Source organism: Saccharopolyspora sp. NPDC045839 (assembly GCF_056431645.1).
Window position 1 is genome coordinate 1 of sequence record NZ_JBWKKH010000054.1, and the last position, 40,767, is coordinate 40,767.

Sequence of the window (40,767 nt, forward strand, 5' to 3'; positions counted from 1 at the left end):
TGGCCATGCTCGCCCTCGGCGGCCAGCCCCCAACCCTCCCCGGACGCGCCTGAACACCCACGGACCAGTCACAAGAGCCTGAAATTGCGGGAGTTGTCCACAGGCATCGGCGTGTCGGGGTGCGACACGCCGATCTTCTCCAGTTTCCATTGAAATTGGACCTTCGATTTCAATGGAAATTGCGGCCTCAGCGGAAGGCGGCGATGTGGTCGTGGACCCATTCCCGGAAGGTCCGCGCCGGGGCGGCTGGTCCGCCGCTCATCCTCGGAACCCCTTCGCTCGACTGGCACGAACGCTAAGAGTTCGACATGACTAGAGGTCAACACCACATCCGGCGACTTGACCTCCAGCGTGCTGGAGGTTCGATGCTTGGGACCAGCACTGATCCCGTGACCCTCGGGGGCGAAACAATGCCGGTGGAAGTCGGAATCTTCTTGCCCAGCGCGGTGGAGGCAGAGATCCGGGAGGCGGCCTACCACGCCGTGGACGCCGAGCTGGACGCCATCTGGAGCGGCGACAACCTCGCCAACGGGGTTCCGTCGCTCGACGGCATGCTCGCGCTGGCCACGGCGGCTGCCGTGACCGAGTGCATCGACATCGGCTTCGCCGTCTACCTGCCCGCGCTGCGCCCGCACGTGTGCGCCGCCAAGCAGATCGCGACGCTGCAACACCTCACCGGCGGCGACCGCCTGCACCTCGGCATCGGCGTCGGCGACCACGACAGCGGCTACGCCGCCGTGGGCCTCGACGCCGCTACGCGCGGCCGGCGCACCGACGAGTTCCTGCAGCTCCTGCCGTCGCTGCTCGCCGGCGAGCCGACGGCGCTGCCGCACGGCGCGACCGCCCAGCTCGCCCCGGCTGCCGCCGTGCCGCCGCTGTGGATCGGCGGCTCCGCGCCCGCCGCGCTGCGCCGCGCGGCTCGCTTCGGCGACGGCTGGTTCGCCGAGCTGCACACGCCCGAGGAGATCCGGACGAACGCCGTGCGGCTGCGCGAGCTCGCCGAGCAGCACGGTCGCCAGGCGCCACACCTGGCGATCGCGATCCAGGGCAGCCTGGTCCAGCGCCCCGATGACCGCGTGCACGATCGCTGTGCCGAGAACCTGGCCAAATCCTTCGGAATTCCGGTCGAGGACGCCCGCGACCGAGTCGTCGCCGGGACCCCGGAGCAGGTCGCCGAGCAGCTCGCGGCGTACGCGGAGGCGGGCGTGGAGAAGATCGCACTCGCCGTCGATGGCGACTGGCACGACTCCTGCGATCTGCTGGGCCGAGTCCGGCAGATCCTCACCCCGGGCGGGCGCCCGAAGTGCTCCCGATCGCCGAAGTGACGTCTCCGCCGGTGCCATCCGCCTGAAACCGGCCCGTCACGAGCCGATTGCGGAATCTGCTTGCGCGCCGGTGTGGGAAGCGCCCCTGCGGGAGTTGCGGCCGGGCCCGGCTCGTGCACATCCGGACCACGACCGAATGCCCGCAAGGACTCTTCGTCTCGACACGGCTCGTACCTGGGGAGAGCACGGCTCCGAAGGCTCGCGGGCGACCTCCGGAGGAAGCTCGTGGGCTCGATGGCGAGATCCTGCGCTACGGGGCGCGGAAGTGCCGTCGAAGGCCTGGCCGCCTACTCCTGATCACGCTCCGCCAGATCCACTCGCCGGGTCCGGCCCTCACCCGAGGGCATTGGTGGCGACGGTGGAGGTTCCGGTGTTGAGGACGGCGTCGCAGGCGTCGAGGACCGGGATGTGCAGGTAGCCGCTTTGCAGCCGGGTGCGGTCGGGGCCGGTGTCCCCAGGGCCGGCCTCGCGGAGGCCGGCAAGGCTGAAGCCGAGACCGGCGTCCGCGAAGGCGGCTTCGATGCTGCCCGGCTCGGGCTGCTCGAGCGTCGTGTTCTCGACGGTGAACCCGAACGGCGCCGCCTCGTCGGGGTGAGCGGGGTGGCGTGGTCGCGAAGCCAGGCGGCGAAGGGGGAAGCAGGCATGGAGCGGCTCGATTCTCGGTGCGAGGAGGTGGCGGAGGGCGGAATGGTTCACCGCCCCGCCGGCGGCTGTTCGGCCGGTTCGGCGACGTGGGAGCACGTCGCAGGCGTCGGGGGTTAGATCTTGCGGCCCGCAGCGGACGCGAAGCCCAGCCAGGTGTGGCGGTTGGCCCACCAGCACCAGCCGACCTTCGGGGCGTTGCGCCGCTCTCGGCCGTCCCGCCCCGTGCCGTTGCTGATCCACAGGGCCGGCGTGCGGGAGTCGAAGGCCCCGTTCTCCTTGCGCAGCCGGGAACCGATGGTCATGAAGCAGTGGTTGCGCTCGAGAGCCGCCGGCTGCTGGAGCACCCAGTGGATGCCCTCGGTGAGCAGCAGCGGGGTACGTCCCTCCTCACCGAGGGCGGGCAGGGCCTCCTCCGGGCTCCAGTTGGCCATGCCGTCGCCGCGGTCGAGGCCGGCGACGAGGTACAGCGGAGCGTCCGGCAGGTCGACGCCGCAGGGCGCGAAGCGGTCGACGTCGGGCATGTCGGTGACGACGAAGCCGGGCTTGCCGCCGTGGCGGAGCAGGGGTGCGACAGCGGAGGCGGGAGCCCGGTCCGGGTGGACGGCGAGCAGGGCGTCGTTGCTTTCGTCGCCGGCGTTCTCGGCGAAGGCGCGCACATCGTCGGCGGAGATCCCCGCGAGCTCGTGCACCCCCAGCTCGATCAGGCGCTCCGCCTGTGCGGCGAGAGGAGGCAGAGCGGCGGGAGAACTGTCTGTCAAGGCACTCCTCGGTTCGAGGTTCGGGGCGATGAAGCTGAGCGCGGTCGCTGGCAGAACGGTGCTCCTCGTCGGACGTGTGATGCCGTCGACGTTGAGCGGGGCGGTACCGGCGGTGATCTGCAAGACCTTCCTTCAAGGCTGAAGCCGGAGCTCGACTGCTGCGCGGCGGGATCGTCAGCGGGCGCCGCGCCCTTGAGCACGCCGCGCGCCGAACGCCTGCTGCTGGAAGCGCGCGTTGCGGGCCTGCTGCTGACGCCACGTGCCGCGGTCGGCTCGCGAGAACGAGCCGGGCGCCTGGGTTTTGACGTGGTCGGTCTTTCGCATCCAGAACTTCCCTTCAGCTATTTTTACGTCGATGGTAACATTATAACGAGCCCATCGTGGGGCGTCAACGTATTTTTACGACGGAGGTAAGTTTTCTCGTGGAAGCCGGATCGGACACCGCTCAGCTGGGCCTTCGGGAGACCAAGAAGCAGGAGACGCGACAGCTGATCTCCGACCACGCGACGCGACTCTTCATCGAGCGGGGCTTCGAGGAGACGACCATCGCGGAGATCGCCGCGGCCGCCCGCGTCGCGAAGAAGACCGTGACCAACTACTTCGCGCGCAAGGAAGACCTGGTCCTGGACCACCAGGACGAGTTCGTCGCCACCCTCGCTCGCGCCGTGGCCGCCCGCCGCCCCGGCGAGTCCGCGCTGGCGTCGCTCCGCCACGCCTTCGAAGCCACCGTCGCGGCGCAGGATCCGGTCGCGGGGTTCGCCGGCCCGGACTTCACCCGCATGATCGCCGCCAGCCCCACCCTGTCGGCCTGCCTGCGCGGCCTGCACGACCAGCGGGAACAGGCGCTGGCCGAGGCACTCGCCGACGCCGTCGGCGGGCAGCGGTCCGACATCACCGTCCGAACGGCCGCCGGGCTGCTGGGCGCCGTGCACCGCATCCTGTTCCAGCGGATCCAGGAGCTCACCCTGGCCGGGAACGCCAACGACGAGATCGCCGGGACTCTCACAGGGGAAGCCGTCCGCGCCTTCGACCTGCTCGAACCCGCCCTCGGCGACTACGCGGTGGCCTGAGGCGAGCCGTTCAGCTGCTTGCGAGGGGCGACTCGGGCACGCGATCGCGGCCGTTGGTCGCGGCCGCCTCCTCGTCGGCTCGGCGCCAGGCAGCCTTCGCCAGGTCTTCGCGGCCCGCGCGGTGGTGCAGCTCTCCCAGCTCTCGCAGGGCCAGGGCTTGCTGGTAGCGCTCTCCTCGGTCGGTGGCCAGGCTCAGGCCCTGGTCGATCAGCACGCCCGCCCTCGCGAAGTCGCCGACGTCCCGGTGCGCCGCTCCCAGGTCGACCAGCACCTCGCTCTCCGCCGCCGGGCCCCCGACCTTCGCCACTATCTGGCGCGCCGCCTGGAGGTTCGCCGTCGCTTCCGAGTACCGCCCGAGCTCCCGGTAGGCCTTGCCCAGGCGGTGGTTCGCGTAGGCGACCTTCGGCGTCAGGCCGTGGTCCGCGGCCAGCTCCAGCGCTCGGTGCAGGTATTCCAGCGCCGCTTCGTGGTCGCCCAGCCGGCGGTGCGTGTCGCCGATGTCCGCGAGCGCGCTGGACTCCCCGTCGATGTTGCCCGCCTGCCTGGACAATTCGAGCCCGGTCCGCAGGCTCACCAACGCCTCGTCGAGGAAACCCTTTGCTGCCAGGGAATTCCCGAGGTTGCTGCGCAAGACTCCCTCTCGGTACGGGTCGCGCCCGGCGCACAGCGACGCGCCTTCCCGGAGGTGCTGCAGCGCCTCGTCGAACTCGCCCAACCGGAAGCACACGACCCCGAGCGACTCCAGCGTGCTCGTCTCCTGCGCGCGGTCCCCCGTCCGCCGGTGGAACTCCAGCGCCCGGTACAGGTGTTCGCGCGCTTCCGCTCCGCGACCCAGCTCCAGGTAAGTCGCCGCCAGATCCGCCCTGGTCATCGCCTCGCCGGCGGCGTCCTGCGCGGCGATCGCCGCGGCCAGCGCGGCCTCGTGGGTGCGCACCCAGTCGTGGTCGTGCCCGTAGCCGTAGAGGTACAGGTACTCGCGCAGCGACCGGGTGAGCTGCCAGGCGTGCGTCGGCCGGCCCTGCGTCGCGGCCAACCGCACCGCCGCGATCAGGCAGGCGCGCTCGGCGTCGAGCCAGTTCCTGGCCTCTTCCCGGGTGCTCAGGGCCGGGCGGTGCTCGGGTTCGCTGCCCACCAGCGGCACCTCGGGCTGGTGCGGTTGCAGCAGGCGCGTCGCGCCGGCCGTGCTGTGCAGGTAGAAGTCCAGCACGCGGGTGATCGCCGCGGAGCGCGCCGCCTCGGGTTCCTCCTCCCGCACCAGGCCGCGGCCGTATTCGGCGAGCAGGTCGTGCAGGCGGTAGCGGTGCCTGGTGACCACGTTGGCCAGGTGTTCGTCCACCAGGCGGTCCAGCAGGATGCGGGCCTCGGTCGCGGTGATCCCGGCCAGCGCGGCCGCCGCGTCGGCGGTGAACTCGTCGCCCGGGTGCAGGCCGAGCAGCCGGAACAGCCGGCGCTCGTCCTGCTCCAACGCCTGGTAGGAGAGGTCGAACACCGTCCGGAGCCGGCGGTTGCCCGCGACCAGTTCGTGCAGCCGGTCGTCGCTCTCCGCCAGGCGCGCGGCCAGGTCCGACACCGTCCACATGCGACGCGACTGCAGCCGTCGCGCGGCCAGCGCCACCGCGAGCGGCAACCGACCGCACAGCTCCACCAGGCTGCGCGCCGCCGCCGGATCCACCTCGACCCGGGCGCGGCCGACCGCCTTGGCCAGCATGCCCTCGGCCTCCTCGGGCGTGAAGACGTCGAGCGGCATCGTCCGCGCCCCGTCCAGCGCCAGCGTGCAACGGCTGGTCACCAGCACCACGTTCTCCGGGCCGGACGGCAGCAGCGGCGTCACCTGGTCCTCGCTGGACGCGTTGTCCAGCAGCACCAACGCCTTCTTGTCGTAGAGCCGGTCGCGGAACAGCATCATCCGCTCGTCCACCCGGGACGGGATGTGGTCGTCGGGCACGCCGAGCAGCCGCAGGAAGGACGCCAGCACCGCGGCCGGATCGGCGGGCGGCTGGTCGGCGTGGCCGCGCAGGTCCACGTACAGCTGGGAGTCGCTGAACCGGCCGGTCGCCAGCAGCCGGTGCGCGGCGTGCACCGCGAGCCGCGTCTTGCCGACGCCGCCCATGCCTTCGATCAGCACGATCTTCACCGCCGAGCCGGCGGTCTGCGGCAGTTCCTCGTGCAGCGCGCGGAGTTCGGCTTCCCGGCCGGTGAATTCGCCGATGTCCGGCGGGAGTTGGCGGTGCGCGCTGACCGGCGTGAACTCCGGCCGCGACACCTCCTGCCGCAGCACCCGCTGGTGCGCCGCGCTGAGCTCCGGGCCTGGATCGGCGCCGAGTTCGCCCGCCAGCCTGCGGCGCAGCGCGTCGAAGACGTTCAGCGCGGCGGCCTGCTGGCCGCTGCCGGCGAGGGCGATCATCAGCGCGGCGTGCACCGCCTCGTGCAGGGGATCCGCATCGGCGACCCGCTGCAGGTGCGGGAGGACTTCCTGGTGGTGCCCCAGCTCCGCGGCGACGGCGGCGTATTCCACCAGAACGGCATGGTATTCCCTGGTCAGGGCGGTGATCAGCGGATGCGCCTGCAGGCTGCCGAGCCCTTCCAGCGGTTCACCGCGCCACAACGCCACGGCGTCGGCGAACAGCCCGCGGGCCTCGGTGGCCTCCCGGGCCTGACGCGCCCCGGCGACCAGCCGCCGGAACACCATCAGGTCGTGCTGGCCCTCCGAGACCGAGAGCTGGTATCCGCCGCGGTCGGCCACCAGCACCGGCGTCTCGTCCGAATCGGCCTGCAACCGGCGCCGCAGCCGGGAAATCCGGGACTGCAGCAGATCCGCCGACCCGGCCGTGGATCGCTCGCCCCACACCGCCTCGATCAGCGAATCCCGCGCCACCGGCGCGTTCGGCGACAGCGCGAGCAGGCCGAGCAGCACCCGCTGGGTCTCCGATCCGGGATCCGCCGACTCGCCGTTGACCGCGACCTTCAGCGGCCCCAGCACCTCCACCCGCAGGCCGCTGCCGCCCTCGCCGCCCGCTTCGCGGATCAGCTCTTCCAGCTCGATCCGGGACAGCGCGAGAACTTCGGCCAATCGGCGCAGCGTCGATACGCGCGGTCGAACCACCCTGCCCTGCTCCACATCGCGCAGTCCCGCCGCGCTCAGCCCGGCCTGCTCGGCGACCTGGAGCTGCGTAAGACCAGCTCGCTTGCGGAATCCGCGAACCACGCCCCCCAACTTGCTCCCGGTCGCGCCCACAAGACCACCTCAATCGAAGTTCGTTCGAGCCGTTGGCGATGAAGCGCCGCAGCGGACCGCGGGAGCCGGCGACGACACGCTTTCGCTTGTCCTCACAACAGTTCCGACGCAGCGGAACCACTTTTGGTTCCACCGAACCGTTTCCGGTCGCCTCGCAGCGCAACGTTCTCGCGAGGTTCCGCCACCGCACCGCCACTCAAAACGAGGCTGGAAAAGCCTCATTGCCACTCACGACGAGAAGTCGCCTTCGGACAGTGCCGCACTGACCGCCGCGACGATTTCGCCGACGCCGTCGCCGCCGATGATGAGCTCCGTGCCGCTGCCCGGGTTCAGGCACAGGACGTGCTGCCGTTCCGGCCAATTGGCGGCGAGGACGAGAAATGGCAATTGTGTGAAGTGCTCGACCTTCGCCGCGGTGCGGGAAAGCATCTCCGCCGAGGTGAACACCGGGATCGCCGAACCCACCAGCAGCCACGGGAAGTTCGTGTCGTCGACGTCGTCGGTCAGCGGACGCGACAGCGGCAGCACGACGTCGGCGTCGACCAGCGCCGCCAGGTAGGCGTCGAGGTCCTGCAGTTCGACGGCCGCGGCCAGCGCTTCTTCCAGCTCGTTCGCCGGCGGGACGACGCCGGGTTCCGCGCCGTCGCCGAGCTCCACCAGGCAGTCGCGCCGGATCTGCGCCTGCACCACCGCTTCCGCATCCTCGGCGGGCACCAGGAATTCCTCGCCCGCTGCCATTCGGGCCAGCGATTCCGGCGACATGATTGCGCCGATCGGCAGATCGAAGTTGAGCGCGAAGCAGTAGTCCGGGTGCGGCCAGTTCTGCGCCAGCGCCGCGGCGTCGACTTCCCGGTGGCCCGACGAGAACGGTCCGAGCACGTGGGACAGCGCTTCCGGCGAGGTGAAGACGAAGACGTGCGCCCGCTCCAACGGGATCAGGTCGTCCAGCTCCTGCCGCAGTTCGGTGCCCGGCTCGGGCAGCACCGGCAGGTACAGCGGCGCGGCCAGCACGATTTCCGCGAACCGCTTGCTGTCCCCCGCTTCCAGCGCCGCGACCAGCTCGTGCTCCACGTCGTTGGCCGGTTGCCATTGCGCGTCCAACCGAAACCGCCCTCCCGGTAGGTCGTTCCACGAACAGTAGTACTTCCGAAGAGCCGTTCTGGGGTACTTTGTCCCCCAACGGTTCCCGGCGAGATTTGCTCGGAGTTATGGCACGCACCCTCTTGGTCTCCCCCGAACAGCGCGGTGCGCTCCCGACGATTCGCGACGCCCTGGAGGCCGCCGACGACGGCGCGGTCATCTCCATCGCGCCCGGGGAGTACGAAGAACCGGTGCACATCCGCCGGAAGCGCGTGACGATCGCCGCCCGCGAGCCCGGCACCGTCACGATCCGCTCGCCGTTCCGCGACCACCCGACCGTTTCGGTCGTCGACGGCACCGTGGAGCTCAGCGGGCTCGCCGTGTTCGGCGACGTGCAGCCCGCGATCCGGATCGCCGGTGGCAGCGCGCAGATCTTCGACTGCACCGCCACCGCCGGGTACGCCGCCGCGATCAGCATCGGCGACGGCGCCGACGTGACGTTGCGCGGCAACCGGATCAGCGACTCGCAGTGCGGGCTGATCGTCGAGAACGCCGACGGCGTGGTGGAAAGCTGCGAGATCCAGGACATCGTCGACGATGCCGTGATCGTGCGGCTCGGGGCGCGCGCCGCGCTGCGGCACTGCACCGTGCGCGGGGCCGGTTTCCGCGGCGTCTACATGTACCAGGCGGGCGGGTCCAGCATCGAGCGCTGCGACATCTCGCAGACCGGCGAGGCCGGGATCGCGGTGGCCGACCAGACCTCGCCGAACATCGTCGAATGCTGGGTGCACGACACCCAGGGCGTGGGCATCTCGGTCGGGCGCGGCTGCGGCGGCGTGATCGAGGACTGCCGGGTGGAGAACGCCGCGCCGCCCGGCGTGCTGATCGACGAAGACGCGCGGACCGAGGTCCGGCGCGGCGCCGAGTCGAAGCCGCCGGTGGGCGCCACCGCGACCAGCGGCAACCAGCAGGACCAGGAGAAGATCGACGAGCTGCTCGCCGAACTCGACGGCATGATCGGCCTCACCGGCGTGAAGTCCGAGGTGCGGGCGCTGATCGACGAGATCCAGGTGAACGAGTGGCGGCGCAACGAGGGCCTGTCGGTCAACGCGGTCAGCAACCACCTCGTGTTCACCGGCGCGCCCGGCACCGGCAAGACCACTGTGGCCCGGACCTACGGAAACCTGTTGAAGGCGCTGGGAATCCTGCCCCACGGGCGGTTCAAGGAGGTCTCCCGCCGCGATCTCGTCGGGCAGTACATCGGGCACACCGCGGAGAAGGCCGCGTCGGCGTTCGACGACGCGCGCGGCGGCGTGCTGTTCATCGACGAGGCCTACACCCTGTCCCGGCCCAGCGGCGGCGGCGCCGACTTCGGGCAGGAGGCGATCGACACGCTGGTCAAGCTGATGGAGGACCACCGCGACGAGGTCGCCGTGATCGTCGCCGGCTACACCTCGGAGATGGGCGAGTTCCTGGCCGCCAACCCCGGCCTGGCGTCCCGGTTCGCCAAGACCCTGGAGTTCGAGAACTACACGCCGGAACAGCTGGTCTCGATCAGCGGGCACCTCGCGCGCGGCGACGACTACCTGCTCGGCGACGACCTGGACCTGGCGCTGCTGGAGTGGTTCACGCAGGTCGACCGGGACGCGAACTTCGGCAACGCGCGCGAGGCGCGGAAGCTGCTGGAACGGATGCGCAAGTCGCAGTCGACGCGGCTGCGCAACCTCGGCCGCCGCCCCTCCCGGGACGAGCTGCGCACGCTGAGCCTCGACGACCTCCTCGACGCCATCCGCGAGTGACCCCACCGCAATTTCCATTGGGGTTTTCCAACCTCGTTCTGCGTGGCGGTGCCGGTAGCGGCCCCCTGCGGGAGTTACAGCGCCCGCCTGGCTGTGAGTGCCCTGACTCATGTATGCCAGGTCTGATTTCCATTGAAATTGCGGAAGTTGTCCACAGCCTCCGGCGTGTCGGTGCACGACACGCCGAAGATCCGCAATTTCCATTGAAATTGAACCTTCGATTTCAATGGAAATTGCGGATCGGTCGGACCCTGGCACGGCGCCCGGCCCTGGCACGGCGCCCGACCCTGGCACAGCGCCCGACTCTGGCATGGCGTTACCCGGTTTGCCGGTGTAGGAGCGTGGCGGCGGCTTGGGCCGCCTGGTGGTAGGGCGGGAGGTCGTCGCCGGTCCAGAACACCTCCACCTGGGGGTGCTCTTCGCCCGTCGCCGCCAGCTCGCGGTGGGCGACGAGCACGAGGTCCCAGGCCTCGACGTGCGGGGCCACCTCTACGAGGTAGACCCGGCGGGCGGGCTGGTCCGGGGCGAGTCGCCAGGTGCGGCGGATCGCCAGGACTCCGTCCTCTTCGGACAGTGCGTCGACCACGAGGTCGTCGGCGAGGTCCGTCAGGTCGGCCGCCAGGTCGGCCAGCTCGGCGGGCACGCCGCCCGTCAGGTCCAGGCCCGATGGGATCCGGTCGCCCGCGGACGCCAGCAGCTCCGGGCGCACCGGGGCGAAGCGGTGCTCCGTCGCGGGCGTCCCGGCGGCGATCCGCACCTGCTCCGCTCCGGCCGGGTCGCCGGGAATTCCCAGCGCCACCAACGCGTTCCGGAGCAGCTCGACGTCGGCTTCGGGAATCGAGAGACCGAGTTCCACGGCCGAGCCCAGCACCGTGTCCGGCAGATGGGCCAGGTCGCCACCGGCCAGCATCCGGCGGGCGTGCGTCGTCACCTCGTCGGGGAACCGCCCGGCCAGCCGCAGCAGCACCCGGTGCAGGCCCGCGTAGATCCGCCGGCCCTCGTCGTCCAGTTCGGCCCACTCACCGGTCACGTCGGTCCTCCTCGGCGTTCTGCGGGGCACCTGCGCCCGCGCGGCCTGGGCGACCCGGAGGGGGAGGCGCGCCTCGGCGGTTCTCCCTGACCACGATCACCTCGAAGTCTCGCGGGACCGCGTTCAGGATGCCACGCTCGTACATGGCCTCGGCCGCCTCGATCGCCTCCCGCCGAACCACCTCGGCCAGCTCCGGATCCGACACCTGCCGGGTGCCGGAACGGGGCGGGAACACCGCCTCCCGGTCCCCCGCGAAGGCCGAGAACACCGAGAGATCGCGGGCCTGCTCCCCGGTGAGCCGGTAGACGACGAGGACCTTGCGCCCGCTCGCCGGGTTCTCCGCCATGAACCGAACGGCCACCGCCAGGTCCCGGCTCACGCTCAGGAACTCGCGGGCCGTCCCGTTCGGCAGCAGCCTCGAACCGTAGATCGGCGAGTACACCGGCGTCAGCCAGTCCCCGCGGTACGCCCGCACCGGCGATTCGGCGGACCCGACGGCCGGGAGCTGCAGCATCGCGTCGTGCACCATGTCGGCGTGCCAGCGCATCTCCTCGAACAGCCGCGGCACCACCTCGTCGAGCCCTTCGCGGATCTGCCGCCACGCGGCGCGCTGCGCCCGGCGGGCTTCCCGCACGTCGCCTTCGGCCCGGCGGGCGGCGTCGCCGCGGCCCGCCGCCCGGTGTTCCCGGATCCGCTGCTTCGCGTCTTCGCCCCGATGCGCGGCGTCCACCCAGTCGCGGGCCGCCGCGGTCAGCGGCGAGTCGCGGCTCAGATGGCCCTCGCCGACGTGCACGATCCGGCGCAGGGCCAGCGGCAACGGCAGCGGTTTCTGCGCCTCGGCGAGGTTCTCCAGGTAGTTCGACACCAGGTCGTTGACCTTCTTGGCCATCCCGGCGCGCACCGCGGATTCCGACGCCCCGCCCGTCCACAGCTGGGTCCGGGTCACGTTGTTGATCAGGTAGTGGGCGTGGCGGGTGTAGACGGTCAGCGCCATCACGTGCGGCTTCGACAGCCGCTCGCCCAGCGCCCGCACCGCGGCCGGGTCGTCCGGGTCGATCCCGCCCTCGCTCAGCCAGTCGGCGAAGTCCGCATCGAGCACCTCGCCGGTTTCGAGCTGCGGCCACAGCCGGTCGGCGATCTCCCGCACCATGTCGTTGCTGGGCGGCTGGGTCTCGGTGAAGCCGCCGGGGTCCAGGGCGTGCTGCAGGTACCGGGCCTCGTGCGGGAACAGGCCGTCCGGCAGCACCTCGGTGCGCAGCGCGTGCAGGTCCAGTCCGGGCAGGTTCCGGTAGAAGTCCACCGCGCTGAACCGGTCGCCGAAGTCCATCCGCACCACGCCCGCGATCTGCGCGCCGCGGACGATCTCGAACAGCGAGTGGTCCTGCCCCGGCAGCATCCAGCCCATGAGCGCGCCGAGGAACCGCTCGGCGTGCTCCGATCCCAGCCCCAGCACCCGGACCGCCAGCAGCATCCGGGTGGTGGTCGCCGAAATCCCGTCGACCACCGGGAGGCCGTCCGCGGCGATCCGCTTGGCCCAGCTGCCGGCGGCGGTCCGGTGCGCGACCGAGCCCTCCCGCCAGGGCAGCGGGGTGTCCGGTTCGAGCGGCCGCCCGGCGATCGATTCGAGGTATGCCCGTTCGAACCGGCCGAGCGGCGCGTTCAGGTCCGCGTAGTGCGCCGGGGTCGTGCTGAGCGCTTCCTGCTCTTCGGGCGTGCGGTCCTGCCTGCCGCGCTGGCTCTGGATCACCTCGGCGAGGTCGCGCGCCCCGTGTTCGGACATCAGCACGGCGTTGCCGGTCCCGAACGGGTCGCGGGCGAAGCGGAAGCCGCCGTCGAACACCTTCTCCAGCCTGCTCATGACCGGGCGGCTCACGGTCTCGTCGAGTTGCCGCCGCATGCTCCCCAGCAGATCCAGGTCCATGCCGGCGACACGGGCCTGTTCCCAGCGTTCGTCGTCGAAGATCCCGAGAATCGCCTTGCCCAGGATGTACGGGTTGTCCCGCTGGTAGTAGGCGGCGTTGTAGAAGGCCGTCGTTAGCTCGCGCACGTTCCCCTCGGCGAGCAGCTCGTCCAGGGTGACCCGGGTGCCCACCTGCCCGGCGGAGGCCGGGTCGTCGTCGCGGAAGAAGGCTCCCTCGACGCGCCGCGCGAACGCGTCCTCGCTCTCGCCCGGCGTGCGCGGGGTGAGCGCCTTGAGCACGTCGCGCAGCCTGCTCACCGCCTCCCGGGCGGCGTCCAGGGTTCGCCGGTCGTTGAAGTAGTGAGCGCCCAGGGCCTGCTCGAATTCGGTCGCTTCCCGCATCCACCTGGGGTCGTTGAAGAACCTCTCGAACTCGAACGGAACCCTTGTGTTGTCCACTTCGGATGGTCGCTCGGGAGTCAGCATGGCGGCGTTGAGCTGCCGCAGCGCCATGCCCGCCATCAGGTCGAGCTGCGCACGGCTGTCCGGCATGCGCCGCAGCGGGACCGAGACCGCCGACTCGGGTGACCTGGCCGCCACCAGCTTCCCGTTCTCGACCCGGAGCACGACCCGCCGCCCGTCGGCCAGGTCCGCGGCCCACGCGTCCGGGGCGTCCGGGTGGCGTTCGACGCCCAGCCTGCCCATCAGCTCCGCCACCGCTTCCGTGAGGCGCCGCTCTGCGGCGGCCAACCGGTCGGCCGGTCCCTTCGGTGCCGGTGGGTGCGCGTGGGCGGCCGGGTCGTCGGGGTCGGAGTGGTAGGCGAACGCGCCGTGCAGGGGGCCGGGCCGGTCGCCGGTTGTTCGTGGCACCGTCGACTTCCAGGACATGACCCCGTCGGCGTCCACTGTGAACTCCGCGTTCGGTCCCGGCCGGCCGGTGCTCGACGGAGCCATCGGCCTCGGCGGAGCCGGAGGCCCCGGCTCGGACGCGGGCTTCGGTGCGGACGCGGGCTGTTTCGTGGTGAAGGGTTTCGGCGCGAACGCAGGCTTCGGCGGGGCCGCTGGCCTTGGCGGGGCCGCAGGCTTCGGCGGGAACGCAGGCTTCGGCGGGAACGCAGGCTTCGGCGGGAACGCTGGCCTCGGCGGAACCGCGGGCCTTGGCGGAACCGCAGGCTTCGGGGGCGTGGCAGGCCTCGGCGGGAACGCAGGCTTCGGGGGGAACGGGGGCTTCGGTGGCGTCGGAGGCTTGGGCGGGGCCGGGGGTCCTGCCGGCGGTGGCGGCGTCGGGGGCGCCGATGGCGGTGGCGGGGTCTGCGGCGGTTGGGGCGGGGTGCCTTGCTGCACCACCTGGCCGTCGCCGGTGACGCGGAACCGGGTGGTCGAGCCGTCCGGCGCCGCGACCGTCAGGTCGACCTCGACCGCGGCCCGCTCGTCGAAGGACAGCTCCGCCGCCAGCCCGCGCGCGAGTTCGACCGGGTCCAGCCCCATCCCGTGGGGCATCAGGTCCAGCCCGGCCGGCAGTTCCCAGCGCTTCCCGGTGAGCTCCGACGCGGCGGCCAGGATCTCGTCGACCAGCCGGTACCGGGACGACGCGTCGGCGTCGAAGCGCGCCATCCAGGCCCGTTCCCGAGCGATCGCGTCGACGCTGCTCCCGGGATCCTGGACGAGCATGGCGCGCACCTCGTGGAACGCGTCGTGCCAGCGCTGAACCGCCTCGTCGAAGCGATCCCGGCCCGCTGTGGGGAGTTCTTCCCGCGCTTGCGGCACGGCCGTCGCCGCGCGCTCCAGCTCGTCGACCGCGTCCCGCAGCTGGCGAACGCCGTCTTCGACCACCCGGTGCGGCGCGGCGCGGCCGATCTCGTCGAGGAATTCGCGCAGCTCCTCGGCCATCCGCAGGTGGTGTGCCACCAGGGCGGCCGTCTCGTCGCTGATCAGGCGGAGCTTCGCACCGGGCTCAGCCAGGCCGGGATGCTGTTCGCGCACGTGCGCGGCGAGGGATCGGTGCGGCTGCTGCGGATCGTGGCCCGGGAGTTCCGCGGCCGACCGCATCGCGGCGTCCAGGTCGAACACGTTCCGCTCTGCCGCCCGCTGCCGTCCGGCCAGCGCGCGCAGCACGCCCTTGAGCTTGCCTTCCGGCAGCTGCGATTCCTGGGTGAGCTCCCACGCCCGCTGCTCCACGAGGCCGCGCTGCAGCTCGGGCAGCAGCGTCGCGGGGATGTCGACGAGCACGTCCACCGGTTCGGCGTTGACCTCGACCCGGCGGAGCTGATCACCCGGTAGGCCGGTGTCGGTCAGCTCCTGCACGGCGGCGGTGACCGAGAAGCGGGTCCGCAGCCGGACCAGCACGTGCGGCTCGAAGCTCTCGCCCTCCAGCTGCGTCCAGGAGCCGACCTGCGCGCTCGCGGAGCTGTCGACGGTGCTGCTCGCGTTCACGCCCGGCACGCCCCAGCCGGCGGTCAGGTCGCCGGGGCCCACATCGCTCTCGCTGCTCGGCAGCGTGCCGGAGAGCCCCGCCGATCCCGTTCTGCTCTGCCCGCGCCCGGTCGTGAGGTTCCGCTGCGCCCGCTTCAGGGTGTACGGCCCGTGGTCGCCGGGTTCGTAGCGGTGCAGCACCTCGACGTCGAAGTTCCGCAGCTGCACCCCGACCGCGACGCTGTGCTGCGGCGACACCGCGAACTCGTCCACGATCTTCGGCCGTCCGTCGGACAGGTCCGCCCAGAGCGATTTGCCGTGCCCTGGCGTGAACATCTGCTGCACGCCGCGGACGACGTTGTGCGCCTTGCGCAGGCCCAGCGGCCGCGCCCAGTCGGCGCGGAGCACCTGGCGGACGGCGGTTTCGGCCGACGAGAGCAGGTCGGTGAGGCTCCACTCGATGATGCGGCTCTCCGCCTCGGCGGGCAGGCCCGTCAGCCTGCGGAAGCCCGCGCGCTCGTGCGGGCCGAAGGCCGCCGGCCGGGCGCGGTGCATCGCGTACTTGAAGACCAGCGTTCCGTCCGAGATCCTCGTGTGCACCTGCGGTTCGCCGGTCACCGCGCTCTTCACGGTGCCGAGCAGGCCGACCGGAACCTCCTGCAGCCGCGCGGTGAACCGGCCCTCGGCGGGGCGCTCGAAGCGGGCCAGTCCGGTCCCGTCGAGCACGCCGGGCTCGTTGACCTCGGCGTGCGAGGTGGACAGGCTGGTGCGCTGGCTGCCGCTGCCGCCGACGCTCCCGGTCTCGCCGACTTCGCCGATCGGCGAGCCCTGCGTATCGGTGAGATCTCCGGAAATACCGGCGGTTCCGGTCGCGCTGTGCGTGATCCTGGCGTTGGCCCGGTGGCGGTAGCCGACCGCCGCGACCGCGCCCGGTTCGGTGCCGACGGTGGTGGCCGGGCCGGTCGGGGTCACCTCGTAGGTCAGCGAAAGCCGCATCCACCGGCCGTTCTTGCGGACCAGCCCGGTGAACAGGTCGGTGCCGCCGTCGGCGAGCGCCTGCCGCTGCGTGTTGTTCAGCGCCGCGCCGGGCGCCAGCGCGCCGCGCAGCCGCTCCTCCAGGCCGGTCGTCTCGGCCACGTCCTGGCCGAGCTCCGCCAGCAGGTCCAGCGCGTGCTGCAGCGGCCGCCCGTCGCTCGACCGCCAGCCGCTCACCAGGCCGGGGCCGATGCCGCTGCCGGTCACCGGGCGTTCCGGGTCGCGGTGGTACTCCGGCGGCCGGAATCGGTTGCCCAGCACCACTTCTTCGTCGGTATCGCGCAGCAGGCGCGCCAGTTCGGCGAGCGCGTCCGCGTCGCCGCTGTCGGCGGCGGCCCGCGAGTTCGGGTACTCCGCCAGCGCGCGATCCACCAGCCGCCGGTCGATGTCCGCGCCGTCCCGCCCGAGTTCGGCGGCCCGCCGCTGCACTGCGCGGGCGGCGACCCTGCGGTCCAGCGGCAGGTCGTTGTTCTCCCAGGCCGTCAGCATCTCGTCGACCATCGCGGCCGGGACGGCGTCCACGACGAGTTCCAGCCCGTTGGCGTAGAACTCCATCACCTGCTGGGCGGTCAGCACGAACTGGAACCTGCCCGGCACGGTCTCGCTGCCGATGGCGGCGGGCAGCACCCGGGCCGCCGCGGCTTCGCCCGCCGCTACCGAGATGTTCAGGTCGGCCTCGAAGGTGAGCGCGTCGAGGTAGGGCGTGATGACGTTCTCGTCGTCGCCGCCGGAGCGCCCGCGCTGGGAGGTCATCCCGTCGGCGCGGCCGCCGGAGCCGCCGGCGTTCGAGTCCATGCCCGCCAGCGCGCCCGGGTCGGCGACCGAGGTCGTGGTCCCGTCCGCGCGGCCCGCGCGGAAGTCGTGCCCCGGCTGGGAGAGTCCCAGCGGGCCCGTGCCGACGCCTTCCAGCCGGTTCAGGACGCGCAGGCCGGTGGGCCGGGCCGTGATCAGCGCCCGGCCCCGCAGCTGCCCATGCGGGTCGCGGGTCCGGATCAGCTGGCCGCCGGAGAGCCATTCGCCCGCGTGCGCGAGCGCCGTCGCGTTGCTGGTGTCCACCCAGGCCGCGGTGGTCGGCATCCGGCTGCGCACCGCCGAGTCCAGGCCGCGGGCGTCGAGGTGCAGCAGGGACTGCATGCCGGTGAACAGCTCCTCGAACTCCGCCTCGTCCCGGATGCGCACCGTGGGCCCGGCCTCGCGCGCGCCGTCCGGGCGCACGTCCGCCGGGGTGTAGATGTCCAGGACCTGATCGGCGATCTCCTCGCGCACCTGGTCGCCCGCCGCGTCGCGGACCGGGGCGCCGGTGGCGTCGACCACGCTCACGGTGAGGGTCAGCGGCACCCGCCACAGCGAGCTGCCGCCCCGGTACTCCAGCCGGGAGCCCGCGTTCTGCGAGTAGCTGAACGAGTCGGCCGCGCTGCTGCTGGGGCTGCGGCCCCAGACCATCCGGCCCAGCAGGGCGCTGGCCTCGCGGAGGCGGCTGCGCGCGAACTCCATGCTGGTGCCGATCGAGGAGCTGGTCAGCAGCGCGCTGACCCGCTGCGTCCGGCCGACGCGGCCGATCTCCTCGGCGCGCTCGGCCGCCCACCGCGCCTCGACCTTCACCCAGCGCAGCTCCACCTGCCCGGACCGGCCGCGGGTCTCGACCGGGATGCGGAAGCCGTCCTGCATCGCCTCGGCGAGCCAGGTCTGCGCCTTCTCCTCGGTGAACTCGGCGAGGATCGCGTCCACGTCGCCGTACCGGTCGGCGAGCGCGGCGCGCAGGAACTCCCGCGCCTCCGGCACGCCGGTCAGCTGGACCACGCGGTCGAGCAAGGTGGGGCCGCTGTCCTGCAGCTGACCGGGGTTGGGCCGGTGCGGCCGATCCGGCGGCGTCAGTCCTTTGTGGACCTCCGGCACTTCGCGCGTCGTGGTGAGCGGCCGGCCGTCGGCCGTGGTCAGCGCGCTTCCCAGCGCGTCGAGCACGAGTTCCTGCACGGTCGTGGTCGCGATCGCGCCGTCGGCGTCGTAGCGCAGGTCTTCGCGACCGACCGGCAGCCCGTTGCGCGCCGCGTCCTGCGCCGCCAGCTGCACCCATCCCTGGCCCGTGACCTGCGTGATCACCGGCTGGGCGGGCCGCTCGACCTCGACCTCCGTGGTCACCCGCACCCGGTAGGTGTGCTTGGGCCGGAAGTCGAAGTCCTCCATCGTCATGAAGTGCCCGGTGCTGGTGTTCGTGCCTGCGGAGGCGCTGCGCCCGAACATGTACCGGACGGCGGCGACCAGCTTCGGCCCCAGCGACGACCCGACCTGGAATCCCCTGGACAGCCCGGTCGAATCGGCCGCGGTGCGGTAGGCGGCCCCGATCTGGCCGTGGCCCAGCTGATCACCGGCCGCGTGCGTCGGCGCGGCCGCGTCCCAGTCCACCCGCGACCGCAGCGTCACCTGGTGCGACGCTCCCCCGGGCAGGCCGACCTCGAAGCTGAAACCGCCCGGGCGCAACGCGGTTCCGACGCGTTCCTGCCGCTGCACGTGGTACAGCACCTGCGTGCGGACCGAGCCATCGTCGCGCAGGTCGGCGGGGAGTTGCGCCAGGACGGCGTCCACCACGCGGCTGGTGTCGTCCAGGCCCGCAAGCCGACCGGCGCGGAGCAGATCGGCCTCGTCGCGCGTCGCGCCTTCGAAGACGACGGTTTCGCCGAGCGGCTGCTGGTGGGCCTCGTTCAGCCACACCTTCACCGGGCGGTCCGCAGCCACCTCGGTGCCGGCGCCTTCGTCGGCCCGGATCCAGAGCTTGACGTCCGTCAGGTCGTACTGGAGGACGTCGCCGCGGAACTGGTCGGAGGACGAGACGTGGCCGAGCTGCGCCACCGAGGCGCCGTGCGAGTTGGTGGTGCTCCACCGGCCCTGCGGGTCGGCGTCGAGCGTCTCGCCCGACACCAGGCTCACCGGCACCTTCCCGGACAGCACGATCTGCCGGCCGCCCGAGGCGGCGTTGCCCAGCTCCGGCAGGCTCAGCAACGTGGTCTGCCGCCTGAGGAGCTCGGCGTCGGTGCCCACCTGGGTGGCCTCGCCGAAGGTGATCCCGACGGAGAACAGCTGACCGTCGAGCGCGAGCGTCCGCCCGTTCTCGTTGAACAGGTCCGGGAACGCGGCCAGCAGCAGGTGGTTCAGCTCGGCCGGGGTCAGCCCGTCGACGCCCTGCTCGGCCAGCCACGCCACGGCCTCCGACATGCCCGGCAACTCCCGGTCCACCGGCGCGGCGTGCGCGAGTGCGACCTCCGATGGCTTGCCGCCGGATGCGCTGGGCGGAGTGCCTGGCGCACCAGGGCCTGCCGCGTTGGCGCCGCGACCCGGCAGGCCCTCGTGCATCGCGCGCAGCCCCGCCTCGACCTGGGAACGCATCTGATCCGGTGTCTCGGCGGCGGAAACGCGCACCTCGCCGAGGTCCACCTGGCGCAGGGTGCCGGTGCCGTCGTCGAGCCACGCCGGCGCGCGCACGTGGACCTCGCCCGGCGCCAGGCCCGGGTCGACCGCGAGGTCGGCCGCCACATCGGTGCCGGATTCGCCGTAGTGCACCAGCAGAGTCCCGTCGGGCTTGCCCGCTATCGCGACGGCGTCGGATTCCGCGGTCGCGGGCGCCGTGCTGGACTGGCGGCGGGCGATCTCCTCCTGGAGCAGCTGCTCCGCGTCCTCGCGCGAGCCCGCGTTCCCCGGTTCGACCTGCAGAGTGCGTGGCGACGCCTGCCAAACGTCGCCTTCCGCCGTCGCGTCGCCGCGGACGGGGGCGTGGCCGTGCGTGGCTGCGAACTCGCCGGGCGCGAGGACCGGGCTGGTGGCGAGCAGGTGCGCCATCGACTCCAGCAGGCGCTGCCCGCCGAGTTCCAGCGCCTCGGCCGCGTTCGACGTCGTGGTGGTGGAGATCCGGATCTCGGCCGGCGCGGTCTGGACGTAACCCGCCGGGGTCAGCTCGAAGCCGCCCGGCAGCACGTCGAACGCGCCCGCGGGCACGCCGTCGTCCAGGCCCGGCTTGACCTGGACCACCTGGCCGCTCGGGGCGTGCACGGTGAAGATCCCGGTGTTCTCGTCGAAGGACCCGAGACCGCGCTCGACCAGGCTCGCGAGCTGGTCGGTCGGCCCCTGGCGGGCGAGCTCCGGTGAGCGGACCGGGTCGGCCGGGGCCTCCGGCGGTTCCAGGCGGACCTGCTGCGCCTGCGGGACCGGGCCGGGCTCGCGCAGCGCGGGCGCGGACTGGGCAGGTGCGTTCTGGGCGGCGGCTTCCGGGGCTGTGGTCTCGCGGGATTCGGTGTTGCCGCTCTGCTCTGCGGTTTCGGAGCTTGGTCCGTCCGGTGTGGACGGTTGTCCGGACTCCGCTGGAGCGCCGTTGTCCGGCTGCGCGACCTCGGACGTGGAGGCCCCGGGGTTTCCAGGTGCCGAGGTGTCGGGCGAACCCGTCTCGGCGGTACCTGCCCCCGACGTCTCGGTTCCGGGAGTGTTCGTGGTTTGCGAGGTGCCAGCGGGGTTTCCGGCCTCCGTTGCACCGGCCGGATCGGCATTCTCCGTCGTTCCGGCAGAACTACCTGTCTCGGCGGCCGGAGTACCAGCCTCTGTCTCACTTGCCGAGCTTCCGGCCTCTGACGTGCCCGGGAGATTCCCGGTCTCGGTTTCGCCGGAAGGACCAGCACTTTCCGCCGTTCCAGCAGAACTACCCGGAGTACCAGCCTCTACCTGGCCTGCCGTGCTGCCCGGCGGGTTCCCGGTCTCGGTCGATCCGGACGGACCAGCGTTCTCCGCCGTCCCAGCGGGGTTCCCGGTCTCGGTCGATCCGGACGGACCAGCGTTCTCCGCCGTCCCAGCGGGGTTTCCGGTATCCGGCGAACCGGCCGGGTTCGCCGCCCCCGGTGTTGTGGTGTTGCTGCCGGGCTCTCCTGGGCTGGTGGGCCGCGTTTCGGCGTCCGGCGATCCGGCGCTCGCCTCCGGGCTTTCCGCCGTGTTCCCGGGGCTTGGGCGGCCGGACTCGGCCCCACCCGAATCCGGCTGCCCGGCCTCCGGCGCACCCGCTTCGGTGCTGCCGGAGCCCGGCCTGCCGGCCTCGGAAGGCCCGGCCTCAGGGGCCTGTTCTCCTGATTCCGGTGCGGTTTCCGCGGGCTTCTCGCCGTTCTCCCGGCCGCCGGCGTTCTCGCCGTCCGGCCCGTCGTCGGCGCCGGGCGTGGAAGTGCCCGAACCTCCGTTGCCCGAACCGCCACCCGAACCCGCCGAGCCGCCCGCGGCTCCGCCACCGGGGCGCGCCCCGCCGGGACCCTGCCCCGCATTGGACCCACCGGAACCCGACGCACCGCCGGACGCACCGCCGGAACCGGCGCCTCCCGCGCCTGCCGCCGGACCGGCGGCATGAGCTCCGCCCATCGAGCCGTTCCCGGCCGGAGCAGCGGTGGGTCCGTCTGCCGTGGGCGTGAGCGCCGGGGCCTGGCCGCCCGCGGGCGATGCGGCCGTGGCGGGATCCGCGATGAAGTTCGTCAGGTTCGGGGCCTGGCCGGTGCTGACCACCGACATCAGGTCGAAGGCCTCGGTGACCTCGTGGAAGCTGCGCTCGCCGATGCGCTGCTCCCACACCCCGCCGACCGCGCCGCCCAGCGCCGCCTGCCCGATGCTGTCGGCGGTGATGCCCTCGCCCCCGAAGAGCCGGCCGGCGCCGCCCGGCGAAGTCACCGCCGTGGCACCGACGAGCCCGGCCACGCCGCCGGCCGCGCCGAGCGCCACGAATCCCGAAGTCTTGCTGGCCAGCCCCAGCGGGGCCCCGCCGAGGCTCGCGCCGACGAAGGCCGCCGCGGTGGACCGCGGGTTGTAGGAGTACCGGCCGTCGGTCTCCAGCACGGTCTTGGCCTGGGCGAACACGTCCGCACCGATGCCGAACTTGAGCGCGCTCTGCAGGCCGTAGCCCACCATCCGCTGCCCCAGGATGTTGCCGGTCGTGAACGCCTTGGTGCCCGTTCTGGTGGCCACCCCGCGTTCGAAGGTTCTGCGGACGGCGTCGTCGACCAGCCGCGCCTGCTCCCGGCTCAGCGCCGACGCGAACGGCACCGGTCGCCCCGCGAGCCTTGCCGCGATCTGCTTCTCGACCGCCTGCCGCATGGCGGCGTTCTTCCGAACGCTCTTCGCCGCCGCCCTGCGCAGGGCCGGCGTGGCCCCGGCGCGGGCGGCGTCCATCGCCATGTCGCGCATGATCCGACCGGACTGCTGGCGCGCGGCCGAGCGCGCGAGCTGCCTGCCGAGCGCTTTGCCGCCGGCGGTCTGCCCGATCCTGGTCGCCGCGCGTCCGGCCGCCGTAGTGCCCAACCTGGCGAACGTCCGGCCGCCGAGCTTCGCCGCCGCGGTCCCGGCGCGCATCCCCAGCCTCCGCAGGGTCTGCTGGATGAAGATCGCCCCGACCCGCTGCAACGCCTTCTCGACGGCCACGCGGGTCGCGTTCCGCGCCACGATGATCGCCGGTGGCACGGTGACCATGGAGGCACCCCAGGTCGGCACCGCCGCGATCGCCGCCCGGAGCAGCTCGTAGCACAGGAGCAGCAGGCTGGCCTGGAAAGCGCTCTTGGCCAGCACCACGCTGTTGTTGAACTTGAAGGCGCCCTGCGCGTACGAACCGGCCGTGGTGACGTAGTCGTTCGCGGCCTGGGAGAGCTTCATCACGGCCATCTTCATCGTGGGTGCCGCGATGCCGCCGTTCCAGCCGGCGGTGACGTCCGCCGCGGCCTGCTGCGCTTCCCGGAGGAATTCGACGGCGCGCTCGGCCTCCGCCACCCACGCCTTGCCCAGCTCCGCCGACAGGTTCTCGTCGGCCTCCGGGTAATCACCGATCAGCAGGCGGAAGACCGAGCTCAGCCGCGGGAGCACGATGGGCGAGTGGAACCACGAGCGCAACCATTCGTTGAGCTCGTCGATGTACACGTCCATCTGCTCGCCGAAGTCGACCACGCCCTGCGCGAAGGCGTCGAGGGCGTCAGAGGTGACCTCGCCGACGCCGCCGTCACCCAATGCGGACCTCCGCGGCCGAACCCGCCATCACGCCTCGACGTTCCGGTGCTGGTCGGCGAAGTAGTCGTCCACCGTGCCGTAGCTGCCCAGCGCTTCGATGCCGTTCTCCGCGATGATCTTCAGTTGACCGGCCAGGTGCGCGCGGTTCTCGAACACCGCGTCGGAATCCGGGAAGTTCGCCTTGCCCTGCTGTCCGATGCGGTCGCCGCCGAAGGTCCGCGGGTTGTCCATCAGCTCCGCTATCCGCTCCTTGCTCGGTTCCGCTCCGCCCTTGTAGGCCTCGCCGTACTGGCCGAGCCTCCTCAGCAGCGCCGCGACCGCCTCCGGGCCGCCGTTGACGTTCAGCGCGTCGCTCATGACTCGCCCGCCTCTCCGCGATTTACAGTGGTGGTTGCGTTCAGCCCAATCTCCCGTTGCGTCGCTTCCCGTGGCTGGTTCGCGTCACGGTCCCCTGAGGTGCGGTTGAGGAGGACTGGGCCACTCATGACTTCTCCTCCCGGTCCGCGTAGCGTTCGGCGTCGCTGCGCATGAGGTCTGCGAAGTGGTCGTCGAAACCGAGGTCCTCGCGCGACTGCTCGGCGCGGATCTCGGCCAGCTCGGGCGGCATCTGCTCGGCCATGATCCCCTGCACCCGCTCGGTGACCTGGGCGACCGCGTCCCGGCTGGCCTGCAGGATCATCGCGGTCAGCGCGGCGGCGTTGGGCTGCCGGAAGACGCGCGGATCGATCACCAGGTCGACGAGTTGACCGCGCGGGCCGACCACGACCTTCACCATGCGGTCCGGCGACCACGCCACGCCGAGCTGGCTCATCATCCTCCGCTGGGTTTCCGGGATCCGGCGGGCCGTCTGCTGCAGCTGTTCCAGCAGGTCCCGGTAGACCGGATTCACCGACATGGGCTCAAATTCCACGGCAGGACCCCGAATTCATCGCACCGAAAACGTGGACAACTCGCGCGGTGCACCGGCTAACATCCCCGGCGTGTACGCGAAACGCAGCTTGCGAACGCTGCTCGCCGCTGCCGTCGGCAGCCTCGGCATCCTGCTGATCGACCCGTCCGCCGCCCAAGCGCAGCAGTGCGTCGGCGCCGGCCAGGCGACCAGCCCGGTGCCGTGGGCTCAGCAGGTCCTCACCCCGGAACGGCTCTGGCCGCTGACGTCCGGCTCCAAGCAGCGGGTCGCCGTCGTCGGCACCGGCGTGTCGAGTCCGTTGCTGGACGGCACGATCGCGGCGAGCGTCGACCTCAGCCCGCCGTCGCGGACCGGGGCCAGCGGCAAGCCGGACTGCCTCGGCCTGGGCACCGCCGTCGCCGGAGTCATCGGCGCGAAGGAGACCAGCGAGCACGGATTCCACGGCGTGGCACCGAAAACGAAGCTGCTGTCCGCGAAGGTGGTGGGTGATTCGTTCCCGCAGGGCACGCAGCCGAACGACTCCGTGGCGCCGGACACGCTGGCGGCCGGGATCAACTGGTCCCTGGAGCAGGGTGCGACCATCATCACCGTAGCCGCGGTGTCCTATCAGGACAGTCCGGCGCTGCGGCAGGCGACGCAGCGGGCCCTGGCCGCCGACGTCGTGGTGATCGCGGCGGCCGGTCGCGCCGAGCAGAACGATCCGCCCGGCATCGCCCCGTATCCCGCCTCCTACGAGGGAGTTCTCTCGGTCGGGATGATCGGCGAGGACGGCATGGTGGCGGCCGACACGCACGCACCGCGCGTGGACCTGGTCGCCCCGGGCGCCGAGGTCACGGCCGCCTACCCGGACGGCGGGGTCGGCCCGGCCACCGGCACCGAACTCGCCGCGGGTTACGTCGCCGGAACCGTCGCGCTGCTGCGGGACTACCGGCCGCAACTGTCCAATGAGGAGGTCGTCCAGCGGCTGCTGGCGACCGCGTCGCCGGCGCCGGAGGGCGTCGGCAGCAGGAACTACGGCCACGGGCTCATCAACCCGTACCAGGCGGCGGTGGCGAACCTCGTCGACGGGCACCCGACCAGGCTGGCACCGGCCGATCCCGGCGTCCCGACCGCCGAGGAGCTGGCCCGGGAAGCGGCTTGGCAGCAAAGCGATTCCCTCGCCTACGGCCTGGTCGCGGTGGGCGTGTCGGCGGCGGTGGTGATGACCGCCGTGGTGGTGTTCGGGCCGCGCGGCCGGCGCCGCCGCTGGCGGTCCGGCGTCGCCGAAGCCCCGGTCGACCGCCCCGAGGACGAGCTCCCGGAGCCCCCGGCCGACCTCTTCGACGACCGGCCGAAAACCGGCGTCTGACCCCAAGTCCGGTCCCTCCAACTCCTGCTGCACGGCAAGCGGATCGCGACTCTCGAGTCTCCCGATTTTGCCTAAAATTGGGTGCACCTTCGCCGGGCTCCGAGGCATCCAATTTTAGGCAAAATTGGAACCCAAGATCACCTGGAGCCCGTGGTGGTGGGCGGGCGCGGGCGGATCGTGGGCGGATCCGGCCGGAACCGCCCACCGCACCACCGCGTCCGCCCGCGAAGCGCCGGGTCAGGCGTTGAAGAGGTTCGAGGCGCGGATGTCAGTCGCCATCATGTCGTCGCTGGCCTGCGTGGTCAGCTGACCCGTTCGCACCTGGGCGTCGCCCAGCGCGTTGGCCTGGACGTCCCACTTGGCCTCCGCCTGGTCGAACGCGTCCGCCGCCGCACCGTTCCAGTCCTCGGCGAGGATCGCCTTCGCCTTGGTCTTCAGGTCGTCGAACAGGCTCTTCATCTGGCCCGCGGCGGTGACGGTGTTGCCGCCGGTGTCGCTGATCGAGCCGAAGCCGTACTTGATCGTCATCGTGTCGCCCTTCCCTCAGGCAGAAGTTCTGAACCGCACTGGCCTTGCGCTGCCGAACGATTTCCGGTCTTTGAGGATGCGGCGTCAGCCGCATGCTGGGTGGGACTCAGCTCGCACCGCCGCGGGTTCTCAGATGTCGTCTGGCGAGGACAGCCCCGACGCGTCGTATTGGACATACGTGTGTCGGGGATCCCGGAGTCCAGGCGGCATCTGTAACTCCCGCAGGGGGGCCGCCACCCGCACCGCCACGCAGAAAGAGCCTGGAACCCCTCTCTTGGTCACAGACGGGAAAAGTTGCCCATGCCGGTGTCTCCGGTGCCGTCGACGGCGTTGAGCAGTTGCTGGTAGTCCTCGTCCTGCTGGCCGACCATCTGGGTGGTACCGGCCACGCCCTGGGCGAGGTCGACGAGGATCTGCGAGAGGTTCTTCCAGATCTGCTCGAATTCCTGCTGCTTGGAGACGGCGGCCGTCGATGCGCCACCCATCCACGCGGCACCGGCGATGGACATGTAGTCCCCGCTGATCTGCCTGATCAGGCTGCTCGCGTTGTCGTACGTGTCGCCGATCGCGGTCTGCAGCTGCGTCGTCTGTTCCGGTGTTAGCTTGAGATCGGGCAACTCCGGTCACCTCTCCAGGTGGGCAGTGGTTTGCCCACAGGCTATTCCGGTGCGCTGCCAGATCCCGGATAGCCGGAAATCGCGGCCGCCAAGGCGATTTCGCAGGTCACACCCGCGATTGCGGGGCTGCCTGCGGGAGAACTACGGGAGCGCCGACGCGGTCTGCAGCGCCGCCGCCGGGTCCAGCGTCGGGCCGGCCGGGATCCGCTGCACGAGCTCGGCGGGCATCGACACGGCGTCGGCCGGGCTGAACCCGAGCACCTCCAGCACCGCCTCGGACGGCACCGGGAAGCGCAGGCCCAGGTCGGTGACGATGTGGTACGACCCGGCCGGATCGGTCGCCGACGCCTTGGCCCGGACGACCACCACGCCACCGGCGGGAACCAGCACCCGGTCCGCCAGCTTGGTGCCCTCCGGCGTCTCCGCGCTGGTCGCGATGCCCGCGTCGAGCACGCCCGCGTCGCCGCCCAGCGTGATCTCCGGAGCGGTAGCGGCATCCAGCGTCCGCGCGCACAGCGTGGCCCGGCGTTCGGCCGGCACCGGGGCGAGTTCCGGCACGTCAGCGGGCTTCGCCGATTCCCCGCTGGGCGCGGACAGCGCGTTGGTGACCGGCGCCGAGTTCGCCACCGACGGCGCGATCGCCACCGGCTCCACCGGGTACTGGCCGCGCACGATGCGCACCTGCAGCTCGGTCAGCGGGGCCAGCCCGTCCGAACGCACCAGGTAGTACTGCTCCCGATCGCCGATGGGGTGGTGCACCAGGTCGCCGACCTGGTGCCCGCTGAGCACTGTGGACGGTGCGCCGAAGTCGTCGATGGTGATCGGGGCGATGTCCTGCCCGGCCGGAAGCCCGTTCAGCCAGGCCGTTCCGGCGTCCAGCACCACGGCCTGCGGCCCGAAGATGGCGCGGATGACCTGCTCCGGCTTGACCGTGTCATCCTCGTTCCCGACGATCCGGTACCGGTGGTTGCGCCAGATCAGGTAGTTCATGTGGTCCTTGGCGTCCCGGGCCAGCACCGCCCGCTGCTGCAGCGGCAGCCCGCCCGCGAGGGAGCCGCCGACGAAGAGGGTGCTGGTGGTGATCGGCCCGCCGGCGGCGTTGCGCCCCGGGACCGAGCACATCGTCCACCCGTCCTTGAGCGCGAACTGGGCTTCCGGCAGGGAGTCCGGCGCGCCCGGGATGCCGACCACCGCGCGCCGCGGCACGCCGGTCAGGCTCTTGCCCGACACCCGGTGCACCTTGGCGTCCTTCTTCCCGGCCAGCAGCTTGGCCGAGGTGAAGTTCAGGGTGGGCTGCAGGGCGCCCTGCCGGTAGACGTAGCTCGCGCCGGTCTCGCGCTCGACGACCACCGATCCCTCGGCCTGCCAGGCGTTGCCGCCGACGCCGGTGAACACGCCGTAGACGCCGAAACCGGCCGCGACCAGCACCGCGATCATCACGCCCGCGAACGCGGCGCCGACGCCGCGGCGCAGCGGCGTCAGCTCGGGATCGGTCTCGCGCACCACCAGCGCGGACACGACCCGCTGCATCATGAACTGGTACGCCTGCAGCTGGTCTCGACGATTAGCCACGGTTCAGCCCCGTCTCCCGAGTTCGAGCACGTCTGAGGCGACGTTCCGGCAGGTCAGGCCCCGTGCGTACTTTGTGCTGCCATAGCAGCAGAAAGTACGCACGGCCCGTGACCGGCGGAAACACCGCGAAACTCCAGAAACCACCACGGCTTCCCCGCCTCAACCGATGGAAGCCATGAGGCTTTGGACGTAGGTGAAGAAGCCGGTGATGTACGCCGCGTACGGGATCAGCGCCAGGACCGCCAGGACGTCCGTCCAGTCGGCGATCCGGCCGAGGTGCGGCGACGGGGTCCGCTGCGCGTACACCACGCCCGCCGCCGCGACCAGCAGCGCGACGATCACCAGCGCCAGCAGGGAAAGCGCGAGGCCGAGGGTGCTTCCGAAGCCCGTGATCAGGCTGCCGGCGAATCCGGCCGCCACCGCCAATCCGGCCACCAGCAGCGGAATTCGCTGCCGCGGGATCGGGAACAGCCGCGACCGCAGCAGCAGCGCGGCGGCGGCCAGCGCGAGCATGGTCAGGCGCGCAGCGCCGCCGTGCGCGAGCAGCGGCGGAACGCAGAACGCCGCCGAGACAGCCAGGCCCAGCAGGAGGCCAGTGAGGATCTCGTCGGTGCGGCGCGCCGCGGCGAAGACCGTCGACGTCGGCGCCGCCGGTTTGTCGGCGAGCATGTCTGCCGCGCGCTGCGGGAGTTCCGGCACCGGCAACCGTCCGAGCCGGATCGCCAGCAGCGGATATCCCGGCAGCAAAGCGATTCCCGCGGTCAGCACCACGGCCGCCGCCGCGTCCGCGCCGAGCCAGCCGCCGAGCGCCGCGCCCAGCGTGCCGAGCAGTCCGATCGCGATCGCGGCCACGAACGCGCGGGCTTCGGCCGCGACGCCGACGTAGCCGGAGATGCCGAACACCAGCAGCGACACCGTGCCGACCAGCAGCTGCGCGCTGCCGAACTGCAACAGGCCGACATGCGCGGGGGCCGTGATCAGCAAACCGCCCAAAAAGGCATACGGCAGGCCACATCCGGCGAACAAGGCACCCGCGCGGGCGTCCGGCACCGCACGCGCGACGACGATGCCGAGCGCCGTCAGGACCACCGCGGCGGCCAGCATGACCAGCCCCGGAGCCAGCCAAGGTCCCTTGAACAGCAACGTGATCAGGTTGCCGCCGAGCAGCAGCACAGCGGCGACGACCAAACCGCAGCGCCGGGTCGCGACCCGGCCCCAGCTTCGTCCATTTCGCCTAGCGCCGCTGGCAATTGTTTCCACCAGATCGTCGTATTCGATTTCCGGCCATTCGGACTGACCCGGAACCAAATGGAGCACTTCGCCGTCGCGAATTTCCTGCGCACCCAGGGTTTGCCGCGGGTCGAGCCGTTCCCCGGTGGGGCGGCGCAGCGCCCAACCGCCGTGCCGTTCACCGGCATCCGCCGCGTCGTCCCCGGCGTGGCGCAGGATGTAGGGCAGCAGCTCGGCGACTGCGACATCCTCGGGCAACGCGACGTCGATTCCGCGCTTCGGCGTGGATATCGTGACTTTCGCCAGAGTGATGCCCAATGTGGACGACATGGCGCTCCTCCGGGAGAGGCGTGAACTCGAATTCGCTAGGAGTGTCTCATCGATGATCTGCTCGGCGGTGTCGATAACGTAACCTCGGACGCCACGGGGGTCCGGGATCTCCGTCTAATGTAGGTCCGAACGCACCGCGCTCGGGCCACCGTCGGCGAGGCGCCCCAGCGGAACTTCGCCAGCAGCGTAGCAATTCGGATCGCGGCAGCGGGATGGCGAGATCGCGCCCGCGCCGCAGGCGATCTGGAGGTCTCGGTTTTGGGAACGATCATCGTCCGGCGGCCGTTGCGGCGTCCCGCCCCGGACCTGCCCTCCGGCGAGCTGGTGCTCGACCCGCCGCCGGAGAACCCGCCACCACCCGGCCGGAACTGGACGCGGGTGCTGATGGTGCTGCCGATGATGGCGGGCATGGCTGGCATGGCGCTGCTGATCGGCGCCGGGCGTTCGGGGCCGCTGATGTACGTCGCGGGCGGGCTCTACGGCGCCGCGATGCTCGGCATGATCGGCTTCCAGGTGATGAGCCAGGTCGGCCAGGGAGCCAGCAAGCAGGAGATGATCGCCGAGCGCCGGCGGTACATGCGGCGGCTGAGCCAACTGCGGGCGCAGGTGCGCGACACCGTGGAACGCCAGCGGCACGCGATGTTCTACCGGCACCCGAACCCCGACCAGCTGTGGTCCACCGCGCACAGCGCCCGGTTGTGGGAGCGCCGCCCGAACGACTGGGACTACACGGTCGTCCGGATGGGGCTCGGCCCGCAGGAGCTGGCGACCCGCCTGGTGCCGCCGGAAACCCGCCCGGTCGACGAGCTCGAACCACTGTGCGCGATGGCGCTGCGGAAGTTCGTCACCACCTATTCGACGGTGCCCGACCTGCCGGTCGCGGTGGCGCTGCGCGGTTTCTCCCAGATCTACGTGACCGGTGACCGCGAGGCCAAGCGGGCGTTCGCCCGCGCGGTGGTCGCGCAGCTGGGCACCTTCCACGCGCCCAGCAACGTGCTCACCGCGTTCTGCATCCACCCCGCCGAGCGCGACGCGTGGGACTGGGCGAAGTGGCTGCCGCACGCGCTGCACCCGGCCAAGACCGACGCGGTCGGCCAGATCCGGCTGGTGGCGCCGAGCGTCACCGCGCTGGAGGCGATGCTCGACGACGTGCTCGCGAACCGGCCCCGCTTCAACCCGGGTTCGATGCCGATCGAAGGCGCCGCGCACCTGGTGGTCTTCCTCGACGGCGGCGACACCTCCGGCTCCGAGCACCTGATGATCGAGGGCGGCGTCGAGGGCGTCACGCTGATCAACCTGGCCACCGACCCGCCGCGGGTGCTGGACGCCACCACGCTGGTCCTCGACATCGCCGCGGACGGCAGCCTCACCAGCCGCACCATGGACGGCACCGGATCCGTCGGCCGCGCCGACGCGTTCGACCTCGACGGCATGCAGGGCCTGGTGCGATCCCTTGCGCCGATGCGGCTTTCCGCGCTGTCCACCGGCGACCAGCCGCTGTCCGGCTCGCTGGAGCTCACCGACCTGCTGGGCCTCGGCGACCCGTACGAGTTCGAGCCGGCGAAGAACTGGACGGCCCGCTCCAACCGGGACAAGCTGCGGGTTCCGATCGGCATCACCGCCGACGGCCGCCCGATGGAGCTGGACCTCAAGGAATCCGCCCAGGACGGCATGGGCCCGCACGGCCTGCTGGTGGGCGCCACCGGTTCCGGCAAGTCGGAGCTGCTGCGCACCCTGGTGCTGGCGCTCGCGGTCACCCACGACTCGGAAGTCCTCAACTTCGTGCTCGTCGACTTCAAGGGCGGCGCGACGTTCACCAAGCTCGACCGGCTGCCGCACACCAGCGCGGTGATCACCAACCTCGCCGACGAGCTGCACCTCGTGGACCGGATGCTGGACGCGATCCAGGGCGAGCTGATGCGGCGGCAGGAACTGCTGCGCAAGGCGGGCGACTACGCCTCCCAGCGCGACTACGAGCGCGCCCGCACCGCCGGGGCGCCGCTGGAACCGCTGCCGTCGCTGCTGGTCATCGTCGACGAGTTCTCCGAACTGCTCACCGCCCGGCCGGACTTCATCGACATGTTCGTCCAGATCGGACGCGTCGGCCGCTCGCTGGGCGTGCACCTGCTGCTGGCCTCGCAGCGCCTGGAGGAGGGCAAGCTGCGCGGCCTGGACTCGCACCTTTCGTACCGGGTCGGCCTGCGCACGTTCTCGGCGATGGAGAGCCGCGTCGTGCTCGGCGCGCCCGACGCCTACGAGCTGCCGCGCTCGCCCGGCAACGGTTTCCTGCGCTCCGGCACCGAAGAACTGCTGCGGTTCAAGGCCGCCTACGTCTCCGGTCTGCACCAGCGCGGCGTGGTCAAGCGCACCGACGACGAGGGCCGGCAGATCGACCCGGTGCAGGACTACTCCACGCGCTACCTGCGCCCCCGGGTCACCGAGGAGCTGCCCGCCGAGACCGCCGAGACCGAGCAGGTCGGCGACACCCTGCTCGACGTGCTGGTGGACCGGCTGGAGGGGCAGGGCAAGGCGGCGCACCAGGTGTGGCTGCCGCCGCTGGACGAGCCGCCCACCCTGGACCAGCTGCTCGAACCGCTGGTCGTCGACCCCGAGCGCGGGCTGACCACCGGCAAGGAGGAGCTGCGGGGCAAGCTGCGCGCCGCGGCCGGCGTCATCGACCGGCCCTTCGACCAGCGCCGCGACCTGTGCTGGCTGGACCTCGCGGGCGCGGGCGGCAACGTGGTGGTCGTCGGCGGCCCGCACAGCGGCAAGAGCACCGTGATCCGCGGCATCATCGGCAGCCTCGCGCTCACCCACACGCCGGACGAGGTGCAGTTCGTCTGCCTGGACTTCGGCGGCGGCGGGCTCACCGGCATGCGCGACCTGGCGCACATCGGCAGCGTCGCGACGCGGCGCGAGACCAACCAGGTGCGCCGCAGCATCGCCGAGGCGCTCGCGCTGCTGGCCGAGCGCGAGGCGCGGTTCGCCGAGCACGGCATCGACGGCATGGGCACCTACCGGCGGCTGCTGCGCGAGGGCCGGTTCCCGGAGGACCGCTTCGGCGACCTGTTCCTCGTCGTGGACGGCTGGATGACGCTGCGCAGCGACTTCGAGTCGCTGGAGCCCGCCGTCACGCAGCTGGTGAACCGGGGCCTGGCGTACGGCATCCACGTCATCGGCAGCTGCAACCGGTGGATGGACCTGCGGATGAACATGCGCGACGTGTTCGGCAGCCGCATCGAGCTGAAGCTGGGCGACGCGGTGGACTCCATGCTCGGCAGGCGGGAAGCGGCGGGCGTGCCCGAGCAGTCGCCGGGCCGCGGGCTCGCGCCCGACGCCGGGCAGTTCCTGGCGGCGGTGCCGCGGGTCGACGGCAGGTCCACCGCCGAAGAACTCTCCGACGGGGTGCGGCACTTCGTCGACTCGGTCAACGAGGCGTGGCCCGGCGACCGCGCGTCCGGCGTCCGGCTGCTGCCCGCCGAGCTGCCGTACGCGGCGCTGCCCGAGGCCGAGATCGCCTCGCCGCGCGGCATCGCGGTCGGCATCTCCGAGGCCGATCTGCAGCCGGTGCACCTGAACTTCGAGGTGGAGCCGCACCTGATGCTCTTCGGCGACGTGGAGTCCGGCAAGAGCACGTTCCTGCGGTCGCTGGCGCGCAGCATCATGACCCGCTACCGCCCGGAGCAGGCGCAGATCGCGGTGGTCGACTTCCGCCGCAGCCTGCTCGGCGTGGTGCCGGACGAGTACCAGGTCGGCTACGCCAGCGCGGCGAACGCCACCAAGGAGATGGTGCAGCTGACCATCCAGGCGATGCAGAAGCGGTTGCCGGGCCCCGACATCACGCCCGAGCAGCTGCGCAACCGCAGCTGGTGGCAGGGCCCGGAGCTGTTCATGCTGATCGACGACTACGACCTGGTGGCGCCGAACCCGCACGACAACCCGTTCACGAAGCTGCTGGACTTCATGACGCAGGGCCGCGACATCGGCCTGCACCTGGTGCTGACGCGCCGGGTCGGCGGCGTCGCGCGGGCGGTGTTCGACCCGGTGATCTCCCGGGTCCGCGACCTGGCCTCGCCGGGCATCCTGCTGTCCGGCAACCCGGAGGAAGGCCCGGTGTTCGGCAAGCTCAAGCCGGAACCGCTGCCGCCGGGCCGCGGCTGGCTGGTCACCCGGGCCCGGGGCAACGAACTCGTCCAGTTCGCCAACCTCCCACCAGAGCACTGACTTCTTTTAGGCCGAACTCGTTCTGCGTGGCGGTGCGGGTAGCGGAACCTCAGACGCCGCCTAGCTGTGGGATCCCCGACTTACGTATGTCCAATACGCGGCATCGGGGACTGGTCTCGCCCAGTAGCCCAGTAAGGGCGGGCACAGCCTGAGAACCCGCGGCGGTGCACGTTGCGTGCGTGGGCTAAGCGGCTACGCCGCTTCAAGGACAAAGAACAAAGCCGGCATCCGCCGGGGGGTTGACAGCGGGTGGTTTGTTGAGGGGAGCGGGGTTCTCCGCCCCACGCGCGACGAAGGGGACGAGATGGCGGTTCCGGATCCGGACGGCCGCGGTGGGCCGAGCTGGCCCACCAACGGCGAAAACCTCAAGGCCGACCCCAGTTCGCTGCGCGGTTACGGCACGAACGTCGCGACCATCGGCAAGAACCTGCAGTCCGACACCATGGGCGGCGCCATGAACATCAACGGCGTCGGCGACGACATCTCCATCAGCACCGGCGGTTTCCCGGAGGGCGCGCAGGCCGATCAGCTGATGGCCCGCAACGCCCAGGAGATGATGCGGTTCCTGCAGGACATCCGGCAGAACCACCTGGCGATCTCGTCGGTGGCGCACATCTGCGCCGACCTGTACGAGGACACCGACGCCGCCAACGGCGTGCGGCTCTCCGGCGTCGAGTGGGCCTTCCACGAGCCCGGCGCGGAGCGCCCGCCCGGCGCTCCCCCGTACCTCAAGGAGACGATCGCCGACAACATGGCCGACCAGCCCAAGGGCCTCGGCAAGCTCGGCGACGAGAAGCTGACCGGCACGCACCACTTCTCCGGCGGCGTGGTCTACATGTACGAGTCCAAGGACGGCCGGACCCGCAGCGTGGTGCAGACCGAGGGCGGCATCACCGAGACCGGCTTCGACAAGGACGGCAACGAGAGCTACAGCACGACGTCCAAGCCGAGCGGCGCGATGATCACCAAGACCTACGACGAGAACGGCAAGGTCGTCAGCACCACCAACCGCACCGTCGACTCCAAGAAGATCGCCGGCGGCCGGGACGAGGTCACCACCGTCCGCACCAAGCAGACGGGCAAGGACGAGACCGTCGTCGAAGAGCACAAGGTCACCAAGAAGTACTCGGACGGCACCGAATCCCGGCACTACTACAAGGAAGACGAAGACGGCAAGCGCAGCGACGAGCGCCACATCGGACGGCAGCCCAAGCGGGTCACGCCGGAGGACTGGGCCGACGAGGCGCGTCGCACCATGAAGGAGAACCGCCGGATGGCCGGGGGGATGTGATTCGGATGGCCGGACCCGCGGACGACTACTACGGCTACAACTACGACTCGCTGGAGAACTACTCCAACGGCGGCGGCGCCGGGCCGATCGGCCCGGACGAGCTCTACTACAGCGGCCAGACCGACACCGGCAAGGACTACACGCCGGGGCCGGATTCGAAGCGCGCCGAGGGCACCGACATCAAGGAGATCCGCCGGCAGATCATGGGCGAGCAGCCCGGCACGGCCGACGAGCGCGGCGACCAGTTCGCCAACGTCGCGACGATGCTGTCGCACGTGCAGACCCAGCTGCGTGGCCAGACCGAATCGCTGAAGGCGGAGTGGGATTCCCCGGCGGCCAAGGACGCGTTCCTGAGCAAGGTCGGGGAAACCCTGGCGTACCTGGAGGTCTGGGAGAGCGCGGCGAGCCGCACGGCGAGCGGCCTGCACGGGCTCGCCGCGGCGATGCGCGAAGCGCAGGAGGACATGCGCGCGCTGTGGACGGAGTACAAGCAGGACCTGCGCGACGTCAACACCAGCTTCCAGCAGGAAGTGTCGATGGAGGGCTACAGCAGCGCCGCGTGGGAAAAGGCGTTGGACAAGTCCCACGAGAAGTACAACCAGAAGGCCCGCGAGCTGGCCAGCCGGACGGCCGACAGCTACGCCCCGTACATCACCAAGCTGGCGCTCGGGCGGGCGATGAAGGTCGACCCGCTGAACGCGATCCAGCACCCGGGCGCGCTCGGCCTCCCGCTGCCGAAGCTCCCCGCAGCCCCGGGCGGTCCCGGAGGCCCCGGCGGCATGGCGCCGCCCGACGGAGCTCCCGGCGGGCCGAACGGATTTGCGCCGCCCGGCGGACCGAACGGCGCTGCGCCGCCCGGTGGCGACGGTCCTGGCGCGCCTGCGGGCGCACCGCCGCCCGCCGCAGCGCCGCCCGGAGCACCGAAGGGGTCGGCGCCACCCGGCCAAGGTCCCGGAACTCCCCCGGGAACAGCGCCACCGAACGGCGGACCAGGCCAAGCGCCGCCCGGCCGGGCACCCGGGATGCCGCCGGGCACGGCACCTCCCGGCCAGCCACCGGTCGGAACACCACCGCCGGGCCGAGCACCCGGAATGCCGGAAGGCGCGACGCCGCCCGGCAAAGCACCGGGCGGCCCGGCACCAGGATCCCCGCCGTCGCTCCCCGGCGGCGGGAGCACACCCGACGGCAGCGCACCGCCTGCGCTCGCCCCACCGACCGCGCCGGGCACCGGGCCCGTCATCGGCAACCCCTCCCCCGGTGCGCCGATCGGCACCCCGGCGCCCGGCGCACCCGGCGCTCCTGGCACGCCGGGCATGACTGCGCCGGGCGATGCCGCGCCCGGCAGGCCGCCCGGCACGATCAACGGCACGGGAGCGCCGGAAATCGGCGCGCCGAACGCACCCGGCACGGGCACTCCGCCGGGAACGTTGACTCCGCCGCCACCGGGCGGTTCGGGGGCGCAGCCACCGAAGCAGCAACAGGGCAAGATCCTCGGTCCGCGCATCGGAAACCCAGGTCTGGAAACGCCTTCCGACCCCGAGGCGGGCACCATCCGGCCGCCCGCGGGGCAAACCGCGCCGCCACCGGGCGCACCGGGCTCACGGCACGATGGCCGATCGGCGACGGGTTCGCCCGGCTCCCGGCCTGGAGGCCGACCGGCGACGGGTTCGCAGGCGGAGGTTCCCGAGGCGTTCCTCCCGTCGCCGAACGCCGCGCCTTCGGTGCTGGGCGGCGAGCAGCGGCGAACGCGCCCGGGCAGCAAGGCGGAGTCGCCGGACCACCACTCCGGCAGGAGCGACGTTCCGCCGCCGGTGCTGAGCAACCCGCGCCGCACCGGACCGCTGAAGACGTTCACCGAACGCCGAGCCCAGCGGAAGCGCGAACGCGAGAAGAAGCTGAAGCCGCAGCCGACTTCGGAGTTCGCGGTCGACCTGCCGCTGAGCACCGCGCCGGTCCTGGAAGCCAGGACCGCACCGGAGGTCGACGTGCAGGCGGAGCTGGGCGCCCAGGTGCCCGCCGCGCTGCGCGACCGGCCGTCGGTGCTCGCGGCGCACGAGCCGGAGGACATCGGCGCCGACCGCGCGGCCCGGCGCACCCGGCCCGCGGAAACGCCTGCGGACCAGGACGCCTGGGAGGTGGAAACGCCGGGCGGCCCGGTGGTGAACGGCGAAGCGGAGTACCGCTACCGCCCGGAACCGGAGCCGACCCTCAACGGCAAGGCCTGACACCGGTGCGCTGAGGACCCGTGAGTGCTTTGGGGCGCTATAGAGGCTGTTTTTGAAGTGTTGTGGCTGGTTGTGATACACGGCTCGTGCTCGTGATGGGGCGTGTCGTGGCCGCAGACAAGAGCGGGTTCTTGCTATCGCAGAGGTTGTCTAAGCCGACCGCGATCACAAGAACCCGCCATGTCATTGAACCCCGCACCGGCCGGCGTCAGCCGGCCGGGGTGTTGCTGTACCTGTGGCTGTCTGACACGCCGCCGTCGTTACAGCACCGATCTCACCGACGAGCAGTGGAAGCTCCTGGAACCGCTGCTGCCAGTCTCTCTGGCCGCCACTTCGGTGGGAGGACGACCGGAAAAGCACTACCGCCGCACCATGATCGACGCGATCTTCTACGTGGTGAACAACGGCAACAAATGGCGTGACCTGCCCGCGGACTTCCCACCCTGGCAAACCGTCTACGGCCTGCTACGCCGATGGTGCCACGAGCACGCCACCGCCGATCTGGTCGACCTGCTACGGGCCCGGCTGCGCCGAGCATCGGGCCGCAACCCCGTAGCCAGCGCCGGATGCATCGACTCCCAGTCGGTCCAGGAAAGCGCCGAAGGCGTCGTGGGAGTCGACACCAGCGGTTTCGACCCCCACAAGAAGGTCAACGGCCGCAAACCCCACATCATCACCGACACCCTCGGCCTGCTGGTCTCAGTCACAGTCACCCCGGCCAACGTCCAGGACCGCGACGCGGCCTGGTGCCTGGTACGCCACGCCGCCCTGCGCGGCCTCACCCATATCTGGGCCGACCAGGGCTATCTCGGCGACTGGATCACCCACGCCAAGGCCCTACTGAAGACCACCATCGAGATCGTCTACCGCATCCCCGGCACAACGGGCTTCCAGGTCCTGCCCCGCCGCTGGGTCGTCGAGCGCAGCTTCGCCTGGATCACCCGCCGCCGACGCTGCGCCCGCGACTACGAACGACTCCCCCAACACCACGCCACCATGGTCCACTGGGCCGCCATCATCCAGATGACCCGCCGCCTCACCCGCCTACCACACACCACCCAACAAGATCCAAAACAGCCTCTATAGCGACGCAAAGCACTCACGGCCCAGGTTCCCAATTTTAGGCAAAATCGGAAGCCCACCCGCGCGGTCCGGAAGCTCCCAATTTTAGGCAAAATCGGAAGCCGATTCGCCCCGGTTCGCCCGCTTCATAAGTTTCCAATTTTAGGCAAAATCGGGACGGGCTCAGGTCGGCCGGCCTCCAGGAAGCGGGGTGGCCGGCCGGCGCGAGGGGGAGGGGAGTCGCGCCGACCGGCCCGCAGGACCCGTCCGCCGCAGGTCGGGGGCATCGGCGGCCGGGCCCGGGTCTGGTGCCGTCAGAGGCGCCGGAGGGCGTCCAGTATCCGGCGCTGAACTTCCAGCGACGGCACCTCGTCATCCGATGTGGACGGTGGTGGCTGCGGTTCGCGGAGCCGGTGCCGACCGCTTTGTTCTCGTTGTTGTCGCTCGGCCTCGACGTGCGCGATGAGCTGCCACACCGTCAGGGCACCCTCGCCGCCACCGGCGTGCTGCGGGCGGTAGGACTTCCAGCACGTGATGATCAGGTAGAGCGCGACAACACCGGTGATCCCGGCGATCCCGGGGAGCACGGCCAACACGTCAGCAGGTCCTTCCGGTAGCAGGGTCGGGAAGCTGTCGAACTATTCGGTGCGCCTCGGCATCGCAGTCACCGCACGTCGACCACAACCAAGCGATCTCGGAGTTGTCGGCGAACAACGCCTGACGGCACAAGGTCGAAACGAGAGTCCCGGACGGATAGGCCAAAGCCCCATCAGGCCGCCGATCAGTACTCGCATGCCGCAACCCACCAGCAGGAACCCAGTGGAAGGGATATGGCTGAAAAAGTCGCATGACCACCACTCCGGTCTTGGTCGAAGCTGGTTCAAGTGGATCTGTATCCAGAGTGCTGGATCTGATCCAGTCGCACAATCGCTCGTCCAGGCGATCATCGACGCTCGATCGCGTACCTAGGATTGGTTCATGACCCGATCCAGGCCCGGCAATCCCAAGGCCCGAACGCTCGGCGCCGAGCTGCGAAAAGCGCGAGAAGAAGCCGGGATCGGCGTCCGCGAGCTGGCTCGGATCCTCGGTTGCGCACATGCGTGGGTCACGCGAAGTGAAGCCGGAACGCGCATCGCCACGCCAGAAGACGTAACGGCGATCGCGGTCGCCCTCGGCATCGCGGGAGCCGAGCGCGAGCGCCTCGTGGAGCTGGCCCGCGAAGACAGCGGCCCCAACTGGCTCCGAGCCGGAATCCCCGGCGTGCACCAAGACCTCGCCACGTTGATCAACTACGAGCGCACTGCCAAGTCAATATTCGAAGTAGCGCCGCTCGTGATTCCAGGTCTCCTGCAGACTCCGGAGTACACGCGCGCCGTCATGGTCGACTGCACGCCGGGCGAGCTCGAAACGCGTGTTGCGATGCGCGCCTCGCGGCGCGACATCCTCAGTGCGCGGAAGGCGCCCACCTTCGAAACCCTGATCCTGGAAAGCGCGCTGAAGGCGCCGATCGTCGATGCGGAAGCGATGGCGGACCAGTACCGCCACCTGCGGAAGATCGCAGAACTCGAGAACGTGACCATCCGGATCGTCCCGCTGCAGCCGCCGCGATGGACACCGGCGCACAGCGGCCAGTTCATGCTGTTCGAGTTCCCGAAAGCTCCACCGCTGGTCCATCTGGAACATTTCGCGTCCGCCGCGTTTCTCACCGCACCGGGCGTCGTAACTGCCTATTCGGAAGCGCTGAGTACTCTCCGTGCCGAATCGATGGATCCCGATGACTCGATGGAGTTCATCGCTGCGTGCTTGACCAGAGCAGAGGAGACCGCACAGTGATGGAACAACCGACTGGCTGGCGCAAGTCCCGGTTATCCAGCAACAACACCGCGTGCATCGAGGTCGGCGAGTTACCCGACGGCGCCGCAGTCCGGGACAGCAAGGACCGCGCCGCCGGGTACTTCGTCACCGACCGCGCGCAGTGGTCGGCCTTCATCACCGCCGTCAAGAACGGCCGCTTCGAGCACTGAGGCTCGATGCCCTTGAGCATCTCGTGCCGGTGGCAGGGTGCTGGGCGGCGGTTTTTTGCCAGAACAAGGCACGCCAAAGAGCGGAAAAGACAGGTTTCTCTTCAAAAAG

24 protein-coding genes are annotated in these 40,767 nt (G+C 71.2%); 10 read left to right on the forward strand and 14 right to left on the reverse strand.

All coding sequences use genetic code 11. The features are described 5' to 3' along the window. Positions 1–416 precede the first annotated feature (416 nt). Entirely contained in the window at positions 417–1,325 is a 909-nt protein-coding gene (locus tag AC07EQ_RS40940; protein WP_478393177.1) for an LLM class flavin-dependent oxidoreductase, read from the forward strand. A gap of 333 nt (positions 1,326–1,658) precedes the next feature. Here the strand turns inward: AC07EQ_RS40940 and AC07EQ_RS40945 are convergent, their stop codons facing one another. The 3 genes from AC07EQ_RS40945 to AC07EQ_RS40955 form a co-directional block, all read right to left on the reverse strand. Further along, complete coding sequence (locus AC07EQ_RS40945; RefSeq protein ID WP_478393178.1) at positions 1,659–2,021, reverse strand: hypothetical protein; 363 nt, start codon at positions 2,019–2,021, stop codon at positions 1,659–1,661. A 62-nt stretch (positions 2,022–2,083) separates the two neighbouring features. Next, positions 2,084–2,728, reverse strand: a complete 645-nt coding sequence (locus tag AC07EQ_RS40950) for a DUF5701 family protein (RefSeq protein ID WP_478393179.1) — start codon at positions 2,726–2,728, stop codon at positions 2,084–2,086. 174 nt (positions 2,729–2,902) lie between these two features. Continuing rightward, positions 2,903–3,052 carry a hypothetical protein gene (locus AC07EQ_RS40955; RefSeq protein ID WP_478393180.1) on the reverse strand — a complete coding sequence of 50 codons (150 nt, stop codon included), beginning with the start codon at positions 3,050–3,052 and terminating at the stop codon, positions 2,903–2,905. 98 nt (positions 3,053–3,150) lie between these two features. On the opposite strand from AC07EQ_RS40955, the gene AC07EQ_RS40960 reads away from it, so the two are divergent. Then, entirely contained in the window at positions 3,151–3,798 is a 648-nt protein-coding gene (locus AC07EQ_RS40960) for a TetR/AcrR family transcriptional regulator (RefSeq protein WP_478393181.1), read from the forward strand. A 10-nt stretch (positions 3,799–3,808) separates the two neighbouring features. Here the strand turns inward: AC07EQ_RS40960 and AC07EQ_RS40965 are convergent, their stop codons facing one another. Both AC07EQ_RS40965 and AC07EQ_RS40970 read right to left on the reverse strand, forming a co-directional pair. After that, entirely contained in the window at positions 3,809–7,003 is a 3,195-nt protein-coding gene (locus AC07EQ_RS40965; RefSeq protein WP_478393182.1) for a BTAD domain-containing putative transcriptional regulator, read from the reverse strand. A gap of 258 nt (positions 7,004–7,261) precedes the next feature. Then, positions 7,262–8,134: an SseB family protein gene (locus AC07EQ_RS40970; RefSeq protein ID WP_478393183.1), complete on the reverse strand. Its 873-nt coding sequence runs from the start codon at positions 8,132–8,134 to the stop codon at positions 7,262–7,264. A gap of 107 nt (positions 8,135–8,241) precedes the next feature. Here AC07EQ_RS40970 and AC07EQ_RS40975 point away from each other — a divergent pair, with 107 nt between their 5' ends. After that, positions 8,242–9,912, forward strand: coding sequence for a right-handed parallel beta-helix repeat-containing protein (locus AC07EQ_RS40975; protein WP_478393184.1), 1,671 nt, complete (start codon positions 8,242–8,244; stop codon positions 9,910–9,912). Positions 9,913–10,228: 316 nt separating this feature from the next. Here the strand turns inward: AC07EQ_RS40975 and AC07EQ_RS40980 are convergent, their stop codons facing one another. From AC07EQ_RS40980 to AC07EQ_RS40995, 4 genes are all read right to left on the reverse strand, one after another. Then, positions 10,229–10,942, reverse strand: a complete 714-nt coding sequence (locus AC07EQ_RS40980; protein WP_478393185.1) for a hypothetical protein — start codon at positions 10,940–10,942, stop codon at positions 10,229–10,231. Then, entirely contained in the window at positions 10,932–23,297 is a 12,366-nt protein-coding gene (locus AC07EQ_RS40985; protein ID WP_478393186.1) for a WXG100-like domain-containing protein, read from the reverse strand. The genes AC07EQ_RS40980 and AC07EQ_RS40985 overlap by 11 nt, the downstream gene beginning before the upstream one ends. A 27-nt stretch (positions 23,298–23,324) precedes the next feature. Next, positions 23,325–23,654: a hypothetical protein gene (locus AC07EQ_RS40990; protein ID WP_478393187.1), complete on the reverse strand. Its 330-nt coding sequence runs from the start codon at positions 23,652–23,654 to the stop codon at positions 23,325–23,327. A gap of 124 nt (positions 23,655–23,778) precedes the next feature. Continuing rightward, positions 23,779–24,192, reverse strand: coding sequence for a YbaB/EbfC family nucleoid-associated protein (locus tag AC07EQ_RS40995; protein ID WP_478393188.1), 414 nt, complete (start codon positions 24,190–24,192; stop codon positions 23,779–23,781). An 85-nt stretch (positions 24,193–24,277) separates the two neighbouring features. On the opposite strand from AC07EQ_RS40995, the gene AC07EQ_RS41000 reads away from it, so the two are divergent. Then, positions 24,278–25,555 carry a S8 family serine peptidase gene (locus AC07EQ_RS41000; protein ID WP_478393189.1) on the forward strand — a complete coding sequence of 426 codons (1,278 nt, stop codon included), beginning with the start codon at positions 24,278–24,280 and terminating at the stop codon, positions 25,553–25,555. A 237-nt stretch (positions 25,556–25,792) separates the two neighbouring features. Here the strand turns inward: AC07EQ_RS41000 and AC07EQ_RS41005 are convergent, their stop codons facing one another. The 4 genes from AC07EQ_RS41005 to eccD form a co-directional block, all read right to left on the reverse strand. Then, entirely contained in the window at positions 25,793–26,083 is a 291-nt protein-coding gene (locus AC07EQ_RS41005; RefSeq protein WP_478393190.1) for a WXG100 family type VII secretion target, read from the reverse strand. A gap of 278 nt (positions 26,084–26,361) precedes the next feature. After that, complete coding sequence (locus AC07EQ_RS41010) at positions 26,362–26,700, reverse strand: WXG100 family type VII secretion target (RefSeq protein WP_132494485.1); 339 nt, start codon at positions 26,698–26,700, stop codon at positions 26,362–26,364. Positions 26,701–26,841: 141 nt separating this feature from the next. Continuing rightward, positions 26,842–28,272, reverse strand: coding sequence for a type VII secretion protein EccB (eccB, locus tag AC07EQ_RS41015; protein WP_478393191.1), 1,431 nt, complete (start codon positions 28,270–28,272; stop codon positions 26,842–26,844). 159 nt (positions 28,273–28,431) lie between these two features. Next, positions 28,432–29,832 (reverse strand): type VII secretion integral membrane protein EccD, encoded by a 1,401-nt coding sequence (eccD, locus tag AC07EQ_RS41020; RefSeq protein ID WP_478393192.1) that lies wholly within the window; start codon positions 29,830–29,832, stop codon positions 28,432–28,434. A 258-nt stretch (positions 29,833–30,090) separates the two neighbouring features. Between eccD and eccCa the strand changes: the two genes are divergently transcribed. The 4 genes from eccCa (at position 30,091) to AC07EQ_RS41040 (ending at position 38,658) form a co-directional block, all read left to right on the forward strand. Continuing rightward, positions 30,091–34,056 (forward strand): type VII secretion protein EccCa, encoded by a 3,966-nt coding sequence (eccCa, locus tag AC07EQ_RS41025; RefSeq protein ID WP_478393193.1) that lies wholly within the window; start codon positions 30,091–30,093, stop codon positions 34,054–34,056. 304 nt (positions 34,057–34,360) lie between these two features. Next, positions 34,361–35,347: a hypothetical protein gene (locus tag AC07EQ_RS41030; RefSeq protein WP_478393194.1), complete on the forward strand. Its 987-nt coding sequence runs from the start codon at positions 34,361–34,363 to the stop codon at positions 35,345–35,347. A 5-nt stretch (positions 35,348–35,352) separates the two neighbouring features. Next, positions 35,353–37,572 carry a WXG100 family type VII secretion target gene (locus AC07EQ_RS41035; protein ID WP_478393195.1) on the forward strand — a complete coding sequence of 740 codons (2,220 nt, stop codon included), beginning with the start codon at positions 35,353–35,355 and terminating at the stop codon, positions 37,570–37,572. Between the two features lie 180 nt (positions 37,573–37,752). Continuing rightward, positions 37,753–38,658, forward strand: a complete 906-nt coding sequence (locus tag AC07EQ_RS41040) for an IS5 family transposase (RefSeq protein ID WP_478393196.1) — start codon at positions 37,753–37,755, stop codon at positions 38,656–38,658. A gap of 290 nt (positions 38,659–38,948) precedes the next feature. On the opposite strand, the gene AC07EQ_RS41045 is transcribed toward AC07EQ_RS41040, so the two are convergent. Beyond that, positions 38,949–39,230 (reverse strand): hypothetical protein, encoded by a 282-nt coding sequence (locus tag AC07EQ_RS41045; protein ID WP_478393197.1) that lies wholly within the window; start codon positions 39,228–39,230, stop codon positions 38,949–38,951. A 382-nt stretch (positions 39,231–39,612) separates the two neighbouring features. Between AC07EQ_RS41045 and AC07EQ_RS41050 the strand changes: the two genes are divergently transcribed. Together AC07EQ_RS41050 and AC07EQ_RS41055 are read left to right on the forward strand one after the other, a co-directional pair. Beyond that, complete coding sequence (locus AC07EQ_RS41050; RefSeq protein WP_478393198.1) at positions 39,613–40,467, forward strand: helix-turn-helix domain-containing protein; 855 nt, start codon at positions 39,613–39,615, stop codon at positions 40,465–40,467. Further along, entirely contained in the window at positions 40,467–40,658 is a 192-nt protein-coding gene (locus tag AC07EQ_RS41055) for a DUF397 domain-containing protein (RefSeq protein WP_478393199.1), read from the forward strand. The genes AC07EQ_RS41050 and AC07EQ_RS41055 overlap by 1 nt, the downstream gene beginning before the upstream one ends. The last annotated feature ends 109 nt before the right edge of the window (positions 40,659–40,767 follow it).

Bases quoted from the DNA above. Each gene is read 5' to 3' on its own strand.
- AC07EQ_RS40955 (WP_478393180.1), bottom strand. From the start codon at position 3,052: ATGCGAAAGACCGACCACGTCAAAACCCAGGCGCCCGGCTCGTTCTCG.
- AC07EQ_RS40975 (WP_478393184.1), top strand. From the start codon at position 8,242: ATGGCACGCACCCTCTTGGTCTCCCCCGAACAGCGCGGTGCGCTCCCG.
- AC07EQ_RS40990 (WP_478393187.1), bottom strand. From the start codon at position 23,654: ATGAGCGACGCGCTGAACGTCAACGGCGGCCCGGAGGCGGTCGCGGCG.
- AC07EQ_RS40995 (WP_478393188.1), bottom strand. From the start codon at position 24,192: ATGTCGGTGAATCCGGTCTACCGGGACCTGCTGGAACAGCTGCAGCAG.
- AC07EQ_RS41005 (WP_478393190.1), bottom strand. From the start codon at position 26,083: ATGACGATCAAGTACGGCTTCGGCTCGATCAGCGACACCGGCGGCAAC.
- eccD (WP_478393192.1), bottom strand. From the start codon at position 29,832: ATGTCGTCCACATTGGGCATCACTCTGGCGAAAGTCACGATATCCACG.
- AC07EQ_RS41030 (WP_478393194.1), top strand. From the start codon at position 34,361: ATGGCGGTTCCGGATCCGGACGGCCGCGGTGGGCCGAGCTGGCCCACC.
- AC07EQ_RS41035 (WP_478393195.1), top strand. From the start codon at position 35,353: ATGGCCGGACCCGCGGACGACTACTACGGCTACAACTACGACTCGCTG.
- AC07EQ_RS41040 (WP_478393196.1), top strand. From the start codon at position 37,753: ATGTCATTGAACCCCGCACCGGCCGGCGTCAGCCGGCCGGGGTGTTGC.
- AC07EQ_RS41050 (WP_478393198.1), top strand. From the start codon at position 39,613: ATGACCCGATCCAGGCCCGGCAATCCCAAGGCCCGAACGCTCGGCGCC.
- AC07EQ_RS41055 (WP_478393199.1), top strand. From the start codon at position 40,467: ATGGAACAACCGACTGGCTGGCGCAAGTCCCGGTTATCCAGCAACAAC.